This is a genomic window from Streptomyces sp. NPDC048473, from assembly GCF_043200155.1.
Taxonomy (GTDB): Bacteria; Actinomycetota; Actinomycetes; order Streptomycetales; family Streptomycetaceae; genus Streptomyces.
On the sequence record NZ_JBICXE010000048.1, the window covers coordinates 1 to 46,443 of the forward strand.

42 protein-coding genes and 2 pseudogenes are annotated in these 46,443 nt (G+C 70.5%); 19 read left to right on the plus strand and 25 right to left on the minus strand.

The annotated features are described in order from the left end of the window. Positions 1-264: 264 nt before the first annotated feature. Positions 265-1,567 (plus strand): annotated as a pseudogene (locus tag ACGFU7_RS40210) (DUF6986 family protein). Between the two features lie 41 nt (positions 1,568-1,608). Here the strand turns inward: ACGFU7_RS40210 and ACGFU7_RS40215 are convergent. Beyond that, positions 1,609-2,637, minus strand: coding sequence for a LacI family DNA-binding transcriptional regulator (locus tag ACGFU7_RS40215; protein WP_393702933.1), 1,029 nt, complete (start codon positions 2,635-2,637; stop codon positions 1,609-1,611). Between the two features lie 181 nt (positions 2,638-2,818). Here ACGFU7_RS40215 and ACGFU7_RS40220 point away from each other — a divergent pair, with 181 nt between their 5' ends. Continuing rightward, positions 2,819-3,769 (plus strand): ROK family protein, encoded by a 951-nt coding sequence (locus tag ACGFU7_RS40220; protein ID WP_393702935.1) that lies wholly within the window; start codon positions 2,819-2,821, stop codon positions 3,767-3,769. A 115-nt stretch (positions 3,770-3,884) separates the two neighbouring features. On the opposite strand, the gene ACGFU7_RS40225 is transcribed toward ACGFU7_RS40220, so the two are convergent. Continuing rightward, entirely contained in the window at positions 3,885-5,909 is a 2,025-nt protein-coding gene (locus ACGFU7_RS40225; protein ID WP_393702936.1) for an NPCBM/NEW2 domain-containing protein, read from the minus strand. Between the two features lie 265 nt (positions 5,910-6,174). Here ACGFU7_RS40225 and ACGFU7_RS40230 point away from each other — a divergent pair, with 265 nt between their 5' ends. From ACGFU7_RS40230 to ACGFU7_RS40245, 4 genes and pseudogenes are all read left to right on the plus strand, one after another. After that, a complete protein-coding gene (locus tag ACGFU7_RS40230; RefSeq protein WP_393702992.1) occupies positions 6,175-7,464 on the plus strand; it encodes an ABC transporter substrate-binding protein in 1,290 nt (429 codons plus the stop codon). Positions 7,465-7,510: 46 nt separating this feature from the next. Beyond that, complete coding sequence (locus tag ACGFU7_RS40235) at positions 7,511-8,425, plus strand: carbohydrate ABC transporter permease (RefSeq protein ID WP_393702938.1); 915 nt, start codon at positions 7,511-7,513, stop codon at positions 8,423-8,425. Then, positions 8,422-9,345 (plus strand): carbohydrate ABC transporter permease, encoded by a 924-nt coding sequence (locus ACGFU7_RS40240; RefSeq protein WP_393702939.1) that lies wholly within the window; start codon positions 8,422-8,424, stop codon positions 9,343-9,345. The genes ACGFU7_RS40235 and ACGFU7_RS40240 overlap by 4 nt, the downstream gene beginning before the upstream one ends. Positions 9,346-9,391: 46 nt before the next feature. Continuing rightward, positions 9,392-10,014 (plus strand): annotated as a pseudogene (locus ACGFU7_RS40245) (arsenic resistance protein); the annotation flags it as partial. Between the two features lie 28 nt (positions 10,015-10,042). Here ACGFU7_RS40245 and ACGFU7_RS40250 read toward each other — a convergent pair. Continuing rightward, positions 10,043-10,219 carry a hypothetical protein gene (locus ACGFU7_RS40250; RefSeq protein WP_393702941.1) on the minus strand — a complete coding sequence of 59 codons (177 nt, stop codon included), beginning with the start codon at positions 10,217-10,219 and terminating at the stop codon, positions 10,043-10,045. Positions 10,220-10,427: 208 nt separating this feature from the next. On the opposite strand from ACGFU7_RS40250, the gene ACGFU7_RS40255 reads away from it, so the two are divergent. Further along, positions 10,428-11,465, plus strand: coding sequence for an NUDIX domain-containing protein (locus ACGFU7_RS40255; RefSeq protein WP_393702942.1), 1,038 nt, complete (start codon positions 10,428-10,430; stop codon positions 11,463-11,465). Here the strand turns inward: ACGFU7_RS40255 and ACGFU7_RS40260 are convergent. The 4 genes from ACGFU7_RS40260 to ACGFU7_RS40275 form a co-directional block, all read right to left on the minus strand. Continuing rightward, the gene (locus ACGFU7_RS40260) at positions 11,424-12,134 is read right to left on the minus strand and encodes an MBL fold metallo-hydrolase (protein WP_393702943.1); all 711 of its coding nucleotides are present in this window, start codon (positions 12,132-12,134) and stop codon (positions 11,424-11,426) included. The two genes, ACGFU7_RS40255 and ACGFU7_RS40260, sit on opposite strands and share 42 nt — an antisense overlap. Positions 12,135-12,276: 142 nt before the next feature. Beyond that, positions 12,277-13,464 (minus strand): DUF1266 domain-containing protein, encoded by a 1,188-nt coding sequence (locus ACGFU7_RS40265; RefSeq protein WP_393702945.1) that lies wholly within the window; start codon positions 13,462-13,464, stop codon positions 12,277-12,279. Further along, the gene (locus ACGFU7_RS40270; protein WP_393702947.1) at positions 13,461-14,621 is read right to left on the minus strand and encodes a DUF1266 domain-containing protein; all 1,161 of its coding nucleotides are present in this window, start codon (positions 14,619-14,621) and stop codon (positions 13,461-13,463) included. The genes ACGFU7_RS40265 and ACGFU7_RS40270 overlap by 4 nt, the downstream gene beginning before the upstream one ends. A 157-nt stretch (positions 14,622-14,778) precedes the next feature. Next, positions 14,779-16,143 (minus strand): dipeptidase, encoded by a 1,365-nt coding sequence (locus ACGFU7_RS40275; protein WP_393702948.1) that lies wholly within the window; start codon positions 16,141-16,143, stop codon positions 14,779-14,781. Positions 16,144-16,326: 183 nt separating this feature from the next. On the opposite strand from ACGFU7_RS40275, the gene ACGFU7_RS40280 reads away from it, so the two are divergent. Next, positions 16,327-17,541, plus strand: coding sequence for a geranylgeranyl reductase family protein (locus tag ACGFU7_RS40280; protein WP_393702950.1), 1,215 nt, complete (start codon positions 16,327-16,329; stop codon positions 17,539-17,541). A gap of 54 nt (positions 17,542-17,595) precedes the next feature. Here the strand turns inward: ACGFU7_RS40280 and ACGFU7_RS40285 are convergent, their stop codons facing one another. After that, on the minus strand, positions 17,596-18,048 hold the full coding sequence (locus tag ACGFU7_RS40285) for a nitroreductase/quinone reductase family protein (RefSeq protein ID WP_393702952.1): 453 nt from the start codon (positions 18,046-18,048) through the stop codon (positions 17,596-17,598). A 128-nt stretch (positions 18,049-18,176) separates the two neighbouring features. Here ACGFU7_RS40285 and ACGFU7_RS40290 point away from each other — a divergent pair, with 128 nt between their 5' ends. From ACGFU7_RS40290 to ACGFU7_RS40300, 3 genes are all read left to right on the plus strand, one after another. Next, on the plus strand, positions 18,177-18,884 hold the full coding sequence (locus tag ACGFU7_RS40290) for a TetR/AcrR family transcriptional regulator (protein ID WP_393702953.1): 708 nt from the start codon (positions 18,177-18,179) through the stop codon (positions 18,882-18,884). 115 nt (positions 18,885-18,999) lie between these two features. Beyond that, positions 19,000-20,241 carry a sensor histidine kinase gene (locus ACGFU7_RS40295; protein WP_393702955.1) on the plus strand — a complete coding sequence of 414 codons (1,242 nt, stop codon included), beginning with the start codon at positions 19,000-19,002 and terminating at the stop codon, positions 20,239-20,241. Then, complete coding sequence (locus ACGFU7_RS40300) at positions 20,238-20,903, plus strand: response regulator (RefSeq protein ID WP_393702957.1); 666 nt, start codon at positions 20,238-20,240, stop codon at positions 20,901-20,903. Before ACGFU7_RS40295 ends, ACGFU7_RS40300 begins: the two co-directional genes overlap by 4 nt. An 87-nt stretch (positions 20,904-20,990) precedes the next feature. Here the strand turns inward: ACGFU7_RS40300 and ACGFU7_RS40305 are convergent, their stop codons facing one another. Then, a complete protein-coding gene (locus ACGFU7_RS40305; protein ID WP_393702958.1) occupies positions 20,991-22,493 on the minus strand; it encodes an MFS transporter in 1,503 nt (500 codons plus the stop codon). A gap of 87 nt (positions 22,494-22,580) precedes the next feature. Between ACGFU7_RS40305 and ACGFU7_RS40310 the strand changes: the two genes are divergently transcribed. Then, the gene (locus ACGFU7_RS40310; protein ID WP_393702960.1) at positions 22,581-22,982 is read left to right on the plus strand and encodes a MarR family winged helix-turn-helix transcriptional regulator; all 402 of its coding nucleotides are present in this window, start codon (positions 22,581-22,583) and stop codon (positions 22,980-22,982) included. Between the two features lie 42 nt (positions 22,983-23,024). Here the strand turns inward: ACGFU7_RS40310 and ACGFU7_RS40315 are convergent, their stop codons facing one another. The 3 genes from ACGFU7_RS40315 to ACGFU7_RS40325 form a co-directional block, all read right to left on the minus strand. After that, complete coding sequence (locus ACGFU7_RS40315) at positions 23,025-23,774, minus strand: maleylpyruvate isomerase family mycothiol-dependent enzyme (protein WP_393702961.1); 750 nt, start codon at positions 23,772-23,774, stop codon at positions 23,025-23,027. 21 nt (positions 23,775-23,795) lie between these two features. Beyond that, positions 23,796-24,164 (minus strand): SCO4225 family membrane protein, encoded by a 369-nt coding sequence (locus ACGFU7_RS40320; protein WP_393702994.1) that lies wholly within the window; start codon positions 24,162-24,164, stop codon positions 23,796-23,798. 80 nt (positions 24,165-24,244) lie between these two features. After that, positions 24,245-25,459, minus strand: coding sequence for an MFS transporter (locus tag ACGFU7_RS40325; protein WP_393702962.1), 1,215 nt, complete (start codon positions 25,457-25,459; stop codon positions 24,245-24,247). A gap of 121 nt (positions 25,460-25,580) precedes the next feature. On the opposite strand from ACGFU7_RS40325, the gene ACGFU7_RS40330 reads away from it, so the two are divergent. Then, positions 25,581-26,795 (plus strand): ROK family protein, encoded by a 1,215-nt coding sequence (locus ACGFU7_RS40330; RefSeq protein ID WP_393702963.1) that lies wholly within the window; start codon positions 25,581-25,583, stop codon positions 26,793-26,795. A 66-nt stretch (positions 26,796-26,861) separates the two neighbouring features. Here ACGFU7_RS40330 and ACGFU7_RS40335 read toward each other — a convergent pair whose 3' ends face one another. The 4 genes from ACGFU7_RS40335 to ACGFU7_RS40350 are packed head-to-tail and all read right to left on the minus strand — an operon-like array spanning position 26,862 to position 29,327. Next, positions 26,862-27,755, minus strand: coding sequence for a phosphotriesterase (locus ACGFU7_RS40335; RefSeq protein WP_393702964.1), 894 nt, complete (start codon positions 27,753-27,755; stop codon positions 26,862-26,864). Next, positions 27,749-28,330 (minus strand): DUF4865 family protein, encoded by a 582-nt coding sequence (locus ACGFU7_RS40340; protein WP_393702966.1) that lies wholly within the window; start codon positions 28,328-28,330, stop codon positions 27,749-27,751. The genes ACGFU7_RS40335 and ACGFU7_RS40340 overlap by 7 nt, the downstream gene beginning before the upstream one ends. 10 nt (positions 28,331-28,340) lie before the next feature. Then, a complete protein-coding gene (locus tag ACGFU7_RS40345) occupies positions 28,341-28,736 on the minus strand; it encodes a cupin domain-containing protein (RefSeq protein ID WP_393702968.1) in 396 nt (131 codons plus the stop codon). 21 nt (positions 28,737-28,757) lie between these two features. Next, positions 28,758-29,327: a TetR/AcrR family transcriptional regulator gene (locus ACGFU7_RS40350; RefSeq protein WP_393702969.1), complete on the minus strand. Its 570-nt coding sequence runs from the start codon at positions 29,325-29,327 to the stop codon at positions 28,758-28,760. Between the two features lie 201 nt (positions 29,328-29,528). Between ACGFU7_RS40350 and ACGFU7_RS40355 the strand changes: the two genes are divergently transcribed. The 3 genes from ACGFU7_RS40355 to ACGFU7_RS40365 are packed head-to-tail and all read left to right on the plus strand — an operon-like array spanning position 29,529 to position 33,182. After that, on the plus strand, positions 29,529-29,819 hold the full coding sequence (locus tag ACGFU7_RS40355) for an SHOCT domain-containing protein (protein WP_393702970.1): 291 nt from the start codon (positions 29,529-29,531) through the stop codon (positions 29,817-29,819). Next, a complete protein-coding gene (locus ACGFU7_RS40360; protein WP_393702972.1) occupies positions 29,816-30,607 on the plus strand; it encodes an ABC transporter ATP-binding protein in 792 nt (263 codons plus the stop codon). The genes ACGFU7_RS40355 and ACGFU7_RS40360 overlap by 4 nt, the downstream gene beginning before the upstream one ends. Before the next feature lie 4 nt (positions 30,608-30,611). Beyond that, positions 30,612-33,182, plus strand: a complete 2,571-nt coding sequence (locus tag ACGFU7_RS40365) for an ABC transporter permease (protein WP_393702973.1) — start codon at positions 30,612-30,614, stop codon at positions 33,180-33,182. 246 nt (positions 33,183-33,428) lie between these two features. Here ACGFU7_RS40365 and ACGFU7_RS40370 read toward each other — a convergent pair whose 3' ends face one another. Then, the gene (locus ACGFU7_RS40370; RefSeq protein WP_393702975.1) at positions 33,429-33,950 is read right to left on the minus strand and encodes an ATP-binding protein; all 522 of its coding nucleotides are present in this window, start codon (positions 33,948-33,950) and stop codon (positions 33,429-33,431) included. A 183-nt stretch (positions 33,951-34,133) separates the two neighbouring features. Next, positions 34,134-34,451: a hypothetical protein gene (locus tag ACGFU7_RS40375; protein WP_393702976.1), complete on the minus strand. Its 318-nt coding sequence runs from the start codon at positions 34,449-34,451 to the stop codon at positions 34,134-34,136. Positions 34,452-34,659: 208 nt separating this feature from the next. Between ACGFU7_RS40375 and ACGFU7_RS40380 the strand changes: the two genes are divergently transcribed. Then, positions 34,660-35,793, plus strand: coding sequence for a PLP-dependent cysteine synthase family protein (locus ACGFU7_RS40380; RefSeq protein WP_393702978.1), 1,134 nt, complete (start codon positions 34,660-34,662; stop codon positions 35,791-35,793). Between the two features lie 37 nt (positions 35,794-35,830). Here ACGFU7_RS40380 and ACGFU7_RS40385 read toward each other — a convergent pair whose 3' ends face one another. From ACGFU7_RS40385 to ACGFU7_RS40400, 4 genes are all read right to left on the minus strand, one after another. Continuing rightward, entirely contained in the window at positions 35,831-36,310 is a 480-nt protein-coding gene (locus ACGFU7_RS40385) for an SRPBCC family protein (RefSeq protein ID WP_393702980.1), read from the minus strand. An 88-nt stretch (positions 36,311-36,398) separates the two neighbouring features. Next, complete coding sequence (locus ACGFU7_RS40390) at positions 36,399-37,910, minus strand: SDR family oxidoreductase (protein WP_393702981.1); 1,512 nt, start codon at positions 37,908-37,910, stop codon at positions 36,399-36,401. A 120-nt stretch (positions 37,911-38,030) separates the two neighbouring features. Beyond that, entirely contained in the window at positions 38,031-38,483 is a 453-nt protein-coding gene (locus ACGFU7_RS40395; protein WP_393702983.1) for an SRPBCC family protein, read from the minus strand. A gap of 66 nt (positions 38,484-38,549) precedes the next feature. Beyond that, positions 38,550-39,386 carry a DeoR/GlpR family DNA-binding transcription regulator gene (locus tag ACGFU7_RS40400; protein ID WP_393702985.1) on the minus strand — a complete coding sequence of 279 codons (837 nt, stop codon included), beginning with the start codon at positions 39,384-39,386 and terminating at the stop codon, positions 38,550-38,552. 274 nt (positions 39,387-39,660) lie between these two features. Between ACGFU7_RS40400 and ACGFU7_RS40405 the strand changes: the two genes are divergently transcribed. After that, complete coding sequence (locus ACGFU7_RS40405; protein WP_393702995.1) at positions 39,661-41,970, plus strand: hypothetical protein; 2,310 nt, start codon at positions 39,661-39,663, stop codon at positions 41,968-41,970. On the opposite strand, the gene ACGFU7_RS40410 is transcribed toward ACGFU7_RS40405, so the two are convergent. The 3 genes from ACGFU7_RS40410 to ACGFU7_RS40420 all read right to left on the minus strand — a co-directional run bounded on the left by ACGFU7_RS40410 (position 41,940) and on the right by ACGFU7_RS40420 (position 45,875). Next, positions 41,940-44,378 carry a right-handed parallel beta-helix repeat-containing protein gene (locus ACGFU7_RS40410; RefSeq protein WP_393702986.1) on the minus strand — a complete coding sequence of 813 codons (2,439 nt, stop codon included), beginning with the start codon at positions 44,376-44,378 and terminating at the stop codon, positions 41,940-41,942. The genes ACGFU7_RS40405 and ACGFU7_RS40410 overlap by 31 nt on opposite strands. A 152-nt stretch (positions 44,379-44,530) precedes the next feature. Next, entirely contained in the window at positions 44,531-45,139 is a 609-nt protein-coding gene (locus ACGFU7_RS40415; RefSeq protein WP_393702987.1) for a hypothetical protein, read from the minus strand. 262 nt (positions 45,140-45,401) lie between these two features. Further along, positions 45,402-45,875, minus strand: coding sequence for a DUF6643 family protein (locus ACGFU7_RS40420; RefSeq protein WP_393702989.1), 474 nt, complete (start codon positions 45,873-45,875; stop codon positions 45,402-45,404). 190 nt (positions 45,876-46,065) lie between these two features. Between ACGFU7_RS40420 and ACGFU7_RS40425 the strand changes: the two genes are divergently transcribed. Beyond that, on the plus strand, positions 46,066-46,365 hold the full coding sequence (locus ACGFU7_RS40425; RefSeq protein WP_393702990.1) for a hypothetical protein: 300 nt from the start codon (positions 46,066-46,068) through the stop codon (positions 46,363-46,365). Positions 46,366-46,443: the final 78 nt, after the last annotated feature.

Sequence of the window (46,443 nt, forward strand, 5' to 3'; positions counted from 1 at the left end):
ATCTTCGACCTCGTCGACTACGGCGTCGTCGGCGACCTCTTCCAGGTCGTCCCCCAGCTCACCGACGAGGTCAAGTCCCGCAAGGGCTGACCCGCTGTCGAGCTGTATCCCTTCCGACGGTCCGGGGCCGCGTGGTGTGTTCTCACCGCGCGGCCCCGGACCGTTTCTGATCACCATTGACGCAGGTCCGACGGCCTTATAACTTCACTATACGGATTGTTGATTCCGGGAAGCGGAAACAACGGGACTGTGGAGGGTGTGGAAATGGGTCAGCAGGAGAAGGTGGCAACGAGCCTCGCCGGTGCGGTCAGCGAGGAGATCAGCGCCTCCCTCACGGCGGTGGACGCCGAGCTTGCCCGCCGCTACCCGGGAGACCCCGGCACCCGCCAGCCGGTCCACACGGTCTACGTCCCCGGCGACACGTTCACCGCCGGCACCATCCGCTCCTGGGGCGACCAGGCCCTGAAGGCCATGGACGAACACGCCCCCGACGCGGCCTCGTTCGCCGCAGTCCTCGGCATTCCGGACGAACTCGCCGTACCCGTCCACGAGCGGGTACGCGCCAAGCTGGAGCGCGAGCCCGTCGAAGACCTGCGCATCGACTTCGAGGACGGCTACGGCCCGCGCCCCGACGCCGAGGAGGACGAGGCCGCCGCCCGCGCCGCCCGGCTCGTCTCGGAGGCGTACGGGAACGGCACGGCGGCCCCGTACATGGGCATCCGGATGAAATGCATGGAGGCCGCCGTACGCGACCGCGGTATCCGCACCACGGACATCTTCCTCACCGGCCTGATGCAGGCGGGCGGCCTCCCCGACGGGCTGGTCCTCACCCTCCCCAAGGTGACGTACCCCGAGCAGGTCACCGCCTTCGTCCGGCTCCTCGAAGCGTTCGAGCAGGCGCACGGGCTGCCGGCCGGACGGCTCGGCTTCGAGATCCAGATCGAGCGAGACCAGCCAGTCCATCCTCGCCGCCGACGGCACCGCCGCAGTCGCCCGCATGATCGACGCCGCGCAGGGCCGCGCCACCGGCCTGCACTACGGCACCTTCGACTACAGCGCCTGCATCGGCGTCAGCGCCGCCTACCAGGCCAGCGACCACCCGGCCGCCGACCACGCCAAGGCCGTCATGCAGGTCGCCGCCGCAGGCACCGGCGTACGGGTCTGCGACGGCTCCACCAACGTCCTTCCGGTCGGCCCCACCCATCAGGTCCACGAGGCCTGGCGGCTCCACTACGGCCTCACCCGCCGCGCCCTGGCCCGCGCCTACTACCAGGGCTGGGACATGCACCCGGGCCACCTGCCGACCCGTTACGCGGCCGTCTACACCTTCTACCGCGAGGGCCTGGAACAGGCCGCCGCGCGGCTCGCCGCGTACGTCGCCAAGGCCGGCGGCGACGTCATGGACGAACCCGCCACCGCCAAGGCGCTCAGCGGGTACCTCCTGCGCGGCATCGACTGCGGCGCCCTGGGCACCGCCGAGGTCGCCCGCCTGACCGGGCTGACCCGCGCGGACCTGGACGCCTTCGCGTCGCCGCGGCGGGGCGGGCTCACGGTGACCGCACCGTAACGGCAGACCACACCAGGGGCTGCGCGGCGCAGCCCGGCGGCTCAGGCGGGCGGCAGTTCGCCCGAGCCGCGCTGGATGAGCGTCGTGGGGAGCTCCACGCGGGCCGGGGCGTGGTCTGCTCCGTCCAGGCGGCGGAAAAGATGCTCGGCGGCGGTGCGGCCGACGGCGGCGGCGTCCTGGGAGATGACGGTGATGCCGAGCAGGTCGGCCAGTTCGATGTCGTCGAAGCCGACCAGGGCGACCCGGCGTTCCTGCTCGGCGAGGACACGTACCGCTGTCACCGTCACCCGGTTGTTGCCCGCGAACAGCGCGGTGACGGGCTCGGGGCCGGAGAGCATCTTCTCGGCGGCGGCCCGGACCCGGTCGGGGTCGGTCGAGCCGAGGGAGACCCACGAGTCCTCGACCGTCGTCCCGGCGTCCGCCATCGCCGCGTGGTAGCCGCGCAGTCGCTCGGTGGCGGTGTGGATGCGCGGCTGGTCGCCGATGAAGCCGATCCGGCGATGGCCGTGCGCGATCAGATGGGCGACGCCTTCGCGGGCGCCGCCGAAGCTGTCCGAGAGGACGATGTCGGCGTCGATCCGGCCCGCAGGGCGGTCCACGAAGACGGTGGCGATACCGGCCTTTATCTCCGGCTCCAGATAGCGGTGGTCATCGCCGGCCGGAATCACGATCAGTCCGTCCACCCGGCGCGCACACAGGGCGAGTACGAGCTCCTGCTCGCGCTCCGGGTCCTCGGCGCTCGACCCGTTGATGAGCAGGGCGCCGTGTGCCCGGGCGACCTCCTCCACCGCGCGGCTCAGCGGTCCGTAGAACGGGTCGGCGAGATCCTCCAGGACCAGGCCGATGGAGGCGGTGCGGCCCTTGCGCAGGACGCGCGCGCTGTCATTGCGGCGGAAGCCGAGCGCCTCGATGGCCTCCTGGACCCGGCGTTCGGTGTCCGGCGTGACGCCCGGCTCACTGTTGACCACACGGGAGACCGTCTTGAGGCCCACTCCGGCGCGGGCGGCCACATCCTTCATGGTCGGCCGGTTGCCGTAACGGGTCTCGGAGTGACGGGCGGTCTCGGCCACGGTGCGCTGTCCTGTCGTCGGGTGCGGGCGGTCCGGCGGGCCCGCGAGCGGTGCCGCGGAGCGGGCCGGAGGCTGTGCCGTCGAGCATAGGCCCTGGACAACGTTGTCAGCTGAATGGAGACTGGGCAGACTGTTTACCGAAGCCGCAGGTACCCGCCCCCCTACTCACGGAGCCACACCGATGCATACCGACCTCGCCGCCGCGCTGGACATCGGCGGCACCAAGATCGCCGCCGCGCTGGTGGACGGCAGCGGCGCGCTCCTCGTACGGGCGCAGCGGCCGACGCCCGCCCGGGAGAGCGCCGAGACGGTGATGGGGGCCGTGACGGAGGTCCTGGCCGAGCTGTCAGGCTCACCGCTGTGGGGACGGGCGACGGCCGTCGGCATCGGCAGCGCGGGCCCGGTGGACGCCTCGGCCGGTACGGTCAGCCCCGTCAACGTCCCCGGTTGGCGCGACTTCCCGCTGGTGGAACGGGTCGGCAAGGCGGTCGGCGGACTGCCCGTCGAACTGGTCGGCGACGGCGTCGCGATGACGGCGGCCGAGCACTGGCTGGGCGCGGCCCGCGGCTACGACAACGCGCTGTGCATGGTCGTGTCGACCGGTGTCGGTGGCGGACTCGTCCTCGGCGGAAAGCTGCACCCCGGCCCCACGGGCAACGCCGGGCACATCGGTCACGTCAGCGTGGATCTTGACGGTGACCCGTGCCCGTGCGGTTCGCGTGGCTGCGTCGAGCGCATCGCCAGTGGACCGAACATCGCCCGCCGGGCGCTGGAGGCCGGCTGGCGGCCCGGACCGGACGGCGATGCCTCGGCCGCCGCCGTGGCCGCCGCCGCGCGCGCCGGGGACCAGGTCGCCATCGCCTCGTTCGAGCGAGCCGCTCAGGCGCTGGCCGCCGGAATCGCCGCCACCGCCACGCTCGTCGAGATCGACATCGCGGTGATCGGCGGGGGAGTGGCCGGTGCGGGGGACATCCTCTTCGCCCCGCTGCGCCGTGCCCTGCGCCAGTACGCCACGCTCTCCTTCGTCCAGCAGCTCACGGTGACCCCGGCGGTCATGGGTACCGACGCAGGGCTGGTGGGCGCGGCGGCCGCGGCGGTGCGGGTGGGCTCGGGCGGGGCGGTGTCCGTCTAGGGCCTCAAGCGCCTGACGAGAAGCGCCGGACGGGCCCCAGGACCGGTGTCCTGGGGCCCGTCCGGCGATCGAAGGCGCGACGAGGCCGCGACCGCGATGCCCCGTCAGCTCCCCGTCAGCAGGTGATCCTCAGGTCCGCCCAGTCCGCGTGGTCGGAATCGACACCGTCCCCGCCGTCGGTGACCACCAGACGTACCACCTGCGCACCGCTCACATCCGCGGACAGCGACTGCGCGGGCGTCGCATTGGTCAGTACGCCGGTCGACGCCGCCTTCGTACCGTCGGCCCAGACCTCGAAGGCGACCGTCCCCTTGGTGCCCTTCTCGTCGTCGACCCCGACCTGCGCCGTCACGGCGCTGCACGCCTCGCCGGTGTAGAACTCGACGGCGCTGTCGGCATGGACGCCGAGGCCCTTGGCGAAGACCGCGCCGCCGATGGTGAGCGGATTCCCGTCACCCGCCCGGCTCTCACCGTTGCTGGTGTCCTTCTCGACCGGGCCGTAGCCGTTGGCGGCGGAGAGCTGGGGCAGATCGCTCAGGTAGCTGCCGCCCGCAGGCGGCGCGACCACCACATGGGCCTGGAACGGGACCGTGGACCTCACCCGTGTCCCGGCCGGTGAGCGGTACCGGGCGGTGAGCGTCAGATCGTACGTACCGGTGGCCGTGCCCGCGGGGGCCGTCACCTGCCAGCGGGTGCTCAGGGCCCGGCCGGTCGGCAGAGCCGGTGATCCGGTCGGCGATGCCGCCTTCACCTGCCAGCCCGAGGGGCCGGTGAGCGCCGCGGAGACCTTCGTGGCGGGGGTTCGGCCGAGGTCGGTCACCGTCGTCGTCAGTGCGGCCGTACCCCCGGCCTCGACCAACGGGCTTCCGTTCAGGCCGAGTTCCACGGCGGGCGGATGCGCGGCCCACTTGCGGTCGGCGGCGATGCGCAGCAGTACGGTCCCGTGGGCCGGGACGGTCGCCGAGACGCTGCCCGCCGTGTTGTACGTCGTGTGCTCCCACAGGTCGCGCATCGTGTACGCGGTGGCCTTCGGCAGCCCCGCAGCCTCGGCCGTCGTCGAGATGCGCTGTGCGCTGCCGGTCTCGTTGAAGAGGGCCACGACGCGGCTGCCGTCCTGCATCTCCTTGGTGACGACCCAGCGCCCGCCGGTCGAGGAGAGCACGGTGCCCTGCTTGCCCAGCGGGTCCTGATCGACCGCGATGACCTCGTGGTTGGAGAGGATCTCGAAGGTCTCCGGGCTTGCCTTGCGCAGATCGGAACCGATGAGCAGCGGCGCAGCCATCACGGACCACATGGAGAAGTGGGTGCGGTACTCCGTGTCCGTCATGCCGCCGTTTCCGACCTCCAGCATGTCGGGGTCGTTCCAGTGCCCCGGTCCCGCTGCGGAGGCGAGGGGCAGATTCTGCTTCATGATCGACAGCATGCTGCCCCAGCTGTCGTTGATGTCGCCGGTCGTGCGCCAGAGGTTGCCGATTTCACCGGCCCACTCCCAGGGCTTGTTCTCGCCCCATTCGCAGATGCTGTAGACGATGGGGCGGCCGGTCGCCGCCAGCGCGTCCCGCATCGTCGTATAGCGCTGTTTCGCGTCGACGCCCTGGTTGTTGCAGTTGTCGTACTTGAGGTAGTCGACGCCCCAGTCCGCAAACTGCTGCGCATCGCTGTACTCATGGCCGAGCGCGCCCGGAAGTCCCACGCTGTCGCAGGTCTTGGTGCCGGCGCTGGTGTAGATGCCGATTTTCAGGCCCTTGGAGTGGACATAGTCCGCGACGGCCTTGATGCCGTTCGGGAAGCGCTGCGGATCGGCCTCCAGCTTTCCGTCCGCATTGCGCTGTGGCTTCGCCCAGCAGTCATCGAGATTGACGTACTGATAGCCGGCGTCCTTGAGGCCCTTCTCGACAAAGATGTCGGCGATGCCCTTGACCATGGACTCGTTGAACTCGGCACGACAGTGGGTCGAGTTCCAATTGTTGAACCCCATCGGAGGGGTGAGCGCAAGGCCGTTGCCGGCCTGCGGAGCGGGCGCGGGCGAGTCTGCGACGGCGGGAACGGTTGTCCCCGCAGCGCAGAGCAGCCCGGCCAGCAGCGCTCCGATGACTCCGCGGTGGCTGGTTCGGGTTGTACGGGTTGGAAGATGACGCATCGTTACGTTCCTCCATACTCGTGCCGCATCGGTGACGGCATGTGCACGCCAAGACGTGCGATTACGTTAGGGCGTGTTGAAGTCTGTTGGAAGAGGAGCGGCATCGGTTGTTCAGTATCTCGTCAAAACCCTTGACGGCACCATCGCTTGGGGGTGAGATCCAATCGCACGTTCGGTTGTGTTGGGTTGCACCCCAAAGGAGTTGGGCATGACGCAGTCTGATTACGACAGGTCAGGTGTGCCGGGCAGCGTCGCAGGACATCGGATGTCCCGGCGAAGTCTGCTGCGTGGTGCGGCAGTCGGCGCGGGAGCCGTGACACTTCCCTCCTTGCTCACCGCCTGCGAGAGCGGCCCCGGTGGTGACGGAAAAACGATCACCCTGGGTTCGAACTCGTCCGACCCCGTTCCGAAGAAGGCCTTCGCCGACGCTTTCGCGGCGTACGAGGCGCAGTCGGGCGGGCGGAAGGTGAAGGTCAACACCGTCGACCACAACACCTTTCAGGAAAACATCAGCCGGTATTTGCAGGGCAAGCCGGACGATGTCTTCATGTGGTTCGCCGGCAACCGGATGCAGTTCTTCGCCGAGAAAGGCCTGCTGCACGACATCAGTGACAACTGGCAGGACTACAAGGGCTTCTCGGCCGCACTGAAAGCCCAGTCCACCGGCGCGGACGGCAAGCAGTACCTCACGCCGTACTACTACTATCCGTGGGCCGTCTTCCACCGTAAGAGCCTGTTCACCGACCGCGGCTATCAGGCACCGAAGACACTCGACGAGTACGTGGCTCTCGCCAAGCAGATGAAGAAGGACAAGCTGGACCCCATCGCCTTCTGCGACAAGGACGGCTGGCCCGCCATGGGCACCTTCGACTACATCAACATGCGGACCAACGGCTATGAGTTCCACAAGAGCCTGATGGCGGGTGAAGTCGCCTGGACCGACAAGCGGGTCAGGGAAGTCTTCGACACCTGGCGCCGGCTGCTCCCGTACTGCCAGCAGGGCGCCAACGGCCGTACCTGGCAGGAGGCCGCCACCAGCCTCCAGAAGAAGGAGGCCGGCATGGCCGTGTTCGGCCTGCCGCACCCCGGCGCACAGTTCCCCAAGGGCGAACAGGACGACATCGATTTCTTCCCCTTCCCCGTCATCAACCCGGAGCACGGGCAGGACGCGGTCGAGGCACCCATCGACGGGTTCCTGCTGGCGAAGAAGTCGAAGAACCTCAAGAACAAGAAGAACCTGGAGAGCGCCAAGGACCTGCTCAAGTGGCTGGCCACCGGGAAGGGCGAGGACATCTACCTGAAGAGCGACCCGAACAACATCGCGGTCAGCGACCAGGCGGACATCTCCGCGTACTCACCGCTCCAGAAGAAGGCCGTGGAACTGGTCTCCGGGGCGAAGCAGATCTCCCAGTTCCTGGACCGCGACACCCGGCCGGACTTCTCCTCCACAGTCATGATCCCGGCGATCCAGAAGTTCATCAGCAGCCCGAACGACGTGGACGGCCTGGTCAACGACATCGAACGGCAGAAGAAGACCATCTTCGCCGCCGACTGACCCCGGACGACCCCGATGGAATCCGACTGAACCTGGAGTACCGACCGTGTCGTTCATCTCGGCGCGGCGCACCCGACGGAGGGTCTCGCGGCGGTTCACCGGCCGCGACCTCGCCGTACTCGGTGTGCTGCTCGGCATACCCGTCCTGCTCGACATCGCCGTCGTGTGGGGACCCACCCTCGCCTCCGTCGTGCTCTCCTTCACCAGCTGGGACGGCATCGGTGACATCAAATGGGTCGGTACGCAGAACTACGAGAACCTCTTCACGAACTACCCGCAGTTCTGGCCCGCCGCCCGGCACAATCTGCTCTGGCTGGCCTTCCTGGGCCTGGTCGCCGCACCGTTCGGGCTGCTGCTCGCCGTACTCATCGACAGGGGCGTGCGCTTCAGCCGCTTCTACCAGTCGACGCTGTACATGCCCGTCGTGCTGTCGCTCGCCGTGGTCGGCTTCATCGCCCAGCTGATCTTCTCCCGCGACCAGGGCGCCCTCAACGCGGTCATCGGGGACACGAATTCGCCGACCGACTGGCTCGGCGATCCGAACCTCAACATCTGGATGGTCCTGCTGGCCGCGGCCTGGCGGCACACCGGCTACGTGATGATCCTCTACCTCGCCGGGCTCAAGGCCGTGGACCCCTCGCTGAAAGAGGCCGCGGCGATCGACGGGGCGGGCGAGGCCCAGACCTTCTTCCGCATCGTCTTCCCCACGCTGCGGCCGGTCAATGTCATTGTCGGCGTCATCACCGTCATCGAGTCCCTGCGCGCCTTCGACATCGTGTACGCCGTCAACCACGGCCGCAACGGACTCGAACTCCTCTCGGTGCTCGTCACCGACAACATCATCGGTGAGGCCAGCCGCATCGGATTCGGCTCCGCCATCGCCGTCGTCCTGCTGGCCGTCTCCCTGGGATTCGTCGTGACGTACCTGGTCCAGGAGCTCCGAGGGGAGAAGAACCGTTGACCGTCCACATCGCCCCCGCCCGCCCCACCGCACCGCCGGCGCCGCCGGCCCCCGCCGCCCGGCGCCGGATCCGCCCCGGCAGGATCGGCGTCCACGCCTTCCTGATGACGGTCTCCCTCGCCTTCCTCGCTCCGCTGCTGCTCGCGGTGTACGCCTCGCTGCGGCCGTACGACGAGACCTCGGCACACGGCTACTTCTCGCTGCCGCGCCACCTCTCCCTGGACTACTACCGCCAGGCGTTCTCCGATTCCGGCATGACGAAGTACTTCGTCAACACCATGATCATCGCGGTCCCGGGGGTACTCATCACCCTCTTCCTCGCCTCCTTCGTGGCCTTCGCGCTGGCCCGGCTGAAGATGCGCGGCGGGCTCGTCCTGCTCATGCTCTTCACCGCAGGGAACCTGCTGCCGCAACAGGTGATCGTCACACCCCTGTACGTCGTCTTCAACCGCATCCCGCTGCCCTACTGGATGTCCGACTCGATGACGATGTTCGACTCGTACTGGGCCGTCATCACCGTCCAGATCGGCTTCCAGCTCGGCTTCTGCGTCTTCGTCCTGGCCAACTTCATGCGCACTCTGCCGCAGGAGATCCTGGAGGCCGCCATTGTCGACGGCGCGGGCGTCTGGACCCAGTACTGGCGGATCACCCTGCCCCTGTGCCGCCCGGCCCTGGCCGCGCTCGGCACGCTCCAGTTCACCTGGATGTACAACGACTTCCTGTGGGCACTGGTCTTCATCTCCGACGGCGACAAGCTCCCCATCACCTCGGCGCTGAACAATCTCCGGGGCCAGTTCTTCACGGACTACAACCTGCTCGCCGCAGGCTCGGTGATCGTCGCTCTGCCGACACTCGTGGTCTTCCTGCTGCTCCAGCGCCACTTCATCGCGGGCCTCACCCTGGGCTCCAGCAAGGGGTAGTTGCCGGCCTGCGAAAGCAACTTCACGAGCCAACTCCGACGAGCCTCCCCGCGTTGCCGGATTCGTGACGGGCAAGCTGGGCGGGAAGGCCAGCCGCCGGGCCTGGTTCGAGTCCCAACTGATCCCGGGGATCGACCTGTTCGCTCTGTAGGGGCTGCTGTTCGCGATCGTTGTGCTGTTCGCCCTCCAAGGCGACGCGATCACCTCCCAGCCGCTGGACGTGGCGCGGATCGCGCTGCCCCTGCTGGCGTGGACGTTCACGGAAGTCGACACTCACATCGCCGAGGCGAAGCGCTGCGCAGAGCAGACCGGGGATGCCTCCGAAATCCACTGGCTCAGCTTCGGTCCGACGAACGTGGCACTTCACAAGATGTCGGCGGCCGTCGAGATGCGCCAGTACGAGGAAGCCCTCACCCAGGCCCGGCAGATCACCCTGCCCACGGCCCTGGCCACATCCCGGGACGCCCACTTCCTCATCGACAAGGCCCGCTCGGAGATGGAAACCGGCCGGACCGAGGCCGCGCTCAGCAGCATCATCGACGCCCGGCACGCCGCCCCGGAGCAGACGCGCTACCACCCGGGAGCCCGCGAGACCGTCAAGGGCCTGGTGCACATCTTGCGCCGCACCCGGACACCCTCGGGCACATGGCCTCCTGGATCGGACGGTAACCACGCTCACGCCCCGGTGGCCCGGGTCTCAGTGGCCCCGGTCCGTCGACTGCTGGGGCACGACCACCAGGAACGCGTCCTGCTCCAGATCCATTACCACCTCGGCCGCCACGCCCTCGCAGCGGCGGGCGGCCGCGAACTCCTCCGCGGGCCAGCTGCCTCGCGGCCCTCCCGCAGGAAACCGCTCAAGTACTGTGCGACGCACGGTGCACCCCCTGGTCGTCGGTCCGGCCTGCCCGCTCCAACGACCTTGCGCCGCCCCCGTTACGGCTGTGCGGACGGCCGGACTCGTACAGTGGGACGCCTTCCACGGGCATCCGATGATTCCTTTCGGGTAACAGCATCGCCACAGCCGGGTTTTCGCGGCAGGGTGTTGCGGGCAAGCCACAGGGGGCTACGGAAGAGGGGGAACCGTGATCGTCTGGATCAACGGTGCGTTCAGCGCGGGCAAGACGAGCGCCGCGCGCGAGCTGGTCGATCTGATCCCGAACAGCACGTTCTACGACCCTGAGCTGATCGGCGTGGGGCTGCGGTATCTGCTGCCCCAGAAGAGACTTGCCGAGGTGACGGACTTCCAGGACCTGCCGATCTGGCGGCGTCTGGTGGTGGACACCGCCGCGGCTCTGCTCGCCGAGGTGTCCGGCGTGCTGGTGGTGCCGATGACACTGCTGCGACAGGAATACCGCGACGAGATCTTCGGAGGGCTCGCCTCCCGGCGCATTCCGGTGCGCCATGTCCTGCTCTCACCTGAGGAAACGATCCTGCGCAAACGGATCGCCGACCGGGTGGAGTTCGCCGACGACCCGGAGCACAGTGAACGGATCCGGCAGTGGGCCTACCAGCACATCGAGCCCTACCGGGCGGCGCTCGGCTGGCTCTCCCGGGACGCCCACACCATCAACACCAGCACGCTCACTCCGTACGAGACGGCCGAGCGGATAGCCGAGGCGGTCCGCACCGGGGCGGCCACCGCATGCGAGATCGTGCAGACGCCCGAGCCGACCGCGGAGACCGTCGCGGCCGGCGTGCTCCTCTTCGACGAACACGACCGGGTGCTGCTCGTCGACCCGACGTACAAGCCCGGCTGGGAGTTCCCCGGTGGAGTGGTCGAGGCCGGCGAGGCACCGGCACAGGCCGGAATCCGTGAAGTGGCCGAGGAGATAGGCATCCATCTCGACCGGGTGCCGAAGCTGCTCGTCATCGACTGGGAGGCGCCCGAACCACCCGGCTACGGAGGGCTGCGGATGCTCTTCGACGGCGGCCTGCTGCCCGGGGCGGACGCCGAACGGCTGCTGCTGCCCGGCTCCGAACTGCGCGGCTGGCGGTTCGTCACCGAGGAGGAGGCGGCCACCATGCTGCCTCCCACCCGGTACGAACGGCTGCGCTGGGCGCTGCGCGCCCGGGAGCGGTCAACCGTGCTCAACCTGGAGGCCGGAGTCCCGGTCGGCTGAGGCACGCAGCACCGCCGCGGCGTCGACGGTGAGCGGATCGCCGTGCCCGAAGCAGACCGTGGCCGGTTCCAGCGCGGCCAGCCGTCGGAACGAGGCCACGGCCTGCGCCCGGTCGATGTTGAAGACGCCCAGAATCACCCGATCGACCGCGGCCACGCAGTCGCCGGTGAACAGCACACCGTGGTGCGGCAGATGGATACCGATGGACCCGGGGGTGTGGCCGGGGGAGTGGACCACCCGGGCCCCCGAGCCGAACCCGATCTCGTCGCCGTCGGCCAGCTCGCGGTCGACACGGGTCGGCGGAGCCGGAGGAACAGCCAGCCCGTGCTCGTACAACGGGCGTTCCCAGTCCAGCAGGACGGGGCCGGCGATCTCCTCCTCGCCACGGATCACCGGGGCGTCCAGCCGATGCGCCAGGATCTCGGCGCCGTGCCGGTCGGCGAGCTCCTGGGCGGCGCCGTAGTGGTCGCGATGGCCGTGAGTGACGACGATGCGGCTGATGCGGCCCGGGTCCAGGCCGAGGCCGTGCACCGCGTCCTCGATCGCGGGCGCCGCATTGATGTCGCCCGCGTCGATGAGAGTCAGGTCCGCGCCGTCGCGCCACAGATACGCCTGGCCGATGGGGAAGCGGAACATGTGCAATCGGGGAAGCACCTCGACGAGATCCATACAGCGAACATACGCTGACGTGCCCGCCCGCCGCCCGCCGCCCGCCGCCCGCCGCCCGGATCCAGGCTCTGGGCGAGCTTCGCTCAACGCGTAGCCCGGCGGCACGGACGGCCCGGAACCCTGGGGCCGGGCGTGAACGGAGTCAGCGCCATGGGATGTTCCGCCACGGGCTGCCCTCGTTCTCCGTCAGGAGACGGTGAGCCACGACGTTCTGCTCGTAGAACGTGCCGTACTGCTCGTCGTCGAAACGCAGCACCCTGCCCAGCGCGTACGCCGCGGAGAACGACTCCCACGAGTCATAGGCCGACTTGCTCAGCGCCCCCGCGTGCACGATCGCCTGCTCGGCCTCGTGCGGATGGCAGAAGCGGGCCGACAGCCCCCAGCGAGCCAGGTTCACGGCACGCCCGTAGTCGTAGGCGACCGTGGTGGTGACCATGCCGTCCGGCGGCAGCAGCCCGTCGGCGCGGAACCGGGCCTCGTACCGGACGATGCGCCGCACCAGCTCCTCGATGTGCGTGACCGTGTCCTGGCCCAGCCCGATGTCCTGGGCGTGCCCGGCAGCGGTCTCGCGCCACAGGTCGGCGGGCGGCGGCCCGCCGAGAGCGGCCCGCAACTGCTCCCGCACCCGGAGTGTGAAATCGGGCTCCGGCGGGCTGTTGCGACCCTCCAGGAGGACTGTCAACTGCCGTTGCCAGCCACTGCGTTCGGTGACTCCCCACATGTCGCGGAGCAGTTCGAGCTCCTCGGTGTATCCGTGGTACGCCGTGCCGACCTCGTTCCACGGCACACCGTTCCCGATCGCCAGATGCGCGCCGCAGGCCAGACCGTGGGCGAGGGGCCCGTGCAACGCGCCGTGCCGCAGCGCGGTCAGCCGGTCCCCGCGCGAACGGTCGTTCTCCGCGTAGTACCGGAGCCACATCGCGCGGTGCTGCGGCGTGGTGGGAAGAAGGATCTGCGCCGGGCTGCCGGTGTTGACCGACAGCAACTGCTGCGGGTCGCGCCAGCCGAACTCGGCGATCCACTTGAGGGAGACCCGGTGGAACACCCACTCCGGATGCCAGGGCGGCAGCATCCCCTGAGTGAGCACCTGGCGCCCGTAGCGCCCCGTCTCGTCCCGGTGCGAGCGCCAGACAATCATGTCGGGATCCGCGTCGACCTCCGCCTTCAGCGCCCAGATGTAGAGCTCCGCACCGGCCAGTACCCGCAGCTGCGCCTCCACGTCGCCACGCATCCCGGCCTCGTACAGCAGATGCTCGGTCGCGGTGGGAGAGGCCCAAGGAGCCCCGTACGCAGGGTTGCCGGGGAAGCGGGGGAGTGGGCGTGGGTTCATGACCACGGGATGTTCCTGTATGGGCTCGTCGGATCCTGTGTGAGGACGCGGTGCTGGGTGAGCGACTCCGCGTACTTCGCCTCGGCATGGTCCTCGCCGTCGAAAAGGATCATCCGGGTCAGCGCGTAGCCGAGGGAGAACTCCTCCCAGGAACCGTACGTCCGCCGCGCCAGTTCGCCGATCCGCAGTACGGCCTGCTCGGCCTCCTGCGGGTCGCAGTAGCGCGCACCCAGCGCCATCCGTACGACATTGACGGCACGGCCGTGGTCGAAGGCGGACAGTGTGTCGATCCGGCGGTCCGGAGGGAGGACGCCGTCGGCGCGGAACCGGCCCTCGTACCACGAGATGCGCCGAAGCGCCTCGTCCGCCTCCGCCAGGTCCGCGGCGGACGTGCGGCGCCGGCTCAACGTCATGGTGACGCTCTCGGACCACTCCTGGTGGGACGGCGTCCGCTCCAGGCGACCGGCCAGGGCGCGCCGGATCCGGAGCACCGACTCATGGGTGCGGCCGATGAGGCGGGTGGCCATCAGTGCGTCGAGCGTCCGCCGGTGGTCGGCACGGTTTTCGATGCCCCATGGACTGCGCAGCCGTGCGATGTCCGTCTCGTAATCCGCGTAGGCGGCGCCGAGTTGGTTCCAGACGAGGCCGTTGTGCACGGCGAGATGCGCGCCGATGGCCAGTCCGTACGCGAGCGGGCCGTGCAACTGACCGCCCCTGTGGGTGAGCAGCCGGCCCGCCGGCGGTCCGCCGGACCGCGCGTCGGCGGACAGCCACGCCCTGCGGTGTTTCGGGCGGGCCTCGACGGTGATCGCGCACGGCGTCGCGAGGTTCACGCCGAGCCACCACTTGTTGTCGGGCCAGCGGCCGGCGAGTTCGGTGAGCGTCGTCCGACGGAAGACCCAGTCAGGATGCCAGGGCGGCAGCATGCCGGACGTCAGCACGGGGACGCACGTCCGGCCGGTCGCGGGGTCGTACTGCGAGGGGAGCGGCGCGGTGAAACCGGGGGTGTCGGCGTGCAGTCGGGCGACCATCACATGAAGCCGGCAGCGGGAGAGTGTGTCGAGCACCGCTTCCGTGCTGCCGCTCGCCCCGGACTCCTGCAGCAGCCGTTCGGTCTCCGTCGGCGGCGCCCAGCCGATCCCCGTCCCCGTTGTCACGGACCGATCCTATGAAACCGGGCCCGGACCCGCCCATGGCGGGTGGCCCGGACCCGAGGAGCAGGTGCGGACCCGGTCCGCCGTGGACAGGGTCCGGACCGGTCGAGCCCTGCGGACAAGAGATCCGCAGGCACACGGCGGAGCCAGTGACGCGAAGTCAGGCCCGCTTGGACTCCGCGTAGTTCCGCAGGAACAGGGCCTCGGCGAGCGACAGCCGCTCCAGCTCCTCGGGTGACACGCTCTCGTTCACCGCGTGGATCTGTGCCTCCGGCTCGCTCAGGCCGATCAAGAGGATCTCGGCCTCCGGGTAGAGGGCGGCGAGGGTGTTGCAGAGCGGGATCGAGCCGCCCATCCCGGCCGTCTGCATCTTCTCGCCGGGGTACGCGGCCTCCATCGCCTGCGCCATGGACGTGTACGCCGGGCTGGAGGTGTCCGCGCGGAACGGCTGGCCCTGGCCGACCTGTTCCACCGACACCCTGGCCCCCCACGGGGCGTGTGCCTTGAGGTGGGCGGTCAGCAGCTCGGTCGCCCTGGCGGCGTCCTGGCCCGGCGGCACCCGCAGGCTGACCTGCGCCCGCGCGCTCGCCTGCAGCGACGGTGTCGCGCCGACCACCGGCGGGCAGTCGATACCGATGACGGTGACGGCGGGCCGCGCCCAGAGCCGGTCGGCGACCGTACCCGTGCCGATCAGTCCGACGCCGTCGAGGACCTTCGCGTCCTTGCGGAACTCGGCCTCCGCGTACTGCAGTCCGTCCCATTCGGCATCCGGGGCGAGTCCGTCGACGGTCGTGGTGCCGTCCTCGGCGCGCAGCGACGCCAGCAGCTGGATCATCGCGGCCAGCGCGTCCGGGGCGGCGCCGCCGAACTGTCCGGAGTGCAGGTTTCCTTCGAGGGTGTCGAGCGTGACCCGCAGCATCGTCATGCCGCGCAGCGTCGCGGTGACCGTCGGCAGACCGACCCGGAAGTTGCCGGTGTCGCCGATGACGATCGTGTCGGCGGTCAGCAACTCGGGGTGCGCCTCGGCGTACCGCTCCAGACCGCCGGTGCCCTGCTCCTCGGAACCCTCGGCGATCACCTTGACGGAGACCGGGACACCGCCGTCGGCCTTGAGGGCGCGCAGGGCGAGGAGGTGCATGATGAAGCCGCCCTTGCAGTCGGCCGCGCCGCGGCCGAACCAGCGGCCGTCCCGCTCCGTCAGCTCGAACGGCGGGGAGAGCCAGGCGGACTCGTCGAGCGGCGGCTGCACGTCGTAGTGCGCGTAGAGCAGTACGGTCGGGGCGCCGGCCGGGCCGGGCAGGAAGCCGTACACCGACTGGGTGCCGTCGGGGGTGTCGAGCAGGGCGACATCCTGGAAGTCCTCGGCGCGCAGCGCGTCGGCGACCCAGTTGGCGGCCGCCTCGCACTCGCTCTTCGGGAACTGCGCGGGATCCGCCACCGACTGGAAGGCCACGAGCTCGGTCAGCTCCGCCTTGGCGCGGGGCATCAGCGAGGCAATGGTCTCGGAGATCGGACGGGCGGTCATGGGCACGCTCCTCGTGGGTGCGACGTTATGTGTACGAATCCGGGTACATGTACACCGAGTGTGCGGTGTCGCATGTAGGACGAACGCACGGTCGATCCTCCCACAGCGGGGGCCGGGCCGGGCGCGCCGTAGGATGCCGTGAGCAGCATGGGCCACTGGTGGGATCGGGAGCAGAAGCACATCGTGAGCAGCGAGAACGCAGACGCCGTACATGAGCACGAAGAGTCGTCCGTGTGGGACGTCGTCGTAGTCGGTGGCGGACCGGCCGGAGCCTCCGCGGCATACGCGGCTGCGGTCGCCGGCCGACGGGTACTGCTCCTCGAGAAGGCGGAACTGCCCCGCTACAAGACGTGTGGCGGCGGCATCATCGGGTTTTCGCGTGACTCGCTGCCGCCCGGATTCGAACTGCCGCTGCGGGACCGGATCCACGCGGTCACGTTCTCGCTCAACGGCAGGCTGGCGCGCACCCGCCGCTCCAAGCGGATGCTCTTCGGGCTCATCAACCGCCCGGAGTTCGACGCGGGGCTGGTCGAGGAGGCGCAGAAGGCGGGCGCTGAACTCCGTACCGGAGCGACGGTGACGAGGGTCGAGCAGCACGGCGCCGCGGTGCCGGACCGGCGCACGGTCGCCGTGGTGCTGTCCGGCGGCGAGACGGTCCTGGCCCGCGCGGTCGTCGGTGCGGATGGCAGTGCGGGGCGGATAGGGGCCCATGTCGGGGTGAAACTCGACCAGGTCGACCTCGGCCTGGAGGCGGAGATCCCGGTTCCGGAGACGGTCGCGGAGGACTGGGCGGGGCGGGTGCTGATCGACTGGGGCCCCATGCCCGGCAGTTACGGCTGGGTGTTCCCCAAGGGTGACACCCTCACCGTCGGCGTGATCTCGGCGCGGGGTGACGGGGCGGGGACCAAGCGGTACCTGGAGGACTTCATCGCCCGGCTCGGTCTCGCCGGCTTCGAGCCGAAGATCTCCTCCGGACATCTGACGCGCTGCCGCAGCGACGACTCGCCGCTGTCGCGCGGGCGGGTGCTGGTGTGTGGCGATGCGGCGGGGCTGCTGGAGCCGTGGACCCGCGAGGGCATCTCCTTCGCGCTGCGGTCGGGGCGGCTCGCCGGTGAGTGGGCGGTGCGGATCTCGGAGTCGCACGATGCGGTGGACGCCCGACGCCAGGCGCTCAACTACGCCTTCGCCATCAAGGCCGGCCTGGGTGTCGAGATGGGCGTCGGACGGCGCATGCTGAAGCTGTTCGAGCGTCGTCCGGGGGTGCTGCACGCGGTGCTGACGGGATTCCGCCCGGCCTGGAACGCGTTCGCCGGGATCACCCGGGGAACGACTTCACTGGCCGAGCTGGTCCGTACGCATCCGCTGGCACAGCGGGCCCTGTCGGCGATGGACCGCTGACACCTGGCATCTGACACCTGACATCTGACGCCGAGGGCGGGCCGGGCCGCACGGTCAGCCCTCCACGGTGATCCGGAAGACGGGGTGGTCCGGGCAGGCGGCCAGGAGTTCCGCGTCCGTGGACTTTGCGGTGATGCCCTGGAAGTACTGGTTGACCTCCCAGCCCCACCGCTTCAGGTAGGCGCGGACGATCAGCACCTTCTGCTCGTCGTCCGCGATCTCCACGGCCGTGAAGGTGCGGATCTTCCGGCCCACCCGCAGCTCCCCGCCGCCGGCGACCCGCATGTTGCGCACCCACTGGGAGTGGCCCCGCGCGGAGACCAGATACTGCGCGCCCTCGTAGGCGTGGGGGTTCACGGGGATGCGCTGCATCTGCCCGCTCTTGCGGCCGCGCACCGACATCTCGGCCGAGCCGAGAAGGCTGACGCCGTGTCGGGCGAGCCGGCCGATGATGCTGTTCATCCGGACGTTGAACGCGTTGCCCTGAAGGTAGTACGGCTGAGACATGGTGACTCCCCACTGGCTTGAGAGCAGTGCTCTCGCTTGAGATCAGTGTGCACGGAATTGCTGCTCAAAAGCAAGAGCAGTGCTCTCGTTATTGGTCGGTGCTCTTCACTCATGTCAGACTGGAGATCATGAGCACTGTCCGAGGAGCCAGGGAACGGGCCCGTATCGAGGTCACCGCCGCCATCAAGGACGAGGCGAGGAAGCAGCTCGCGGCCGAAGGTGCCGCGAAGCTCTCGCTGCGCGCCGTCGCTCGGGAACTCGGTATGGCGTCCTCCGCGCTCTACCGCTACTTCCCCAGCCGGGACGAACTGCTCACGGCCCTGATCGTCGATGCGTACGACTCCGTGGGCGAGACCGCCGAGGCCGCCCACCGGGCTGCCCGTGCCGACGCCGCCGCCCACCTCGCCCGCTGGACCGCCGTCGCCCACGCCGTACGCGACTGGGCCCTCGCCCACCCGCATGAGTACGCCCTGATCTACGGCTCGCCCGTGCCCGGTTACACCGCACCGCAGGCGACGATCGGCCCCGCCTCCCGCGTCGGGCTCGTCCTGATCTCCGTCGTCGGCGAGGCCTACCGCACGGACGGTCTCGCCGTGCCACCGCTCGCCGACGAACTGCGCGCCGAGGCCGAGCGGATGGTCGCCGAGTTCGCCCCCGGCCTTCCTGTGGAGGTCGCCACCCCACTGGTCGCCGCCTGGTCGCAGCTGTTCGGGCTGATCTCCTTCGAGATCTTCGGCCAGTTCAACCGCGTGGTGGAGGCCCGGGAGATCTTCTTCCGGGAAGCCGTCACCGAACTGGCCCGCACGGTCGGCCTGCTCGGCCGCCGAAGCAACTAGATCGGGGCCGGCGCTGTCCCGTCCCCGCCCCGTCCGACGTACTCCACAGGGAGTACGGGTGATCACCACGCCCGGCTGACGCCTTCGCCGCGGCCCGCGGTCTAGCGTGGCCGGCATGGAAGAGCAACGCTCACACTGGGTGCACGGCGAGCCGCCGCGCTGGCTGACGGGAACACCGGGGGGCTTCGCCTCCCGGCTGCCCTGGCCGTCGACGATCCTGCTCGGTGCCGTCGTCATGGTCGGTTCGACCATCGCGGCCCGGGGACAGATGGACGAGCGGGCGCCGCTGGACATCTTCGCGCGGCTGCTGCTTTTCCTGGCCGTCGCCGTGCTTCTGCTGCGCCACCGCCACCCCGTCGTGGCCGTCTTCGGCAGTTCGGCCGCGGCGATGATCTACCTGGCGGCCGGCTATCCGTACGGACCGGTCTTCCTGGCCGTTGCCGTGGGCTGCTTCAGCGCCGTCGTCTCCGGGCATCGGCGGGCCGCCTGGACGGCCGTCGGAATGGTGTGGCTGGGGCACGTCCTGGTGGCCCACTGGCTCTACCGGTGGCTGCCGCCCTCCGATGACCACGCCGCCGTCTGGGGGCAGGAACTGGGCGTTGCCGCTTGGGTGGTGGCCATCATCGCCGCCGCCGAGTTCGTACGCGTACGCCGTGAGCAGTGGGCGGACCAGCGAGCGGAGCGGGAGGCCGCGGAGCAGCGCCGGGCCGACGAGGAGCGGCTGCGGATGGCGCGCGAGCTCCATGACGTCCTGGCCCACAGCATCTCCGTCATCAACGTCCAGTCGAGTGTCGGTCTCGCGTTGCTGGACTCCGACCCCGAGCAGGCCCGTACCGCCCTCACCACCATCAAGGCCGCCAGCAAGGAGGCGCTGGGCGAGGTCCGTCAGGTCCTCGACACCCTGCGTACCCCCGGGGACGCCCCCAGGGCCCCGGTCCCCGGACTCGACCGGCTCCCCGAGCTCGTCGAGCAGGCGGCGAGCACCGGACTGACCGTCACGGTCGAGACCGATGGCGTACGCGGCGCGATCCCGCCCGGCGCGGATCTTGCCGCCTTCCGGATCGTGCAGGAGGCGCTGACGAATGTGGTCCGGCACTCCGGATCGCGCACCGCGCAGGTCCGTATCGGTTACGAGCGCGGCCGCATCCGGCTCCGTATCGACGACGAAGGACCCGCCACCGGCAACGACGCAGGGGGCAGCGGCAACGGGCTGGCAGGAATGCGGGAGCGGGCCGCCGCCCTGGGTGGCACGATCGAGGCGGGGACCCGGGCCGACGGCGGCTTCCGGGTGCGGGCCGAGCTTCCGCTGCCGTCCGATTCACCCGGTGCGGCAGCGCACCAGGAGGAGACACCGTGATCCGCGTACTGCTCGCCGACGACCAGCTGCTGGTCCGGGCCGGCTTCCGGGCCCTGCTGGACGCTCAGCCCGACATCGAGGTGGCGGGGGAGGCCGCCGACGGTGAGGAGGCCGTACGCATGGTGCGCGAACTGCGGCCGGACACCGTGCTGATGGACATCCGGATGCCGCATCTCGACGGCCTCGCCGCAACCCGTGCCATCACCGGGGACCCCGAACTGGGCGACGTCAAGGTGGTCATGCTCACCACCTTCGAGCTCGACGAGTACGTCTTCGAGGCGATCCGCTCCGGTGCCTCCGGCTTTCTCGTCAAGGACACGGAACCTGAGGAGCTGCTGCGGGCGGTACGCGCGGTGGTGGGCGGCGACGCCCTGCTCTCACCGGGGGTCACCCGCCGGCTGATCGCCGAGTTCGCGGCCCGTTCCAAGGAGCCCGCGGCGGCGACGGGGCTGAGCGAACTCACCGAGCGGGAAAGGGAGGTGATGGCACTTGTCGGCATAGGGCTCTCGAATGAGGAGATCGCCCGACGGCTGGTCGTCAGCCCGCTCACCGCCAAGACCCACGTCAGCCGCGCCATGGTGAAGCTCGGTGCCCGCGACCGCGCCCAACTCGTTGTGCTCGCCTACGAGTCGGGGCTCGTGCGCCCCGGCTGGCTCGGCTGACCTTCCGCCGTCCGAAGTGTCACAGGTGCGGTGGCCGACGGGCAGGAACTCCCCGTCGGCCACCGCACGTTCCCCCTCGCCGGGTGGTCAGTCCCGCGCGGATACCTTCTGCGCGGCGGATGCCTCGGCCGCGGCGGCCCGGTCCATTTCGGAGGAGGCGACGAGCACGGTGTGCTGCACGGGCCGGCTGCGCCGCAGCCCGGTCAGCGTGATCAGCAGCCCGGCGAAGGCGACCAAGGTCACTACCACCAGACCGGGCCGGTAGCTGTCCAGGACCGCCTGCCGGGATCCGTCACCGCTGCCGTGCGCCGTGATCACCGCGGTCACGATCGCCAGGAAGATGGCCCCGCCGACCTGGATCGAGGTGTTCAGCAGTCCCGACACCATGCCCTGCTCGTCGTCGTGGACCCCGTTGGTGGCCTGGATGTTGAGCGACGGGAAGGTCAGGGCGCAGGCCGCGCCCAGCAGCAGCATGGAAGGCAGGATCACGGCCGCGTACGACGGAGTGAGCGTGATCCGCAGGAAGAGCGCGTAGCCGATGACGAGGAACGTGAAGCCGCTCGCGATGACACGCGGTGTCCCGAACCGGTCCACCACATCACCGATCTTCGTCGAGGACAGGGCGACCAGCACGCCCGCGGGCAGGAAGGCCAGCGCGGTCTGCAGCGCGGACCAGCCGAGCAGCGACTGCATGTACTGGGTGACCAGGAACTGGAACCCCACGTAGCTGCCGAAGAACGCCGCGGCGCCCAGCTGCGCCCTGACCTGGCTGCCGGAGCGCAGCACTCCGAGCCGGATCAGCGGGTTCGTGGTGCGCCGCTCGATGGTCACGAAGACGGTCAGGAGTACGGCGACGGCGAGGAACGACAACAGTGTGCGGGCGGAGGCCCAGCCGGCCTCCGGAGCCTGTACGACCGTGAACACCAGCAGCAGCATGGAGGCCGTGCCGGTGACGGCGCCCGGCAGGTCGTAGCCGCGGTGGGTGTCCTCGCGCTCGCTGTGCGGAATCAGCTTCAGACCCGCGACCAGGGCGATCAGGGCGATGGGGGCGGGCAGCAGCATCGTCCACCGCCAGGACAGCTGGGTGAGGAGGCCCGAAAGGACCAGGCCCATGGAGAAGCCGGTGGCGGCGCAGGTGGTGTAGATGGAGAGGGCGCGGTTGCGCTGCGGGCCCTCCTTGAACGTCGTGGTGATGATGGAGAGTCCGGCCGGCGCGGTGAAGGCGGCGCTCAGTCCCTTGATGAAACGACTGGCGATCAGAAGCGGTCCGGAGTCGACGAATCCGCCGAGCAGCGAGGCGAGTGCGAAGACACCGAGCGCGATCAGGAAAACCTGGCGCCTGCCCAGCAGATCTGCCGCACGGCCGCCGAGGAGCAGCAGACCGCCGTAACCGAGGATGTAGCCGCTGACGATCCACTGGAGGGTCGAGGTGGTCAGCCCGAGATCGTCGGCGATGGACGGCAGCGCGACGCCGACCATGGAGACGTCGAGGGCGTCCAGGAACATCGCGGCGCAGAGCACGAGCAGGGTGCCCCACAGACGCGGGCTCCAACGCTCATGGGAATCAGGGACGTTGAGCGGAGAGGTCATGAGCAAGACGGTACATGCATATGCATTGAATGCAAGTGCATTTAATTACGATGCAACAAATGGCCTCACCTCTGCTAACGTGCGGTTATGGCAGCGAACAAGTCCGAGCGGGTGCTTGTCGACGAGTGGCGGGACATCCTCGCGCTGCACGCCAGGACGCTCTGTGAGCTCGACCGCGAGCTGCACCGGCACGGTCTCGGCGCCAGCGATTTCGAGGTGCTCGACGTCCTGGCGGAGGGCGCGGCGGAGGACGGCGGCTCCGCCTATCGTGTACAGGAGCTGGCTTCCCGGGTCCATCTCAGCCAGAGCGCGCTGTCCCGTCTGGTCGCGCGTCTGGAGAAGGACGACCTCGTATGCCGCGGGATGTGCAGCGAGGACCGGCGCGGCGTCCGGGTCGAGCTGACGGCGAAGGGCCGGGCACGCCACGCCGAGGTGAAGCCGTTGCAGAGATCGGTGCTCGCCCGCATGCTGAACGAGCCGAGGGACTGAGCGCCCCGTCGGGCGCCGCCTCGCCCCGGCCCGCTGTCAGGATCAGGTGACTCCGGAGTTCTCGCACCAGAGCCGGGCCGGCTCGGGGTCGCCCGTCAGTGTGATCGCCGTGAGCGGCAGCCGGTTCCAGAGCGTCAGATAGAGCTCCTCGGCCGTCGCGCTCAACTCGCAGTCCGCAGAACCCTCTTCGGGTGCCACTTCATTCCGTACGGCCTGCGGCGGTTCCGGTGAGAGCCGTACGGTCCAGGTGGCGTCCGTGTCCGTGGCCCGTACCCGCAGGGAACGCGGCGTGTCCGTACGCACTTTGCTCTTCGGGCGGGCATGGAACCCGCGCAGCAGCTCGTCGATTCCGTCCACCGCGTGATCGGCCGCCACCTGTGACAGCCGCCCACCGCGCGCCGACTCCGCGTCCACCCGGTGAATCGTGGTCTCGTGCGCCTGCCGCCGGGCCCAGAAGGCCAGTGGAGACGGCGCGGGCATGAAGGTCCAGCACTCCAGTCCGGCCGGCGCGGCCGCCAGCGCGTCGACCAGGAGGCCGTGGCCCTCGCGGAACCAGTCGAGCAGCTCGGGCCCGGCCAGATCGGGTTCCCCGCCGTCCGGGTGGTACGAGGTGTGGCCCTCGACGACGAACGCGGTCGCCCAGCGGTGAACCATCCCGGTGTGCCGGAGCAGATCGCGCACCTGCCAGCCCGGGCAGGTCGGCACCGGTGCCCCCGTCCCCGCCTCCTGTGCCGCGGTCGCCAGCAGCTGTCCCTCGACGGTCAGGGACTTGACGTGGTCCGTGATCTCCATGGCCTCGATTGTGCCAGCGGTTCAGGCTCCCTGGGGGTGGGCGGTGCGATTCCGGTTGCCGCCGCGCACCAGCCGTACGAACCAGCCGAGGGCGAGTGACTGCAGCAGTACGGACACGGCCAGGGCGAGGTAGACGAACCAGGCGGGTCCGGCCGCATCCGCGCCCCACAGCGCGCTGCCGATGAAGAAGACGAACACAGTGGGCGCTGCAAGGAGAAACAGCCAGACCCCGGCGAACGAGGCGTCCTCGTGGGCGACGAACAGGGTGTCCGCAGTGACGAACACCACGGCCGCCAGGACGAGACCGAGGTAGATCAGCGAGGCGGGATTGCCGAAGGTCAGCCGCGCGAGTGCGCGGAGGTGTTGCTTGTCGATGACCGGCTTGTTCATGGCCTGCTCCCCGTAGATGGATGACGCTTCCATCGTGTCTCCGGGGAGCTGTTCCTGCCTGAGTAGGGCTACTCAATCGCTCATGCGTGCGCCGCGTTGCGTGCTCCGTACCCCAGCACCGCGGCCGCGGTGGCCAGCAGCGCCACCGTGGTGAGGGCCGCCGGGAGGGAGAACCAGTCGGCCAGGAAGCCGATCGCGGGTGGTCCGAGCAGCATCCCGCCGTAGCCGAGCGTGGACGCGGCGGCCACTCCGCCGGGCCCGGCCAGCTCACCGGCCCGGCCGACCGCGACGGGGAAGATATTGGCCAGACCGAGACCGGTGACGGCGAAGCCGAGGAGCGCAAGCCAGGTGGTCGGGGCGAGCGAGCCGAGCAGCATCCCGGCGGCGGCCGTCGCACCGCCCGCGACGAGGGTCCGGGTCTGGCCGAGCCGTTCGAGCAGTGCCGTGCCGCTGAGCCGGCCGGCCGTCATGGCCAGTGCGAACAGGGAGTATCCGGCGGCGGCGACGCCCGGGTGGGCATGCAGGTCCTGTTCCAGGTGGAGGGCGCCCCAGTCGGCCAGCGCGCCTTCGCCGTACGCGGTGCAGAGCGCGATCACGCCGAAGAGGAGCACCATCCGGCGGGCCCGCCCGTCCAGTCGCCGCGGCTTCTCGGTGTCCTCGGCCGTGGACGCGGTCTTCGGCGCCGGGTGGCGCAGCAGCTCCGGTCCTACCGCCGCGGTGACCAGGAGTCCGACCCCGGTCAGGACGAAGAGATGCGTGGCGGGGGAGAGGCCGCCCGCGACCAGCCCGCCGAGCCCGGCACCGACCATTCCGCCGAGGCTGAAAGCGGCGTGGAAGCTGGGCATCACGGGGCGCCGCAGGGCGGCGACCAGATCGACTGCCGCGCTGTTCATCGCCACGTTCAGCCCGCCGTACGCGGCACCGAAGACCAGCAGCACCAGTCCGAGCGCGAGCGCTGAATGCGTCTGCGCGGGCAGGGCGATGCTGAGGGAGAGCAGAACGCTGCAGACCACGGTCAACGGATGGCTGCCGAAGCGCCGGCACAGCCTGCCGGTGAGCATCATGGTCACCACGGCCCCGGCGGATACGCCGAGCAGAGCGAGGCCCAGGGTGGAGGCCGAGGCTCCGGTCTGGTGCTTGATGGCCGGGATGCGGACCACCCAGCCGGCGAAGAGGAAGCCGTCGAGGGCGAAGAACACGGTCAGCGCGGTACGGAGGCGGGCCGACGAAGGTGGGGCGGTGTTTCCGCCCGGTCCCCCCGGCAAAGCCGTCCGCAGTTTGTTTAGTGGCGGCACAAACTCAGCATAGGGGCGCCCGGACGACGGACGCAAGATGGCCGCCCGCCGCGGGCGCAAGGGGCACATGTGTGCCACCGGGGCGTCGGCAGCACCCGCGGATCATGGGAGACTCGCCCCCATGAACGGCAAGGTGACCACCACCCGGACAAAGTTGGAGAGGGGCCGCAGCGCGCTCGGACCCGCGCTGGAACTGGTCCACACCGGACGCGCGCCCACCCGCGCCGTCCTCACCTCCGAGCTCGGCGTCACCCGGGCCACGGCCGGTGCGGTCGCCGCGGAACTGGAGGCGCTCGGCCTGATCCGGGTCGACTCCCGGCCGGGCTCCGCCGCCGGCTCGCAGGGTCGCCCCTCGCACCGGCTGGCCATCCGGGAGTCCGGGCCCGTCGCCATCGCCGCTCAGGTGCACGCCGACGGCTTCCGGGCCGCGCTCGTCGGGCTCGGCGGACGGCTCGTCGCCACCGCCCCCGGTTGTGTCACCGTCACGGCCGACCCGGCACAGGTCATCGGCGAAGTGGTCGATGACTGCGCCCGGTTGCTGCGGGACACCGGACTGCGCTGTGTCGGTGCGGGCCTCGCGGTGCCGTCCGCGGTCGCCGAACCGGAGGGCACCGCGCTCAACCCGCTGCACATCGCCTGGCCGGCGGGTGCCCCGGTGCGCGAGATCTTCGCCACCTGCGTACGGGAAGCGGGCATCCCCGGACCCGCGTTCACCGGGAACGACGTCAACCTCGCCGCGCTCGCCGAACACCGGCACGGTGCCGGACGCGGCGCCCAGCATCTGCTCTGTGTGGCCACGGGTCACCGGGGCGTGGGCGGTGCCCTGGTCCTCGACGGCCGTCTGCACACCGGGAGTTCGGGGCTCGCGCTGGAGGTCGGCCATCTCACGGTGAACCCCGAGGGCCGCCCGTGCCACTGCGGCGGTCGCGGCTGCCTGGACGTCGAGACCGACCCGCTGGCCTTCCTCACCGCAGCCCGTCGCGAGCCCGGTCCGGAGGAGTCGCTGCTGAAGCAGGCCGGCGATCTGCTGCGTACGGAGTACGAGGACGCGGCGGTACGGGGCGCGGCCGAGGAGCTGATCGACCGGCTCGGCCTCGGGCTCGCCGGACTGGTCAACATCCTCAATCCGGATCGCATCATCCTCGGTGGACTGCACCGCGCACTGCTCGACGCGGACCCGGAGCGGCTGCGTGCGGTGGTGGCCGACCGCAGCCTGTGGGGGCGCAGCGGCAGTGTGCCGATCCTGCCGTGCACGCTCGACCACAACAGCCTGGTGGGCGCGGCGGAGCTGGCCTGGCAGCCGGTGCTGGACGATCCGCTGGCCGCGCTTGCGTGAGTGGCGAGGCCTCGGGTGGCTGTACCGTCCTCAGCCGGCGGACAGACTCGAAGATGTCCTCAGCCGTCAAGACGCCCTCCACGCGAACGCCCGTGCCGCGTTGCCCACCAGGATTCCGTCCAACGCCTCCTTCCCCAGGGTCTGTTCGAGGCGCGGGCGCAACTGTCGCAGCAGATACGGCATGCCCGGGGTCTCGGGCACGGTCGTGTCGCCGCCCAGGAGCAGCTGTCCGCCGTAGCCGGCCCCGGCGAGGGCGGTCAGCTGCTCGGGCAGTCGCCAGTCCGTCGCATGATTGGCCCGCGACGGACCGTCGAACGCCAGGAACGCCCCCGCCCGTGCCGCCTCACGTTGTACGACCGCGTCCGGTGACCGGCCGAGATGGCCGAGGATCACCCGCTGCGGCGCGACCTCCAACTCCCCGCAGAGCAGGTCCAGTACGTCGAGAGCCGCAGTACCCAGCTCCAGGTGGACGGCGATCGGCGCACCGGTGCGGTGATGGGCCTGTGCTGCCGCCGTCATCGTGAGCCGGGCATGGGCGTCGATGCCGTGAAAGGCGCCGGCGACCTTGATCAGACCCGCGCGTACGCCCGTGGAGCCGATGCCCTCGGTCAGTTCCGAGACGAAGAGTTCGCCGAGGCGGTCCCGGAGCCGGCCGAGCAACTCCGCCGGATAGTGCGCCGCTTGATGCAGCCCCGTCGCCGCCACCACATGCGCGCCCGTCGAACGGGCCAGCGCCGCCAGGGCCTCGGGCTCACGTCCCATCCCGTACGGAGTCCACTGCGCCACTGCTCGGCCGCCCAGTTCGCGGAAGGCGCGCAGCCGGTCGGCCGCCCGCCCTGCGTCGTTCAGCTCCTGGCCCGGGAGGAGGGGGCTGCGCAGGAAGAGGTGGTCATGTGCGTCGCAGACGCCCAACTCCGCTGCGGGGATGTCGCCGAGGACCGTGCGGACGATCGCTACCATTGCCGTCCCTCCCCGAGCCGGTCCCGCTCCGGAGCGCTCAGGTGCAGCACCTCGTACCGGTCGCCCGGCGCCTCGGAGGCATCGTGCTCCCAGAGGGTGAAGTGGAGCAGTTCCCAGTGGCGTGGATCGACCGCCAGTGCCGTGGCGACCGCTCCAGGGGTCCTCGCCAGCCTCCGGCTCTCATCGAGAGCGGCCTCGACCGCGTCCGCGGGCGCGACGGAGGCTGCGACGGCTGCCCGATGGCGGGTGGCCGTGCGGGGGAGCGCTGCCGACGCGGGCCCTTCCTCGTACGCCAGTCCGGCCCAGTGCTGTACCTCGGGGCGCCCGAAGTCCTGGACGATGCCCTGGAATCCGGGGCCCCAGAGGAAGGAGTTCATGCCTTCCGGTGTCGCCCACAGATAGAAGGGTGCGTACTGGTTCACCGGCGAGTGCTCGCCCCGTTCGCGGATCAGGTATGCCTTGATGCCGAGGCCCGGAAAGGTGTCCAGGAAGTGGCCCTTCGTCGCGACGCGGTTGCGGATGATCCCCATGTCGTAGTCGGCGGGAAGGGTGATCTCGTACTGCGTGGCATGCATCGCGTACTCCTCAGACCGGGTATTCGTCGACGTCGACCTGCGGGTGCCAGTGGGTCGTGGTGCCGTCCTCGGCCGCCTCGACGACGGCGAGATGTGTCATGAACGTGCGCGGTGCGGCACCGTGCCAGTGCCATTCGTCCGGCTCGATCCAGACGGTGTCGCCCGCCCGGATCGTCTCCACCGGACCGCCTCTGCGCTGCACGAGGCCCTCGCCCTCGGTGACATGGAGGACCTGACCGTGCGGGTGCCGGTGCCAGGACGTGTGGCCGCCGGGGGCGAAGTGGACGCTGAACATCCGTAGCCTGGACGGAGCTTCGGGTGCCGCGATCTCGTCGAGCCAGACGGTGCCGTTGAAATGCTCGGCCGGTCCGGCGGAGGTGTCGGGGTGGTTCCTCGTGATGTGCATGTGCGTGGTGATCCTCGGGTGTCAGGCGGCGGTGTCACTGGGGGCGAGGAGCGAGAGCAGTCCACGGGCGCCCGCGTCGAAGGCGTCCGTCGAACCGGAGGCGCGGGCCAGCACATAGCCGCCCTGCACCGTCGCGACGATCGTCGCCGCCACGTCCTCGGGTACCAGGGAACGGGTGAACTCGCCCTGGTCCAGGCCCTCCTGGACGATCTCGGCGAGCCGGCCGCGCAGCCAGCCGATCGTCTCGTCGACCGGTGCGCGCAACTCGTCACTGGCGATGACATCCGGATCCATCGTCAGCCGCCCGACCGGGCAGCCGCGCAGCACATCGCGCTCGCGCAGGAGGTACGCCGAGATCCGCTCGTACGCCGTTCCCGGACCGTCGAGCAGTTGCCCGGCCGTCTCGCGCATCTGTGAGGCCGTGCGGCGGATGGCCGTGAGCGCCAGTTCGGGTTTGCCCGCGAAGTGGTGGTACATGCTGCCCTGACCCGCGCCCGCCTGCTGCTGGATGGCCTTGGGGCTGGTGCCCACATAGCCGCGCTCCCACAGGAGCTCCTGGGTGGCTGCGATCAGACGTTCCGGAGTGCTCATGACTCGACTGTACATACTAGTAGGTACAGAATCCAGTGATCTTGGCCGGCCAACGGGAGCAGCCGCAGATCCGCCACGTACTCCCGAGGGGGTACGCGCACGGCCGCTGGCCGTACGACGACTCGGACCCCCTCCCGGGGCCAGGCTCGAAATCGTCAGGAAAACCTGAACGCGAACCCTGAACCGAGGGAGCTGACCGAGATGAACACCCTGGCGTACAGCGGTGGACCCGGACCCTGGATCCTCCTCTTCCCACTCTTCTGGGCGGCCGTCGTCATCGGCGGTGTCACCCTGCTGCGCCGTACCGCTCGGCGTGGCCGGCGAGGCCCCTGGCTGGCCCGTACCACCCAGGAAGCCCCCGCCGAACCGTCACCGATCACCCTGCTCGGCCGCCGCTTCGCGGCCGGCGAGATCGAGGAGGACGAGTACTGGCGCCGGATCTCCGTCCTCGACGAGCAGTTCGGCCGCGGCAGCAAGGGAGGAGTGGCATGACAACCACCGTCCCCACCTCCGAGCCCACCCCCACGTCCGCTTCCACCGCCACCGCCGCCCGGGTCGTCAACGCCGTGAAGCTCTACGGCACCGGAGACACCCGGGTCAGGGCCCTGGACGGAGTGAGCGTCGACTTCCCGGCCGGCCGCTTCACCGCGATCATGGGGCCCTCCGGCTCCGGCAAATCCACCCTGATGCACTGCGCGGCCGGACTCGACACCCTCACCTCCGGTTCCGCCTTCATCGGCGACACCGACATCAGCACCCTCGACGACCGCAGGCTCACCCTGCTGCGCCGGCAGCGCATCGGCTTCGTCTTCCAGTCCTTCAACCTCCTGCCGACGCTCACCGTCGCCGAGAACATCACCCTTCCGCTGGACCTCGCGGGGGAGCGACCCGACCCGGAGTGGCTCGACGCACTCATCGACACCGTCGGACTGCGCGACCGGCTGCACCACCGGCCCGGCGAACTGTCTGGCGGACAGCAGCAGCGCGTGGCGGTGGCCCGGGCCTTCGCCGGCAGTCCCGATGTCGTCTTCGCCGACGAACCGACCGGCAACCTCGACTCCCGCTCCGGCCAGGAGGTGCTCTGGCTGCTCGGCCGAACCGTCCGGCAGACCGCCCGTACGGTCGTCATGGTCACCCATGACCCGGTCGCCGCCGCCCACGCCGACGAGGTCGTCTTCCTCGCCGACGGCCGGCTCGTCGACCGGATGCCCGACCCCACGGCGGAGCGCGTGCTCGACCGCTTCAAGTCCTTCGCCCCCCACCCCTCGCGCAGGCGGTGACGACATGACCAGCACCCGGGCCTCCGTGCGCCTGAGCATCTCCTCGCTCCGCGCCCACAAGCGCCGCTTCGCCGGCACATTCGTCGCCGTCCTGCTCGGCGTCGCGTTCCTCACCGGGACGCTCGTCATGGGCGATACGCTGCGCGCGAGCTTCGACACCATGTTCGGCAACGCCACCGCCGGTACCGACGCCGTCGTGCGCAGCTCCAATGTGGTCACGGTCGCCGGTGAGTCCCAGGGCACCCGGCAGCCGGTGAGCACCGCACTCGTGAAGAGGATCGAGCAGACCCCCGGCGTCGCCGCGGCGGCCCCCGGCATCCAGGGAGCCGGCCAGCTCATCGGCTCCGACGGCAAACCCATCGGCGGTCAGGGGCCGCCCACCCTCGCCGGCAACTGGATCGACGACCCGAAGCTCAACCCGTACCGGCTCGCCGCAGGACGCGCCCCCTCCGCACCCGGTGAGGTCGTCATCAACCGCGGCACCGCCGACCGGGGCGGGCTCGGGATCGGCGACACGACCGTGCTGCGCACCCCCGACCCCGTACCCGTCACGATCGTCGGACTGGCCACCTTCGGCGGCCAGGACGGCATGGGCCAGGTCACCTACACGGCGATGACGCAGGCCGACGCCGAGAAGTACCTCACGCCGAAGCCCGGCGAGGCAGCGACCATCCAGGTGCGCGCAGGCCCGGGCACCAGCCAGCAGGAACTCGTCGACGCACTGCGCCCCGTACTGCCCAAGGGCGTCGAGGCCATCACCGGACAGGCATCGGCCGCCGAGAACCGGGACATGATCTCCGGTGCCTTCCTCAGCGTGTTCACCACGCTGCTGCTGGTGTTCTCCGGGATCGTGCTGCTGGTCGCCACCTTCTCCATCCACAACACCTTCGCGATCGTCGTCGCCCAGCGGACCCGCGAGAACGCCCTGCTGCGCGCCCTCGGTGCCTCCCGCCGTCAAGTCGTCGGCTCGACCCTCGTCGAGGCGACCCTGGTCGGCGTGATCGCCTCCGCCGCCGGTCTGGCCGGTGGCATCGGCATCGCCGCCGGACTGCAGGCGCTCTTCCCCGCCGTCGGATTCCCGTTCCCCGAGGGCGCGCTGGTGATCGGCGCCGTCTCCCTGCTGCTGCCGCTCGCCGTCGGCGTCCTCGTCTGCCTCGGCTCCGCCCTCCTGCCCGCCGTCCGGGCCGGACGCACCGCGCCGCTCGCCGCCCTGCGCGAGAGCGCCGTCGACGACTCCGCGGCATCCCGGACCCGTGCCCTTGCCGGGCTCGTGCTGCTGGTGGCCTCCGTCGGCGTCATCCTGACCGGCGCACTGGCCGATGTGTCCGTCTGGCTGTCGGCCGCCGGTGCGGTGTCGGCACTCGCCGCGTTCGTGGTGCTCGGACCGGTCGCCTCCTCGTATGCCGTACGGTTCCTCGGCGCTCCGCTCGACCGGCTGCGCGGCGTCACGGGCCGACTGGCCCGGCGTAACGCCCTGCGCAGCCCCCGGCGGACCGCATCCACCGCGACCGCACTGATGATCGGTGTCGCCGTGGTCTGCCTCTTCACCGTCTTCGGCGCCTCGCTGAAGGCGACCATGAACCAGACGGTCGACCGCTCCTTCGCGGGCGATGTCGCCATCAGCGCCCCCGCCTTCGGGGCGGGCGGCAGCGGCCTCAGCCCCCGGCTCGCCCCGGCCGTCGACCGGCTGCCGGAGGTCGCGACCGCCGTCGGCCTCGGCAAGGGGGTCGCGGAGGTCGACGGTGCGGGACGCGCCCTGACCGTCACCGACCCGGCCGCGCTCGGCAAAGTCTTCGACCTCGGCCGGGTCGACGGGTCGCTGAACGGGCTGGGTGCGAACGGGATCGCCGTGTCCGACACCGAGGCCGGCAAGCGCGGACTGCACAGCGGCTCCACCGCACGGCTCACCTTCACCGACGGCACGCAGCAGAACTTCACGGTCCGCGCCGTCTACGGCCGGTCGGAACTGGCGGGCGACTACGTCATCACCCGCCAGGCCTGGGCTCCGCACCGCGCACAGGACTCCGACTCGCTGATCGCCGTCTCCTTCAAGCCCGGCGTGTCCACCGCCGACGGCAAGGCGGCGGTCGCGAAGACCGCGGAGGCGTACGGCAACCCGGACGTACAGAGCCGCAGCGAGTACGCACAGTCCTCGGCCGGAGCCATCGACATGATGCTCACACTGGTCTACGCCCTGCTCGCACTCGCCGTGCTGATCGCCCTGCTGGGCATCGCCAACACGCTGACCCTGGCCCTCCACGAACGCACCAGGGAACTGGGCCTGTTGCGGGCCGTCGGACAGACCAGGAGCCAGCTGCGGTCCATGGTCCGCTGGGAATCCGTCCTGGTCGCCGCGTTCGGCACGGCGGGTGGCCTGTTGCTCGGCGGCTTCCTCGGCTGGGTGCTGGTCAAGGTGTCCGCAGGCGCGGGCGACACCGCCTTCGCCTTCGCGCTGCCGCCGCTGCGGCTCCTGGTGGTCGCCGTCGTGGGGATCACCGCCGGGGCGCTGGCGGGCTGGCGGCCTGCCCGTCGGGCTGCACGGCTGGACGTGCTCCGCGCGATCGCCGCCGAATAGCGCGACGGCAGAGAGTGGAGCGGGGGGGCCGCCGGCGCCCCCCGCCCCCCAAAGGCCGCGCGGAGTCCCCGCCCCCCCCGGCCCGGGGACCGGGGGGGTAGGTCGGGCGAAATAGCGGGCGGCGGGGGCCGGGCCGGGGGGGGTCCCGGGGTGCCGGTCCCCCGGCGTAGCCCCCCATAAACGCCCCCGGCAGTTTGGGGCCGGGGCGCCCCGCCCGCCCCCCCGCTCCACTCTCTGCCGGCTCTGCTAGCCGACCACCGACGACCGTGCGACGGAGGGTGTCCTGCTCTCCAGGTACGTGACGGCGTCAGGCTCGAACGGTCCGTCAGTGGTTGCCCCGTACACCGAGTGCAGCGGCTGTGCGGCGAACAGGGAAGGTGCCGGAAGAGTGAACCAGACAATCTTCCCGGCCCCGCCCCTCGGGCAGACCCCCCAGCTCTCGCTGACCGCGGCGATCAGCGCGAGCCCGCGCCCCGACGTACTGGACGCGGTGGCCTCGCGCACGGTCGGCAGTCGTGGGTCGTGGTCGTGGACGGACACCGTCAGCCGTTCGAGCAGCAGCTCGATCTCGACGGTGCATGACTTGTCCGGCTGGGCATGCCGGTGGACATTGGTCAGCAGTTCGGTGACGCCGAGCGCCGCAGGGTCGATCAGAGGATCGAGATGCCAGTAGCGCAACTGCGCCGAAACGATTCTGCGGACCTGACCGATCCGCGACGGCAGGGCCTGGAGCTCCACCGTGCAGTGCCTGCTCGGCTCGCTGATCACGGCTGCGACTCCCCGAAATAGGTCCGGAAGAAGACGAAGGAACGATCCAGCAGATGACTGGCTGCTGATTCAGGTCCGGCGGTGCGGATCACAGTGTCACCGCCGGTAAACCATGAGTGACGTGTGACCAATGTCGCTCAGGGGGAACGGCTCCGCAACTCGCGGTGTACCGGCGGCGCCCCGTCAGATCATCCGGCCGCCCGCACTGCGCAGCGTCTCAAGAAATCTGTGGGCAGGCCCGGCCTTGTCCGGACCGTGGTTGCGCTGCCCCATCGTCAGCCGGTACCGCGTCCCGTTGAGCCGCGCCACGGCCGCACCGGCTCCGGCGAACCAGGGCCTGCCCGCGCTCACCGCCACCACAGGGGCGCTGTCGATCTCCCGGCCGTAACTGGTCAGCAGAGCCAGCCTGCCGTCCTTGACGATCACCTGCCCCGCCCTCGTGAGCGAACGGGCCCACCGTTCGATCCGTACCCCCGTTGCACTGAACTCCGTTTCCGGCATGACTGCTTCGCCCCCTTCGTAACGCTTCTGATGGGCAGTCTGCACAAGCCGGGACCGGCGCGCCAGGCCGCGTCCCGGCTCGATGCCACAGCTGCCCTGCCCGTCAACGCCAAGGCAGGGCTATGGAGCATCAAAGTGAACGTTTGTGCAGGTAGGGGGAATATCGTTGACGGTGGAGAGTGACGGCGACACGAGGAGGAACGCGCTGATGGGCACCGTAAAGCACAGACATGACGGCCGGGCCGCGGCGACGATCGACATCGACCGCTCCGATGCCGAGTACCGGGCCTGGCTCAAGGAAGCCGTACGCAAGGTCCAGGCCGACGCCAACCGCTCCGCCGACACCCATCTGCTGCGTTTCCCGCTGCCCGAGGCATGGGGCATCGACCTCTATCTCAAGGACGAGTCGACGCACCCCACCGGCAGCCTCAAGCACCGGCTGGCCCGCTCGCTCTTCCTCTACGGGCTCTGCAACGGCTGGATCCGGCCGGGCAAGCCGGTGATCGAGGCGTCCAGTGGTTCGACGGCTGTCTCGGAGGCGTACTTCGCCAAGCTGATCGGTGTGCCGTTCATCGCCGTGATGCCCCGCACCACCAGCCCCGAGAAGTGCCGGCTGATCGAATTCCACGGCGGTCGCTGCCACTTCGTCGACGATTCACGGAAGCTGTACGAGGAGTCCGCCACGCTCGCCGCCGACACCGGCGGCCACTACATGGACCAGTTCACCTATGCGGAACGGGCCACCGACTGGCGCGGGAACAACAACATCGCCGAGTCGATCTACCAGCAGCTGAGACTGGAGCGCTACCCGGAGCCGACGTGGATCGTCGCCACGGCCGGAACCGGCGGCACCTCGGCGACCATCGCCCGCTACGTGCACTACATGCAGTTCGACACCCGGATCTGTGTGCCGGACCCGGAGAACTCCTGTTTCTTCGACGGCTGGACCCACCACAACCCCCTGGCCACCAGCGACTGCGGCTCCCGGATCGAGGGGATCGGCAGGCCCAGGATGGAACCGAGCTTTGTGCCCGGGGCCATCGACCGGATGATGAAGGTGCCGGACGCGGCCAGTATCGCGGCCGTGCGCGCCCTGGAGAAGGCCATAGGCCGGAAGGCGGGCGGTTCGACCGGCACCGGGCTGTGGAGCGCGTTCAAGCTGGTCGCCGAAATGGTCGACCAGGGCAGCACCGGCAGCATCGTCACCCTGATCTGCGACCCGGGTGACCGCTACCTCGACAAGTACTACTCCGACAGCTGGCTCGCCGAACAGGGCCTGGACATCGCCCCGTACACGGAAACCATCGACACCTTCCTGGCCGACGGCAACTGGCCGGGATAGCCCGGACGGGTTGGGTGCACGCGGTCCGCGGCCGTTCTCAGGCCGCGGACCCGGTCAGCCGCCTGTCGAGATTGCGTACCGCGTCCCGGAACGCCCGGCCCACCCCCGACCGGCCCAGCCGCAGGGCGAACCGGAAGGGCGCGGAACCCTCCGCGGCGAACGTCCACTGCACCCGAGTCCCGGTCCCGGCCGGGGTGAGCCGCCACTCCTCCAGCAGGGCCTGCAGGCCAGGGGCGTTGGACTCGTCGACCCGGTAGGCGTACCGCTCGCCGGGCGCCGCCGCGATGATCGTCTCGCGCAACACCGTGCCGCCTTTGAGCCGGACCTCGCGACCCGTACCGTCCTCGGTGGGCCGGGCCGCCGTCACCGAGGTGAACCAGCTCGGCCAGCCCGCCACATCATCGGCGAGCGCGCGGTAGACCACCTCGGGAGGCGCTGACACCTCGGCGGCGAAGACCAGTCGCAGTGGGGCGGACTCGACGAAGTCGAGTTCCACGGAACGGAGTCGGCGTGACAAGGAACGCACCTCCCGTGCGGTCGGCGGCGGACGGGGTCGCGGCACACCATAGCTGGCGCCCCGTCAGATGTCCCTGTCTGTAAGGACATCATTCGGCTGTGTGCTGCGGGACCGCCCGTGCGGCCGCGGTGATATTGCGGGCCATACCACCGAACACCACCGAGTGGAACGGCCACACGCTCCACCAGTAGGCGTGGCCGAGCAGTCCGTGCGGATGGAACAGCGCCCGCTGTCGATAGACCGTCCGCCCCTGTTCGTTCCGGTCCACCGACAGTTCGAGCCAGGCCGGACCGGGCAGCCGCATCTCCGCGCGCAGCCGCAGCAGCTCACCCGGAACAATTTCCTCCACACGCCAGAAGTCCAAGGAGTCGCCCACCCGCAGCCGCTGCGCGTCCCGCCGTCCGCGCCGCAGCCCGACGCCACCGACGATCCGGTCGAGCCGGCCCCTCACGGCCCAGGCGAGCGGGAAGGAGTACCAGCCGTTCTCGCCACCGACGCCCTCGATCACCCGCCAGAGCGCGTCCGGCGTCACCGGCACCGTCAGTTCACGTTCGTCGCGGTAGAGACTGCCGCCGGACCAGTCGGGGTCGGTGGGCAACGGGTCACTTGGTGCACCGGGGACCGCCGCGGACGACCAGCGGGTGTCGACCCGGGCGTCCCTGATCCGCTGGAGCGCCAGCCGCAGCGCCTGCTCGCAGCCGATGGTGCCGCCCGGAGGATCGGGCACGTACCGGGCGATGTCGCGCTCGTGACAGATCACCTCGTGGCGCAGTGATTCCGCCAGCGGCCGGGCGATGGAGGGCGGCACCGGTGTCACCAGGCCGATCCAGAGACTGGAGAGTCGCGGGGTGAGCACCGGTACGGGGAGGATCACCCGGTGCGGCAGTCCGGCGACCTCGGCGTACCGCCGCATCATGTCCCGGTACGTCATGACGTCCGGGCCGCCGATGTCGAACGTACGGTTCACCTCGGCCGGCAGGCGGGCGCAGCCGACGAGATACCGCACCACGTCCCGTACCGCGATCGGCTGGATCGACGTACGCACCCAGCTCGGGGTGATCATCACCGGCAGCCGTTCGGTGAGATGACGCAGAATCTCGAACGAGGCCGAGCCCGATCCGATGACGACCGCGGCCCGCAGTACGGCCGTCGGCACTCCGGAATCCAGCAGAATGCGCCCCACCTCGGCTCGCGACCGCAGATGCGGTGACAGTTCCCGCTCAGGAACCCCGGCCGGGGTGAGCCCGCCGAGGTACACGATCCGGCCGATCTCTGCCGCCTGCGCCTGCTCACCGAAGATCCGGGCCGCCTCGCGATCCTTCTCCTCGAATCCGGGTCCGGAGCCGAGCGCGTGCACCAGGTAGTACGCCACATCCATGTCCCGCATCGCCGCCCGCACCGAAGCGGCGTCGGAGACATCGCCCTCGACCACCTCGACCCGGTCCGCCCACGGGTGGTCACGCAGATTCTGCGGGGTCCTGGCCAGCGCGCGCACCCGGTGGCCGGCGTCGAGGAGTGCGGGCACCAGTCTGCCGCCGATGTACCCGGAGGCACCGGTCACGAGACAACGCAGCTGCGTATCACCGGAGGATTCGGTCACCCGCCCGAGTCTTCCACCGGACCGCCGTACGGGGCCCGGTGGAGGACTCCGAACGGCCGCACACGGCACCCCGCCTCACCGCACCGCCGCCGGCCCCGCGCACCGCTCAGCCGAACCGCACTACGGATGCGGCCGCGCCGGGCGGTCAAGCATGCCGTCGAGCACCCGGCCGAAGACCCGGCGGCCCGCTCCGGCGATCAATGGATCGGCCCACCGGGGCAGCAGCCGGACACTCAGCTCCTCCACCCACACCACATGGGATCCGCAATCGGTCGGATACACATCGATCGACGCCCGGCCCAGCACCAGCGAACCGCGCTTCTCCAGCCGGCACAGCCCCGCGCGCCCGGCTGCGGGCGGCGTCCACCGCACCACTTCCATCGGATCGTCGAACCCCAGTGGACCCACGCCCGTGCGTGCCACAAAAACGGTCCCGATCCCGGTCGGCAGCCCCGTGGGGACGGTGATCGTGGTCAGCGGTACATGCGCGGCATGCCGCTCCCAGTCCGTCACCCGGCGCCATGACTCGGCTGCGGGCAGGGGCGTGAAGCGCTCGATCCGGAAGACGGCCACAGCGCGATCCTAGGCCGTGTACCGCCCATTGCGAGCCTGGCCGGAAGCCACGTATCGCCCGACGGCTCAGGAGTCGCCGTCCGCGAGGCGGCCCGCCACCAGCAGGCCCGGCAGATGCTCCTCGATCTCCTCGCGGGCGGTGGCCGACAGACCCGCGTCCGTCACGAACGTGTCCACCTGCTCCAGAGCCGCGAACGAACTCAGGCCCACCTTGCCCCACTTGGTGTGGTCGGCGACCACCACCACACGCCGCGCCGACTGGACGAAGCGGCGGTTGGTTTCGGCCTCCGCCAGATTCGGCGTCGAAAGACCGGCCTCCACCGAGATCCCGTGCACCCCGAGGAACAGCACATCGAAGTGGAGCGAGGCGATCGCCTGATCGGCGACCGGGCCGACCAGCGAGTCCGACGGAGTCCGAACCCCACCGGTGAGCACCACCGTGGCGGCCCCGGTACGCGCCCCGCCCGCAGCCCCCGACCGCTGCGCGGAGTGGAACACATCGGCGACCCGCACCGAGTTGGTCACCACCGTCAGATCCGGTACGTCCAGCAGCTGTTGGGCGAGTGCGTACGTTGTCGTGCCGCCGGAGAGCGCGATGGCGCTGCCGGGCACCGCCATCGCCGCGGCTGCCCGCGCGATGTCCTCCTTGGCGGTCAGCTCCAGAGCCGACTTGGCCTCGAAACCGGGCTCGTGCGTGCTGGCCTCGACCACCGGAACGGCCCCGCCGTGCACCTTCTCGATCACACCCTGGCGGGCCAGCGCGTCCAGATCCCGGCGGACGGTCATGTCGGAGACGCTCAGCTTGCGGGTCAGCTCATTGACCCGGACCCCGCCGCGCCTGCGCACCTCGTCGAGGATCAGGGCGCGCCGCTGCTCCGCGAGCAGGTTCTGATTCTCGCTCAACGCCGGTCCGGTCCTTCCCTCTGGCCGTACAACAGTCTGTTCGGACGGGGGTCATCCTGCCACGCGGTGTCGTCGGCCGTCGCACTGGGGAGATTCCGTGAGAGCGGTGCGTACACCGGAGTTCTTCCATGATCCTGGTGACCGTGCATCAGCACTCCCCCCACGACCGAGAGAGCGAGTCACTCCAGTGCCACCTGTCACCCAGGCCCCGCAGAGTCCGGGGCCCGCGCTGGAACTGCTGGTCCATGGCGTGGGCGGCGCCACTCCGCAGGAGATGCTCGACGATCCGCGCCCGGTCCGGGTCACCGGCGACGCGACTGCCGCCATCTACCGGCGCGCCGGGGACATGGACGCCGAACAGCACCCGGAGCGGTACCGGGACCGGCCCATCGCCGAGGCCTACTGCTGGTCCAACCTCACCTCCGGCAACGGCTCCCGCGCCCTGTGGCTGCTGCTGCTCCCGTTCATGGTGGTCAACCTCGCCCACTGGATGCGCCCCACCGCCCGGGGCCGTACCCGCGCGGTGCGCCTGTACGGCGTCCTCGTCCGGCTCGTCGCGCTCAGCCTCACGGTCCTGCTGACCGCGGCGGCCTGCGAGGTCGCGCTCGATCTGACGGCCTGGCAGTGCGCGGGCGTGCCGGACTGCTCGAACCAGCGGTCCTGGCTCGGCTTCCTGTCGACGGCACAGGGCGGCTGGTGGTCCCAGCCGGGCCGAAGGCTCGCCCTCGCCGCTCTGGTGCCCACCGCCCTGGTGGGGCTGCTCTGGTTCCTGTCCAACCGGACATGGAGCGCGTACGAATCGCAGCGCCCGCTCACCGGATCCGAACCGGACGACGCCGACCCCGAGAGCGCGCACGACCTGAACACCCCCGGCACCGCGGCCGGTGGCCGCCCGGCCCTCGCCCGGCCCGGATTCTGGTACGGCCGCCGGCTGGTCGCCCGGCTGCGCGCCGCCCACACCGCCGCCGGATTCCTCACCGTCGCCGCGTCGGTCGCGGGCGCCGCGGCCCGCCACGACCGCGCAGTCACCGGCCCCGTGCCGGAGATCCTCGGCCGGCTGATCGAGGCGGCCCTGGTCCTGGGCGCGCTCGTCGTGCTCTGGGTCGTCTGCCGCCGAGGCCGCAGCGAACGGCGTCTCGACAACCGGCTCGACCACGCCCTCATCACCTGTCTGCCCGGCGCAGCCCTGGCCCTGCTCGTCCTCGCCGCCGTGTACGCGGCCTGGTCACGCCCCGCCTGGGTCTCGGCAGGCACCCTGCCCGGCGACGTCACCTTCAGCATCGTCACGCTCGGCCAGGGGGCGCTCGTCGTCGTCCTCGCCGTGGTGTCACTGGGCCTGTACCGCCGGACCCCCGAACCCCGCACCGTCATGTACGGACTCGGCGGACCGGTCGTCGCCATGCTCGCGTGCGCTCTCGGCGGCGTGATGACCGGCGGGGTCGCCCAGCGCGTCGCCGACTGGCTCGACGGCTCCGGAACCCCGGGCATGGGCAGGAGCGCCGTCATCGAGGGGCCGCCGGTGCTGCTCAGCTGGCAGGCCTCGGTCATCCCCGTGCTCCTGGTGCTGCTCGCGGTCCCCGGCATCCTGCTGCTCGTACGCACCTGGCTCGCCGCCCGCGCTCTGGAGCCCGAGGTCGACCGGGAGTACGGTCAGGAGCGGCCGGACCCCGCCCGGACCCGGCAGATCGCCCGGATCCGGGCCACGGCAGCCCTCACCGACTCCGCGCCCTGGATCCTCGGCCCGGTCTCCGGCGCCACGCTGCTGCTCGGTGCGGCGGCGGTCGGCGGGGCCTGGGCGAGCGGTGAGGTGCCCGGGCTGGCGATGGAGGGAAGCGGCCCGTTCGTCGAGTCCGTGGCCGAGGCGGCCCAGTCGACCGGATCCTGGATGATCGGACTCGGCTTCGTACTCTTCGTCACCTGGGGACGGCGTGCCTACCGCGACGTCTCCGCCCGGCGCACCATCGGCATCCTCTGGGACGTCGGTACGTTCTGGCCGCGCGCCGCCCACCCCTTCGCACCGCCCTGTTACGCCGAGCGGGCCGTCCCCGATCTGGCGTCACGGATGTCCGGCTGGACCGGACAGACCCGCGGCAGGCTCGTCATCTCCGGCCACTCACAGGGCAGCGTCCTCGCGGCGTCCGCGGTCTGGCAGCTGCCCGCCGAGACCCGGAGCCGGGTCGCCCTGCTCACCTACGGCTCGCCGGTCGAGCGACTGTACGCGCGCTGGTTCCCGGCCTACTTCGGCCCTGTACCGCTGCACGGACTGCACCGGTCCGTGCGCTGCTGGCGCAATCTGTGGCGGGCCACCGACCCGATCGGCGGCCGGGTCCGGCTCGATGAGGGACCGGGGCCCGAGGTGGACCGGGGGCCGCTGAAGGACCCCCTGGTCTACGGGCGCACCCCCGAACATCCGCTGCCCGAACCCGTTCTGGGGCACTCGGACTACCAGGCCGACCCGGTCTTCGCCCAGGAGCGGGCCGCATTGCTGGACCGGCTGGCACCGGTCCTGCCGCGCCAGGCCGACGGGGAGGGAGCCCAGGAGACCCCGCGGGATCAGGGGAGGTCCGGCAGATCCTCCGGGTAGAGCAGCGTGAGGTCGTCCGTGCTCGGCTCGGCGAGCTGGGCGACCCGGCCCGCATGCCGCTCCACCATCGACTCGAAGGTCTGCCGAGCCGTGCGCCCATTGCCGAAAGCCGGGCCCTTGGGAAGCTCCGTGAAGTACTTCAGCAGCGCTTCCCCGGTCCCGGAGGCCAGGCTGTACTCGTGCTCGTCGGCCTGCTGCTCCACGATCCGCAGCAGTTCGGCGGGCTCGTAGTCGCTGAAGGTGATGGTCCGTGAGAAACGGGAGGCCACACCGGGGTTGACGGTGAGGAACCGCTCCATCTCCTGGGTGTATCCGGCAACGATGACGACCACCGCGTCCCGGTGGTCCTCCATCAGCTTCACGAGCGTGTCTATCGCCTCCCGGCCGAAGTCCCGGCCGGAGTCCTCGGGTGACAGGGCGTATGCCTCGTCGACGAACAGCACTCCGCCGCGCGCCCGGTCGAAGGCCTCCTGGGTGCGGATGGCGGTGGAGCCGATGTGCTCGCCGACCAGATCGACGCGGGACACCTCGATCAGATGGCCTCGCTCCAGTACTCCGAGCGAGGCGAGGATCTCGCCGTACAGCCGGGCCACGGTGGTCTTGCCGGTGCCGGGGGAGCCGGTGAAGACGAGATGGCGCCGGACCGACGCGGCCTTGAGCCCGGCCTCCTGACGCCGGCGGCCGACCTCGATCATGTCGGTGAGGGCGCGCACCTCCCGCTTGACACTGTCCAGGCCCACCAGCGCGTCCAGTTCCCCGAGGACGGCGTCCGACGCGCGTACCGGCTCGGCGGCGGGCACCTCGGCCGGGGCGGGTTCGACAGCACGCTGCCCGGGGACCGCGCCGAGCAGCCCGGGAGCCGACTGGGTCGCCGTCAGCACGGTCGGGGCCGCGGGAGCGGGGGAGCGCAGCGCGCTCTCGTCGCTCGTGCAGTCCTCCACGACGGGCCCCGATCCCTTGCCGTCGCCGTGGGCGGCGCCGCCTTCAGCGAACTCGTATCCACCGCGGGCGCACCGCTCGGTACGGCAACGGGTTAGCGTCGTACGGCAGCCGTCCATCACATGGAAGCCGTAGCCATCGCTCCCGGTGACCCGGCAGCTGTGGAAGGTGCCGCGGCCCTCGGCGGAGACATAGAAACCGGCCTCGGCGGGGGAGGTGACCGTGCAGCGCTCGATCGTCGGGTCGGCGCCCTTGGTGACGATCACTCCGGTCTGTGCGGCGTCGATGGTGCAGTTGTTCAGCGTGCCGCCGCTGCCGTGGTCGCGGAACCATGCGCCGGTGGACGCCTCACGGATACGGCAGTCGTCGAGCTGGGCCGTCGCCCCGTCGCTCACCGACACCGCGGTATTGCGGATCTGGGACAGATCGCTGTCGACCACATCGGCGCGCGATCCCCGGTCGAGCACGAAGATGGCGTCCGGTACGTCGTGGACCCGGCAGGAGTCCAGTATCACGGTCGCCCCGTCGCTCACCCAGACCGCCGGGTAATCGCCCGTACTGTCATGTATTTCACACTGGTTGGCGTCGACACGGGTGCCGGGATCCCAGACCGAAAGGCCGTTGCGGCCGAACCGGCGCACCGTGGAGCGGGTCAGGGTGAGGACCGAACGGGAACGCAGATCCACTGCGTTCTCCGGGATGTCGTGGATGTCGCAGTCGGCGAGCGTCAGTACGGCGTCGGTGTCGAGCGTGACCCCGTCCGCCGAAGTGCGGTGCACCGTGCAGTCGGTGAGGTGGGCGGCCGCGCGAGCGGTCACCTGTATTCCGCTGCCCTTGATCTCGTACACCTCGCAGCCGACGGCCTCCAGGCCGCTGCCCTCGCCGGTGACGCTCAGCCCCGCGCCCGACGCATGGTGGATCCGGCAGCGCTCCAGCCGCGGATGCGCACCGTCACGTACCGAGACACCGGACTGGCCGGCCGAGACGACCTCGCACTGCTCGAACACCCCGCCCGCACCGTCGAGTACGGCGATGCCGACCCCGGCCGGGTTGTCGACCGTGCAGCGGCGCACGGTCGGCCGGGCCGCACCGCGCACCTCGATCCCGGCGGCCGAACGCGTGACGATCCGCAGATCCGCGAGCTCCGGCGCGCCGTCCTCGACGAGCAGCGCCGGGGCCGTCGAGTCCTGACCCTCCACATGCAGGTCCGAGACGACGGCGGAGGCGCGGACGGTCAGCGGTACGCCGTCGACCGGCGCGATCCGTACGGAACCGACCGAGCCCTCGGGGCCGCGCAGCGTCACCGCGCGGTGCAGGACCAGATTCTCCCGGTAGGTGCCCGGCGCGATGGTGAGGACATCGCCGTCCGCCGCGGCCTCCAGGGCTGCGGTGAGGGAGGCGTATTCGCCTGTGCGGCGCCGCCACCGCGATGTGCCGGTGTGCGTCACCTGGACCGTGCCCTGTGCCATGGCGCTGTTGTGCCCCCACCTCGTGCGTGTGTGATGCCCGTGTCACCGGCCTTCCGGCAGCGACGAACTCCGGGCCCGCCCACCGAGGAAGCGGGCGGGCCGGTCCACCGTAGCGCGCGCGGCGGGCGGGAGTTGACCCGATCGGCAGCTGATCAGCTGCCGGTCCCGGTCCTGCCCCAGTCGGGACCGGCCTTCGCCCAGGCTCGGTCGATCCGGATGTACCGCCCCCGCACCATGCGCCAGACGATCAGGCGTCGGCCGCCCTCGACCAGTCCGACGGCGAGCAGCATCGCCCCGAGCCCGGCCAGCGCCGCATGTGTATGAGCCGTCGGAGCGTCCATGGGCCGCAGCGCGGCGCGGCCGTCGAGGTCCGTCCAGATCTCCACCTCGGCCCCGGGATCCGTCCTGCGGGAGGAGGTGGTCACCGTACCGCGGCGGTTCGTGCCGTCCGGGGCCTTCCAGCGCGCCACCACCGAGGTCTGCGCGGAGCGTTCCGAGGACACCTCGGGATCGGTGGCGAAATGTGGTGCTCCCGGTGCCCGGCGCACCACGACCGCGGTCGTGGCATGACGCTGGGCCTGCTGGGCCCGCACCGATTTCTGCAGGGCGTTGTCCGTGAACGAACCGCATACCCAGCCCACCGACGGCGCCGCCAGCACCATGAGAAGCAGCGCGACAAGAGCCACCCATGCCTCGCGCCGGTCAGTGGCGCGGCGCAGGGGGTTGCGCCGCCAACGCCACACTCCCGCAACCGCTCGCACAGTCCTGCACCCCCTTCCGTATCCGTCTTAACCTGATACGGCATGCTTCGCTCGCTGGAGCAGCGAAGAGAGAGCAACCTCACCCTGGCCAACGCACGGACCGCCCCCGTGAGTTCCCCCGCCCCACAGGTCCGGGCTGACAGTTCCTCCGGGGCACGCGCGGCCGACGAGGGGGCTGTGCTGCCGGTGCGGGAACACCGAAGTCGCCGTCGAGTCCCCATGGCTCGACGACGACCTCGTGCGACTGTGTGCGATTCCCGGCTCAGTACCCCCGGCCCTGGTACGGGCGGTTGTACGGGTCCTCGTAAGGCGAGGGCGCCGGGGCGGGGCGCGGCGACGCCGGACGCATCGCCTCGTAACCGGTGCCCGGCGCCGGCCGCTGCTGTTGCTGCGGATAGGGCGCCTGGTACCCGCCGCGGGCCGCGGTCGGCTGCTGCGGGATGTACGGCGCCGGGGCGTGCTGCAGCTGTGCGGGCTGCATCGGCGCGTAACCCTGCTGGGCCGGCTGCTGGTAGCCGTACGACGGATTGGGCTGGGAAGGCGCCGCGGGAAGAGCCGGCAGCGCCGCCGGGAGCGCCGGCAGGTAGCTGTTGCCGGTGTCATAGGCGGCAGGCACTCGGATCGGAGCGATCTGAGGGGTGCCCCGCTCCGCGACCAGGGAGTCGTAGATCGGAGTGTCGGGGAACGACGGTGCGGCGTAGTAGCCGCCGCCGTAGGTGGAGCGGGGGGAGGTCATGACACCTAAGTTAAGCCCACGATGTGCTGGTTGGGGAGCCCCAATCTTGGGGTTATCCGTTTTACGCTGGTTCTGTCCGCCTGACCTGCCAAAACATCGTTAAAGCTTCCGTTAACAGCGGGGGCTTTTCCGTTGGAGGGCCCCATGGCTAACGAGAAGTGGCGGATGGGCTGCAAGGGGCGACCCCCGCGTGGCACTCGCCAGGACGGAGGGCTTCGACCCCGAGCGCCTGGAACCTTACGACTCTCAGGAGATCGCCGACGGCAACCGCGGCCTGCCGGTCGCCACCGCCGACAGCGCGCGCGGTGACTACTGGGCCTACCGGCTCGGCGGTGTCGCCGCCCACCGGTTTCGGGAGAACATCCACCCCCGCTACGCCGCCTGCGTCCGTCTCCACCTCATCCCCAACCGCGGCACCGAGAAGGACGCCCGACTCACGGTCAAGGACGTACGCAGGCGTTGTCACGTTGTTCGGTGTGTGGGTGTCTGACGGTGCGTCGGGGCATGGTGGTGCCGGGTTTTGGGGCTGTGTTCAGGCCGTGGTGGGCTGGCGGGCAGCGCCGCTGAT

What these genes read in the sequence shown, in the direction of transcription:
- ACGFU7_RS40315 (WP_393702961.1), bottom strand. Translation starts at nt 23,774, where the DNA reads ATGGAGATCACGGACCACGTCAAGTCCCTGACCGTCGAGGGACAGCTG.
- ACGFU7_RS40285 (WP_393702952.1), bottom strand. Translation starts at nt 18,048, where the DNA reads ATGTCTCAGCCGTACTACCTTCAGGGCAACGCGTTCAACGTCCGGATG.
- ACGFU7_RS40275 (WP_393702948.1), bottom strand. Translation starts at nt 16,143, where the DNA reads ATGACCGCCCGTCCGATCTCCGAGACCATTGCCTCGCTGATGCCCCGC.
- ACGFU7_RS40340 (WP_393702966.1), bottom strand. Translation starts at nt 28,330, where the DNA reads ATGCATGCCACGCAGTACGAGATCACCCTTCCCGCCGACTACGACATG.
- ACGFU7_RS40225 (WP_393702936.1), bottom strand. Translation starts at nt 5,909, where the DNA reads ATGCGTCATCTTCCAACCCGTACAACCCGAACCAGCCACCGCGGAGTC.
- ACGFU7_RS40265 (WP_393702945.1), bottom strand. Translation starts at nt 13,464, where the DNA reads ATGAACCCACGCCCACTCCCCCGCTTCCCCGGCAACCCTGCGTACGGG.
- ACGFU7_RS40420 (WP_393702989.1), bottom strand. Translation starts at nt 45,875, where the DNA reads ATGACCTCCCCCCGCTCCACCTACGGCGGCGGCTACTACGCCGCACCG.
- ACGFU7_RS40330 (WP_393702963.1), top strand. Translation starts at nt 25,581, where the DNA reads ATGAACGGCAAGGTGACCACCACCCGGACAAAGTTGGAGAGGGGCCGC.
- ACGFU7_RS40260 (WP_393702943.1), bottom strand. Translation starts at nt 12,134, where the DNA reads ATGGATCTCGTCGAGGTGCTTCCCCGATTGCACATGTTCCGCTTCCCC.
- ACGFU7_RS40290 (WP_393702953.1), top strand. Translation starts at nt 18,177, where the DNA reads ATGAGCACTGTCCGAGGAGCCAGGGAACGGGCCCGTATCGAGGTCACC.
- ACGFU7_RS40320 (WP_393702994.1), bottom strand. Translation starts at nt 24,164, where the DNA reads ATGAACAAGCCGGTCATCGACAAGCAACACCTCCGCGCACTCGCGCGG.
- ACGFU7_RS40380 (WP_393702978.1), top strand. Translation starts at nt 34,660, where the DNA reads ATGGGCACCGTAAAGCACAGACATGACGGCCGGGCCGCGGCGACGATC.
- ACGFU7_RS40360 (WP_393702972.1), top strand. Translation starts at nt 29,816, where the DNA reads ATGACAACCACCGTCCCCACCTCCGAGCCCACCCCCACGTCCGCTTCC.
- ACGFU7_RS40220 (WP_393702935.1), top strand. Translation starts at nt 2,819, where the DNA reads ATGCATACCGACCTCGCCGCCGCGCTGGACATCGGCGGCACCAAGATC.
- ACGFU7_RS40410 (WP_393702986.1), bottom strand. Translation starts at nt 44,378, where the DNA reads ATGGCACAGGGCACGGTCCAGGTGACGCACACCGGCACATCGCGGTGG.
- ACGFU7_RS40350 (WP_393702969.1), bottom strand. Translation starts at nt 29,327, where the DNA reads ATGAGCACTCCGGAACGTCTGATCGCAGCCACCCAGGAGCTCCTGTGG.
- ACGFU7_RS40335 (WP_393702964.1), bottom strand. Translation starts at nt 27,755, where the DNA reads ATGGTAGCGATCGTCCGCACGGTCCTCGGCGACATCCCCGCAGCGGAG.
- ACGFU7_RS40345 (WP_393702968.1), bottom strand. Translation starts at nt 28,736, where the DNA reads ATGCACATCACGAGGAACCACCCCGACACCTCCGCCGGACCGGCCGAG.
- ACGFU7_RS40375 (WP_393702976.1), bottom strand. Translation starts at nt 34,451, where the DNA reads ATGCCGGAAACGGAGTTCAGTGCAACGGGGGTACGGATCGAACGGTGG.
- ACGFU7_RS40295 (WP_393702955.1), top strand. Translation starts at nt 19,000, where the DNA reads ATGGAAGAGCAACGCTCACACTGGGTGCACGGCGAGCCGCCGCGCTGG.
- ACGFU7_RS40355 (WP_393702970.1), top strand. Translation starts at nt 29,529, where the DNA reads ATGAACACCCTGGCGTACAGCGGTGGACCCGGACCCTGGATCCTCCTC.
- ACGFU7_RS40365 (WP_393702973.1), top strand. Translation starts at nt 30,612, where the DNA reads ATGACCAGCACCCGGGCCTCCGTGCGCCTGAGCATCTCCTCGCTCCGC.
- ACGFU7_RS40405 (WP_393702995.1), top strand. Translation starts at nt 39,661, where the DNA reads ATGCTCGACGATCCGCGCCCGGTCCGGGTCACCGGCGACGCGACTGCC.
- ACGFU7_RS40310 (WP_393702960.1), top strand. Translation starts at nt 22,581, where the DNA reads ATGGCAGCGAACAAGTCCGAGCGGGTGCTTGTCGACGAGTGGCGGGAC.
- ACGFU7_RS40230 (WP_393702992.1), top strand. Translation starts at nt 6,175, where the DNA reads ATGTCCCGGCGAAGTCTGCTGCGTGGTGCGGCAGTCGGCGCGGGAGCC.
- ACGFU7_RS40305 (WP_393702958.1), bottom strand. Translation starts at nt 22,493, where the DNA reads ATGACCTCTCCGCTCAACGTCCCTGATTCCCATGAGCGTTGGAGCCCG.